General features: G+C 69.2%; 52 protein-coding genes (2 of these 52 cut by a window edge). 25 read left to right on the top strand and 27 right to left on the bottom strand.

Translation table 11 applies throughout. The features are described 5' to 3' along the window. From yidC to ACZ7KF_RS15485, 6 genes are all read left to right on the top strand, one after another. On the top strand, nucleotides 1–1101 hold the 3' portion of the coding sequence (gene yidC, locus ACZ7KF_RS15510) for a membrane protein insertase YidC (RefSeq protein WP_471073905.1). 174 nt of this gene lie to the left of the window's left edge; 1101 of the gene's 1275 nt are visible here — the last part of the coding sequence; its start codon lies beyond the left edge, outside the window; the stop codon is at nucleotides 1099–1101. Between the two features lie 15 nt (nucleotides 1102–1116). Continuing rightward, nucleotides 1117–1629, top strand: coding sequence for a Jag family protein (locus ACZ7KF_RS15505; RefSeq protein ID WP_471073902.1), 513 nt, complete (start codon nucleotides 1117–1119; stop codon nucleotides 1627–1629). Nucleotides 1630–1745: 116 nt separating this feature from the next. After that, nucleotides 1746–2462, top strand: a complete 717-nt coding sequence (gene rsmG, locus ACZ7KF_RS15500; protein ID WP_471073899.1) for a 16S rRNA (guanine(527)-N(7))-methyltransferase RsmG — start codon at nucleotides 1746–1748, stop codon at nucleotides 2460–2462. Nucleotides 2463–2785: 323 nt separating this feature from the next. Then, on the top strand, nucleotides 2786–3859 hold the full coding sequence (locus ACZ7KF_RS15495; protein WP_471074499.1) for a ParA family protein: 1074 nt from the start codon (nucleotides 2786–2788) through the stop codon (nucleotides 3857–3859). Further along, the gene (locus ACZ7KF_RS15490) at nucleotides 3856–4956 is read left to right on the top strand and encodes a ParB/RepB/Spo0J family partition protein (RefSeq protein ID WP_471073896.1); all 1101 of its coding nucleotides are present in this window, start codon (nucleotides 3856–3858) and stop codon (nucleotides 4954–4956) included. The genes ACZ7KF_RS15495 and ACZ7KF_RS15490 overlap by 4 nt, the downstream gene beginning before the upstream one ends. Nucleotides 4957–5281: 325 nt before the next feature. Then, nucleotides 5282–5899 (top strand): GNAT family N-acetyltransferase, encoded by a 618-nt coding sequence (locus tag ACZ7KF_RS15485; protein WP_471073893.1) that lies wholly within the window; start codon nucleotides 5282–5284, stop codon nucleotides 5897–5899. A gap of 73 nt (nucleotides 5900–5972) precedes the next feature. Here the strand turns inward: ACZ7KF_RS15485 and trxA are convergent, their stop codons facing one another. The 7 genes from trxA to ACZ7KF_RS15450 all read right to left on the bottom strand — a co-directional run bounded on the left by trxA (nucleotide 5973) and on the right by ACZ7KF_RS15450 (nucleotide 15834). Beyond that, on the bottom strand, nucleotides 5973–6305 hold the full coding sequence (gene trxA / locus ACZ7KF_RS15480; RefSeq protein WP_471073890.1) for a thioredoxin: 333 nt from the start codon (nucleotides 6303–6305) through the stop codon (nucleotides 5973–5975). A gap of 53 nt (nucleotides 6306–6358) precedes the next feature. Then, complete coding sequence (gene trxB / locus ACZ7KF_RS15475) at nucleotides 6359–7327, bottom strand: thioredoxin-disulfide reductase (RefSeq protein ID WP_471073887.1); 969 nt, start codon at nucleotides 7325–7327, stop codon at nucleotides 6359–6361. 153 nt (nucleotides 7328–7480) lie between these two features. Further along, nucleotides 7481–8425, bottom strand: coding sequence for an anti-sigma factor family protein (locus ACZ7KF_RS15470; protein WP_471073884.1), 945 nt, complete (start codon nucleotides 8423–8425; stop codon nucleotides 7481–7483). After that, a complete protein-coding gene (gene sigM, locus ACZ7KF_RS15465) occupies nucleotides 8422–9171 on the bottom strand; it encodes an RNA polymerase sigma factor SigM (RefSeq protein WP_471073881.1) in 750 nt (249 codons plus the stop codon). The genes ACZ7KF_RS15470 and sigM overlap by 4 nt, the downstream gene beginning before the upstream one ends. Before the next feature lie 26 nt (nucleotides 9172–9197). Beyond that, the gene (locus ACZ7KF_RS15460) at nucleotides 9198–10916 is read right to left on the bottom strand and encodes a protein kinase family protein (protein WP_471073878.1); all 1719 of its coding nucleotides are present in this window, start codon (nucleotides 10914–10916) and stop codon (nucleotides 9198–9200) included. 118 nt (nucleotides 10917–11034) lie between these two features. Next, entirely contained in the window at nucleotides 11035–13413 is a 2379-nt protein-coding gene (gene murJ, locus ACZ7KF_RS15455) for a murein biosynthesis integral membrane protein MurJ (RefSeq protein ID WP_471073875.1), read from the bottom strand. Between the two features lie 45 nt (nucleotides 13414–13458). Continuing rightward, on the bottom strand, nucleotides 13459–15834 hold the full coding sequence (locus ACZ7KF_RS15450) for a DUF6049 family protein (RefSeq protein ID WP_471073872.1): 2376 nt from the start codon (nucleotides 15832–15834) through the stop codon (nucleotides 13459–13461). Nucleotides 15835–16090: 256 nt separating this feature from the next. Between ACZ7KF_RS15450 and ACZ7KF_RS15445 the strand changes: the two genes are divergently transcribed. Further along, nucleotides 16091–17533, top strand: a complete 1443-nt coding sequence (locus ACZ7KF_RS15445) for a CCA tRNA nucleotidyltransferase (protein ID WP_471073869.1) — start codon at nucleotides 16091–16093, stop codon at nucleotides 17531–17533. Nucleotides 17534–17636: 103 nt separating this feature from the next. Here ACZ7KF_RS15445 and ACZ7KF_RS15440 read toward each other — a convergent pair whose 3' ends face one another. The 3 genes from ACZ7KF_RS15440 to ACZ7KF_RS15430 all read right to left on the bottom strand — a co-directional run bounded on the left by ACZ7KF_RS15440 (nucleotide 17637) and on the right by ACZ7KF_RS15430 (nucleotide 20812). Beyond that, nucleotides 17637–18899 carry an MFS transporter gene (locus ACZ7KF_RS15440; RefSeq protein ID WP_471073866.1) on the bottom strand — a complete coding sequence of 421 codons (1263 nt, stop codon included), beginning with the start codon at nucleotides 18897–18899 and terminating at the stop codon, nucleotides 17637–17639. 103 nt (nucleotides 18900–19002) lie between these two features. Next, entirely contained in the window at nucleotides 19003–20085 is a 1083-nt protein-coding gene (locus ACZ7KF_RS15435) for an inositol-3-phosphate synthase (RefSeq protein WP_471073863.1), read from the bottom strand. Nucleotides 20086–20128: 43 nt separating this feature from the next. Next, the gene (locus tag ACZ7KF_RS15430) at nucleotides 20129–20812 is read right to left on the bottom strand and encodes a PadR family transcriptional regulator (RefSeq protein ID WP_471073860.1); all 684 of its coding nucleotides are present in this window, start codon (nucleotides 20810–20812) and stop codon (nucleotides 20129–20131) included. Between the two features lie 396 nt (nucleotides 20813–21208). On the opposite strand from ACZ7KF_RS15430, the gene ACZ7KF_RS15425 reads away from it, so the two are divergent. Together ACZ7KF_RS15425 and ACZ7KF_RS15420 are read left to right on the top strand one after the other, a co-directional pair. Then, nucleotides 21209–23899, top strand: a complete 2691-nt coding sequence (locus tag ACZ7KF_RS15425; RefSeq protein WP_471073858.1) for a transglycosylase domain-containing protein — start codon at nucleotides 21209–21211, stop codon at nucleotides 23897–23899. Nucleotides 23900–24028: 129 nt separating this feature from the next. Further along, a complete protein-coding gene (locus ACZ7KF_RS15420) occupies nucleotides 24029–25582 on the top strand; it encodes a glycosyltransferase family 87 protein (RefSeq protein WP_471073855.1) in 1554 nt (517 codons plus the stop codon). A gap of 100 nt (nucleotides 25583–25682) precedes the next feature. On the opposite strand, the gene ACZ7KF_RS15415 is transcribed toward ACZ7KF_RS15420, so the two are convergent. The 3 genes from ACZ7KF_RS15415 to ACZ7KF_RS15405 form a co-directional block, all read right to left on the bottom strand. After that, entirely contained in the window at nucleotides 25683–26714 is a 1032-nt protein-coding gene (locus ACZ7KF_RS15415) for an alanine racemase (protein WP_225824221.1), read from the bottom strand. 85 nt (nucleotides 26715–26799) lie between these two features. Then, a complete protein-coding gene (locus ACZ7KF_RS15410; RefSeq protein WP_471073851.1) occupies nucleotides 26800–27918 on the bottom strand; it encodes a lipid II:glycine glycyltransferase FemX in 1119 nt (372 codons plus the stop codon). Between the two features lie 119 nt (nucleotides 27919–28037). After that, nucleotides 28038–28352 carry a hypothetical protein gene (locus ACZ7KF_RS15405; protein ID WP_471073848.1) on the bottom strand — a complete coding sequence of 105 codons (315 nt, stop codon included), beginning with the start codon at nucleotides 28350–28352 and terminating at the stop codon, nucleotides 28038–28040. A 273-nt stretch (nucleotides 28353–28625) separates the two neighbouring features. Here ACZ7KF_RS15405 and rpsF point away from each other — a divergent pair, with 273 nt between their 5' ends. The 4 genes from rpsF (at nucleotide 28626) to rplI (ending at nucleotide 30325) form a co-directional block, all read left to right on the top strand. Continuing rightward, a complete protein-coding gene (rpsF, locus tag ACZ7KF_RS15400; protein ID WP_014673750.1) occupies nucleotides 28626–28916 on the top strand; it encodes a 30S ribosomal protein S6 in 291 nt (96 codons plus the stop codon). A gap of 68 nt (nucleotides 28917–28984) precedes the next feature. Continuing rightward, nucleotides 28985–29566: a single-stranded DNA-binding protein gene (locus tag ACZ7KF_RS15395; protein ID WP_471073845.1), complete on the top strand. Its 582-nt coding sequence runs from the start codon at nucleotides 28985–28987 to the stop codon at nucleotides 29564–29566. A gap of 57 nt (nucleotides 29567–29623) precedes the next feature. Beyond that, nucleotides 29624–29860, top strand: coding sequence for a 30S ribosomal protein S18 (gene rpsR, locus ACZ7KF_RS15390; protein ID WP_003949403.1), 237 nt, complete (start codon nucleotides 29624–29626; stop codon nucleotides 29858–29860). A gap of 18 nt (nucleotides 29861–29878) precedes the next feature. Beyond that, nucleotides 29879–30325 (top strand): 50S ribosomal protein L9, encoded by a 447-nt coding sequence (gene rplI / locus ACZ7KF_RS15385; RefSeq protein ID WP_225824217.1) that lies wholly within the window; start codon nucleotides 29879–29881, stop codon nucleotides 30323–30325. A gap of 115 nt (nucleotides 30326–30440) precedes the next feature. On the opposite strand, the gene ACZ7KF_RS15380 is transcribed toward rplI, so the two are convergent. Then, a complete protein-coding gene (locus ACZ7KF_RS15380) occupies nucleotides 30441–31778 on the bottom strand; it encodes an MATE family efflux transporter (RefSeq protein ID WP_471073842.1) in 1338 nt (445 codons plus the stop codon). Between the two features lie 481 nt (nucleotides 31779–32259). Here ACZ7KF_RS15380 and dnaB point away from each other — a divergent pair, with 481 nt between their 5' ends. Then, the gene (gene dnaB, locus ACZ7KF_RS15375; RefSeq protein ID WP_471073839.1) at nucleotides 32260–33735 is read left to right on the top strand and encodes a replicative DNA helicase; all 1476 of its coding nucleotides are present in this window, start codon (nucleotides 32260–32262) and stop codon (nucleotides 33733–33735) included. A 71-nt stretch (nucleotides 33736–33806) separates the two neighbouring features. Beyond that, complete coding sequence (locus tag ACZ7KF_RS15370) at nucleotides 33807–35192, top strand: serine hydrolase domain-containing protein (RefSeq protein ID WP_471073836.1); 1386 nt, start codon at nucleotides 33807–33809, stop codon at nucleotides 35190–35192. 123 nt (nucleotides 35193–35315) lie between these two features. Here the strand turns inward: ACZ7KF_RS15370 and ACZ7KF_RS15365 are convergent, their stop codons facing one another. Together ACZ7KF_RS15365 and ACZ7KF_RS15360 are read right to left on the bottom strand one after the other, a co-directional pair. Next, on the bottom strand, nucleotides 35316–35768 hold the full coding sequence (locus ACZ7KF_RS15365; RefSeq protein WP_471073833.1) for a GNAT family N-acetyltransferase: 453 nt from the start codon (nucleotides 35766–35768) through the stop codon (nucleotides 35316–35318). A 9-nt stretch (nucleotides 35769–35777) separates the two neighbouring features. After that, nucleotides 35778–36236 (bottom strand): MarR family winged helix-turn-helix transcriptional regulator, encoded by a 459-nt coding sequence (locus ACZ7KF_RS15360; protein WP_471073830.1) that lies wholly within the window; start codon nucleotides 36234–36236, stop codon nucleotides 35778–35780. Between the two features lie 143 nt (nucleotides 36237–36379). Between ACZ7KF_RS15360 and ACZ7KF_RS15355 the strand changes: the two genes are divergently transcribed. Together ACZ7KF_RS15355 and ACZ7KF_RS15350 are read left to right on the top strand one after the other, a co-directional pair. Beyond that, entirely contained in the window at nucleotides 36380–37588 is a 1209-nt protein-coding gene (locus ACZ7KF_RS15355) for an MFS transporter (RefSeq protein ID WP_471073827.1), read from the top strand. Nucleotides 37589–37725: 137 nt separating this feature from the next. Next, nucleotides 37726–38145 carry a GlcG/HbpS family heme-binding protein gene (locus ACZ7KF_RS15350; protein ID WP_189296679.1) on the top strand — a complete coding sequence of 140 codons (420 nt, stop codon included), beginning with the start codon at nucleotides 37726–37728 and terminating at the stop codon, nucleotides 38143–38145. Nucleotides 38146–38240: 95 nt separating this feature from the next. Here the strand turns inward: ACZ7KF_RS15350 and ACZ7KF_RS15345 are convergent, their stop codons facing one another. Next, nucleotides 38241–39107 (bottom strand): GNAT family N-acetyltransferase, encoded by an 867-nt coding sequence (locus tag ACZ7KF_RS15345; RefSeq protein ID WP_471073824.1) that lies wholly within the window; start codon nucleotides 39105–39107, stop codon nucleotides 38241–38243. A 149-nt stretch (nucleotides 39108–39256) separates the two neighbouring features. Between ACZ7KF_RS15345 and ACZ7KF_RS15340 the strand changes: the two genes are divergently transcribed. Continuing rightward, the gene (locus ACZ7KF_RS15340) at nucleotides 39257–39889 is read left to right on the top strand and encodes an HAD family hydrolase (protein ID WP_471073820.1); all 633 of its coding nucleotides are present in this window, start codon (nucleotides 39257–39259) and stop codon (nucleotides 39887–39889) included. A 326-nt stretch (nucleotides 39890–40215) separates the two neighbouring features. Continuing rightward, nucleotides 40216–41547 carry a globin domain-containing protein gene (locus ACZ7KF_RS15335; protein WP_471073817.1) on the top strand — a complete coding sequence of 444 codons (1332 nt, stop codon included), beginning with the start codon at nucleotides 40216–40218 and terminating at the stop codon, nucleotides 41545–41547. Nucleotides 41548–41553: 6 nt separating this feature from the next. Here ACZ7KF_RS15335 and ACZ7KF_RS15330 read toward each other — a convergent pair whose 3' ends face one another. The 5 genes from ACZ7KF_RS15330 to ACZ7KF_RS15310 all read right to left on the bottom strand — a co-directional run bounded on the left by ACZ7KF_RS15330 (nucleotide 41554) and on the right by ACZ7KF_RS15310 (nucleotide 45305). Then, complete coding sequence (locus tag ACZ7KF_RS15330) at nucleotides 41554–42036, bottom strand: NUDIX hydrolase (RefSeq protein ID WP_471073814.1); 483 nt, start codon at nucleotides 42034–42036, stop codon at nucleotides 41554–41556. Nucleotides 42037–42124: 88 nt separating this feature from the next. Continuing rightward, nucleotides 42125–43030: a LysR family transcriptional regulator gene (locus tag ACZ7KF_RS15325; protein WP_471073811.1), complete on the bottom strand. Its 906-nt coding sequence runs from the start codon at nucleotides 43028–43030 to the stop codon at nucleotides 42125–42127. Between the two features lie 217 nt (nucleotides 43031–43247). Continuing rightward, nucleotides 43248–44396 carry a cystathionine gamma-lyase gene (locus ACZ7KF_RS15320; protein WP_471073808.1) on the bottom strand — a complete coding sequence of 383 codons (1149 nt, stop codon included), beginning with the start codon at nucleotides 44394–44396 and terminating at the stop codon, nucleotides 43248–43250. Continuing rightward, nucleotides 44393–44920, bottom strand: a complete 528-nt coding sequence (locus tag ACZ7KF_RS15315; protein ID WP_471073805.1) for a low molecular weight protein-tyrosine-phosphatase — start codon at nucleotides 44918–44920, stop codon at nucleotides 44393–44395. Before ACZ7KF_RS15315 ends, ACZ7KF_RS15320 begins: the two co-directional genes overlap by 4 nt. A gap of 7 nt (nucleotides 44921–44927) precedes the next feature. Beyond that, the gene (locus ACZ7KF_RS15310) at nucleotides 44928–45305 is read right to left on the bottom strand and encodes a phage holin family protein (protein ID WP_471073802.1); all 378 of its coding nucleotides are present in this window, start codon (nucleotides 45303–45305) and stop codon (nucleotides 44928–44930) included. A gap of 138 nt (nucleotides 45306–45443) precedes the next feature. Between ACZ7KF_RS15310 and ACZ7KF_RS15305 the strand changes: the two genes are divergently transcribed. The 4 genes from ACZ7KF_RS15305 (at nucleotide 45444) to ACZ7KF_RS15290 (ending at nucleotide 47790) form a co-directional block, all read left to right on the top strand. Then, entirely contained in the window at nucleotides 45444–45761 is a 318-nt protein-coding gene (locus tag ACZ7KF_RS15305; RefSeq protein ID WP_225824202.1) for a cupin domain-containing protein, read from the top strand. 130 nt (nucleotides 45762–45891) lie between these two features. Beyond that, nucleotides 45892–46104, top strand: a complete 213-nt coding sequence (locus ACZ7KF_RS15300; RefSeq protein WP_471073799.1) for a DUF5326 family protein — start codon at nucleotides 45892–45894, stop codon at nucleotides 46102–46104. A 414-nt stretch (nucleotides 46105–46518) separates the two neighbouring features. Next, nucleotides 46519–47253, top strand: a complete 735-nt coding sequence (locus ACZ7KF_RS15295) for an IclR family transcriptional regulator (protein ID WP_471074495.1) — start codon at nucleotides 46519–46521, stop codon at nucleotides 47251–47253. 99 nt (nucleotides 47254–47352) lie between these two features. Next, nucleotides 47353–47790 (top strand): SsgA family sporulation/cell division regulator, encoded by a 438-nt coding sequence (locus tag ACZ7KF_RS15290; protein WP_225824200.1) that lies wholly within the window; start codon nucleotides 47353–47355, stop codon nucleotides 47788–47790. Nucleotides 47791–47929: 139 nt separating this feature from the next. On the opposite strand, the gene ACZ7KF_RS15285 is transcribed toward ACZ7KF_RS15290, so the two are convergent. Next, complete coding sequence (locus ACZ7KF_RS15285) at nucleotides 47930–49408, bottom strand: YibE/F family protein (protein WP_471074492.1); 1479 nt, start codon at nucleotides 49406–49408, stop codon at nucleotides 47930–47932. Nucleotides 49409–49658: 250 nt separating this feature from the next. Here ACZ7KF_RS15285 and thiC point away from each other — a divergent pair, with 250 nt between their 5' ends. Then, the gene (gene thiC / locus ACZ7KF_RS15280) at nucleotides 49659–51443 is read left to right on the top strand and encodes a phosphomethylpyrimidine synthase ThiC (RefSeq protein ID WP_471073796.1); all 1785 of its coding nucleotides are present in this window, start codon (nucleotides 49659–49661) and stop codon (nucleotides 51441–51443) included. 51 nt (nucleotides 51444–51494) lie between these two features. On the opposite strand, the gene ACZ7KF_RS15275 is transcribed toward thiC, so the two are convergent. The 4 genes from ACZ7KF_RS15275 to ACZ7KF_RS15260 form a co-directional block, all read right to left on the bottom strand. Further along, nucleotides 51495–52181, bottom strand: coding sequence for a hypothetical protein (locus tag ACZ7KF_RS15275; protein ID WP_471073793.1), 687 nt, complete (start codon nucleotides 52179–52181; stop codon nucleotides 51495–51497). Nucleotides 52182–52341: 160 nt separating this feature from the next. Next, nucleotides 52342–53205, bottom strand: a complete 864-nt coding sequence (locus ACZ7KF_RS15270; RefSeq protein ID WP_471073790.1) for a hypothetical protein — start codon at nucleotides 53203–53205, stop codon at nucleotides 52342–52344. 180 nt (nucleotides 53206–53385) lie between these two features. After that, nucleotides 53386–54471: a metallophosphoesterase gene (locus ACZ7KF_RS15265; RefSeq protein WP_471073787.1), complete on the bottom strand. Its 1086-nt coding sequence runs from the start codon at nucleotides 54469–54471 to the stop codon at nucleotides 53386–53388. A gap of 264 nt (nucleotides 54472–54735) precedes the next feature. After that, nucleotides 54736–55848 (bottom strand): LacI family DNA-binding transcriptional regulator, encoded by a 1113-nt coding sequence (locus ACZ7KF_RS15260; protein ID WP_471073784.1) that lies wholly within the window; start codon nucleotides 55846–55848, stop codon nucleotides 54736–54738. Between the two features lie 454 nt (nucleotides 55849–56302). Between ACZ7KF_RS15260 and hisC the strand changes: the two genes are divergently transcribed. Next, on the top strand, nucleotides 56303–56412 hold the 5' portion of the coding sequence (hisC, locus tag ACZ7KF_RS15255) for a histidinol-phosphate transaminase (protein ID WP_471073781.1). Its footprint extends 970 nt past the window's final position; only the first 110 of its 1080 coding nucleotides appear in the window; the start codon lies at nucleotides 56303–56305; its stop codon lies off the right edge, out of view.

Raw genomic sequence — 56412 nt, 5'->3', positions numbered from 1 at the left:
AAGCAGATCAAGGCCACTCGGGCGATGCAGACGCTCCAGCCCGAGATGAAGAAGATCCAGGAGCGCTACAAGAACGACAAGCAGCGTCAGTCCGAAGAGATGATGAAGCTGTACAAGGAGTCGGGTACCAACCCGCTCTCCTCGTGCCTTCCCATCCTGGCGCAGTCCCCGTTCTTCTTCGCCCTGTACCACGTGCTCAACGGCATCGCGTCGAACAAGACGATCGGCGTGATCGACCAGGGTCTGCTGGAGAGCGCGCAGAAGGCGCACATCTTCGGTGCCCCGCTGGCCGCCAAGTTCTTCAGCAGCGAAGCGCAGGTCACCGCGCTCAACGCCTCGCTGACCGACGTCCGCGTCGTCACGGCCATCATGATCGTGCTGATGTCGGCGTCGCAGTTCTACACGCAGCGCCAGCTGATGACGAAGAACGTCGACACCACGGTGAAGACGCCGTTCATGCAGCAGCAGAAGATGCTGATGTACGTCTTCCCGGTCATGTTCGCCGTCTTCGGTGTGAACTTCCCGGTCGGTGTCCTCGTCTACTGGCTGACCACCAACGTGTGGACCATGGGCCAGCAGATGTACGTCATCCGCAACAACCCGACCCCGGGTTCCAAGGCTCAGGCCGCCTACCTGGAGCGCCTGACCAAGCACGTCACGCAGCACGGCAAGGTCAGCCGCCGCAGCGAGAAGGCCATCGTCAAGGCGATCGTCTCCAAGGGCCGCGACCGCAACGAGTTCGAGCGCAAGTTCGTCAACTCGCTGAACAAGGCCGGCCTCGCTGCTCAGGCCGACGGCACCGTGACGAGGAGCGCGGCCCAGGCCGCGGCGCAGACCGAGGACGGTACGGCCACCGACACCATCACGGCCACCGCCACCGCCGCCCGGCGTCAGCAGCCCAAGCGCCAGACCAAGGCTCAGCGTCAGTCCGGCAAGCAGACGGGCGATTCCCCGTCGCTCGAGAAGTCCGACGAGCCCCAGGACGCCAAGCCCGCCGCTGCCCAGCAGCCCCAGAAGCCCGGCTCCGGCACCCGCAGCAAGGCCCAGTCCGGCCAGCGCAAGGGTGGCCCGCAGCGGCCCAAGTCCCCGTCCAAGAAGTAAGAAGGAGCTCATCCCGTGACGGAAGGCACCACCTCCGCCGCTGCCGAGGGTGCAGACACCCTCTCCCGCCTGGAGCAGGAGGGTGAGATCGCGGCGGACTACCTGGAGGGTCTGCTGGACATCGCCGACCTCGACGGCGACATCGACATGGACGTCGAGGCCGACCGTGCCTCTGTGTCGATCATCAGCGACACCGGCGGCCGTGACCTGCAGAAGCTGGTCGGCCGGGACGGCGAGGTGCTGGAGGCGCTGCAGGAGCTGACGCGCCTGGCGGTGCACCGGGAGACCGGCGACCGCAGCCGTCTCATGCTGGACATCGCGGGGTACCGGGCCAACAAGCGGTCCGAGCTGTCCGAGCTGGGCGCCAAGGCCGCCGCCGAGGTGAAGAGCACCGGCGAGCCCGTGAAGCTCAAGCCGATGACCCCGTTCGAGCGCAAGGTCGTGCACGACGCGGTCAAGGCCGCCGGGCTGCGCAGCGAGTCCGAAGGCGAGGAGCCGCAGCGCTTCGTCGTCGTGCTGCCCGCCTGATCGGCCCCCTCATTTCACCGGCCCCGTCTGTTGAGCAGGCGGGGCCGAACTTTGTCAGCCTGTAGTTCTGGTGGCCGGTGTGTGAAGCGCCGGCGCTGTACGGAAGGACGGTCCCCGTGACGGAGGCAGCGGAGCTTCCCCCCGCGCCCGAGCAGGCGCGGGAAGTATTTGGTGAGCGCTTCGCCGATGCGGTTCGCTATGCGGAGCTGCTCGCCGAGGCGGGCGTGCAGCGTGGGCTGATCGGCCCGCGGGAAGTGCCTCGCCTGTGGGAGCGGCACCTGTTGAACTGCGCGGTGCTCTCCGAGGCCGTCCCGCACGGCGTGACGGTCTGCGATGTCGGCTCCGGTGCCGGGCTGCCGGGCATCCCGCTGGCCCTGGTTCGCGAGGACCTGAACATCACCCTGTTGGAGCCCTTGCTGCGGCGCACCAACTTCCTCACCGAGGTCGTCGAACTGCTCGGCCTGAACCATGTCACCGTGGTGCGCGGGCGCGCCGAGGAGGTCCTGGGCAAGCTGCCCCCGGTTCATGTGGTGACGGCACGCGCCGTGGCCCCGCTGGACCGCCTGGCCGCCTGGGGCATCCCGCTGCTGCGCCCGTACGGCGAGATGCTCGCGCTCAAGGGCGACACCGCCGAGGAAGAGCTGAAGGCCGCGTCCACCGCTCTCAGCAAGCTCGGCGCGGTCGAGACGTCCATCCTGCATGTGGGCGAGGGCGTGGTGGATCCGCTGTCCACCGTGGTGCGGGTCGAGGTCGGGGAAAGCCCGGGCGGTGTGCGCTTCGCCGCCAAGCGTGCGAAGGCGGCCCGTGCCGGTCGTGCTCGCCGCCGTCGGTGAGTGGATGGGCGGGCCCTGCTGATCCGTCCTGAGGACGGGACGTACTCCACACAAGCTGCCAAAGCTATGCAAGCCGGAGTGTCGCAGAGGCCCGGTCGTCGGCGCTGTGCATCGTGTTTCACGTGAAACGTCGCTCACTGTTGCACGGCATCATCAGTCGTGGCCGCGCTGCGGCCGAACCTCGCGACCGAAAGCCGCTCGGTTCACTCGCAGAGGGTCCCGCTTTGTCGGACACTCCGTCCCCCGGCCGGGGCACGGAGTTGTCCACAGAGGTGGATTTCTCCACAGAAGACCAGGCCTCACTGGTTCACGACCCCGAAGGCATGGGAGGCTCTGTTCATTGCGAGCCTGAAGTCGAGGAGAGTGAATCCTTGCGGTCCGACGCCAACATCGCGGGACCGATGACCGATCCGGTCCCCGGTCCCCGTACCGAGTCGACGGGGGCGGATGTTTCACGTGAAACACCGCCTCCGATGGACGACACTCCCATCGGTCGTGCGGCCCAACTGGCGGTGGAGGCTCTCGGCCGCGCCGGCGAAGGTCTGCCGCGACCAGAGCAGACCCGAATCATTGTGGTCGCCAACCAGAAGGGCGGCGTGGGTAAGACGACGACGACCGTCAACCTTGCCGCATCGCTGGCTCTGCACGGTAGCCGCGTCCTGGTGATCGACCTCGACCCGCAGGGCAACGCGTCCACCGCCCTCGGAATCGACCACCACGCCGAGGTGCCCTCGATCTATGACGTGTTGGTGGAGAGCAAGCCTCTCGCCGAGGTCGTCCAGCCCGTCGTCGATGTCGAGGGCCTCTTCTGCGCCCCCGCCACCATCGATCTCGCCGGTGCGGAGATCGAGCTGGTGTCCCTGGTGGCCCGGGAGAGCCGGCTGCAGCGGGCCATCCAGGCGTACGAGCAGCCGCTGGACTACATCCTCATCGACTGCCCGCCCTCGCTCGGCCTGTTGACGGTCAATGCGCTCGTCGCAGGCGCCGAGGTACTCATCCCGATTCAGTGCGAGTACTACGCACTGGAGGGCCTCGGGCAACTCCTGCGCAATGTCGACCTGGTACGGGGGCACCTCAACCCCACGCTGCATGTGTCGACCATCCTGCTCACCATGTACGACGGCCGGACGCGTCTCGCTTCCCAGGTCGCCGAAGAGGTGCGCACCCATTTCGGCGACGAGGTGCTGCGGACGAGCATTCCCCGCTCGGTCCGTATCTCCGAGGCGCCGAGCTACGGGCAGACGGTGCTGACTTACGATCCTGGATCGAGCGGCGCCCTCTCGTATCTTGAGGCGGCACGAGAAATCGCGCTGAAGGGCATCGGCATCAGCTACGACGCGAGCCAGGCCCACATCGGCGCTCAGAACGACCCGAGCATGGTGGAGGGGATCCAGTGAGCGAGCGACGGAGGGGGCTGGGACGTGGTCTCGGCGCACTGATCCCCGCTGCCCCGACCGAGAAGACTCCGGCCCCGGCGGCGATGGGTGGCGGAGCGTCCACCTCCCCCGCGGCCGTCCCGGTGCTGACGACCGACCGCGGAGTGGCCGCGGCGAAGGTGGCCACGCTGCCGCCCGTCACACAGGAAACCGAGGCGGAGCCGGCAAGCCCGGCCGTCGAGGTACCGGCGCCCCCGATGGGTGCCCACTTCGCCGAGATCCCGCTCGACGCCATCACACCGAACCCCCGTCAGCCGCGTGAGATCTTCGATGAAGACGCGCTTCAGGAGCTGGTCACCTCCATCACGGAGGTCGGTCTTCTCCAGCCGGTCGTGGTGCGGCAGGTGGGCCCCGCCCGCTACGAGCTGATCATGGGCGAGCGCCGCTGGCGCGCCTGCCGCGAGGCCGGTCTGGAGGCCATCCCGGCCATCGTCCGGGCCACGGACGACGAGAAGCTCCTCCTGGACGCGCTGCTGGAGAACCTGCACCGCGCGCAGCTGAACCCGATCGAAGAGGCGGCTGCCTACGACCAGCTGCTGAGGGACTTCAACTGCACGCACGACCAGCTGGCCGACCGTATCGGGCGCTCCCGCCCTCAGGTCTCCAACACCCTGCGTCTGCTGAAGCTGTCCCCGACCGTCCAGAAGCGGGTGGCCGCCGGGGTGCTCTCGGCCGGCCATGCGCGGGCGCTGCTGGCGGTCGAGGACTCGGAGGAGCAGGACCGGCTGGCGCACCGGATCGTGGCCGAGGGCCTGTCGGTGCGGTCCGTGGAAGAGATCGTGACGCTGATGGGCTCGCGCCCGCAGAAGGCTTCGCGCTCCCGGGGCCCCCGAGCCGGTTCGGTGCCCTCTCCGGCGCTGAGCGAGCTGGCCACCCGCCTCTCGGACCGCTTCGAGACGCGGGTGAAGGTCGAGCTGGGGCAGAAGAAGGGCAAGATCACCGTCGAGTTCGCCTCCGCGGACGATCTTGAGCGGATCCTCAGCACGTTCGCCCCCGGCGAGAAGCTGGCCCTCCAGAAGAGCCTTCAGGAGAGCGACGGCGAGGAGACGCAGGACTGATCCTCGGGCGGTGCCGCCCGGGAGAGGCAGCGGAGCGGGCCGTGTCCGGTGTGTACCGGAACACGGTCCGCTCTTTGCTTTGAGGCGGTATCGAGTGAATGCCATCGTGGATACGATGCGATCAGGTATGGCACATCCACCGGACAGCATCAGCATCTGTGAGTGGGAAGACGGGGGCCATGCGATCGATGAGCCGCACCGGACTGGTGAGTGCCGTCCTGAGCCTGGGAGCGGTCGGCGGATTCGTCGGCAGCCTGCTCAGGGAACGCAGCGCTCTGACAGCCGCCCGGGACGCGGCGGGCGAAGGAAGCGAGGATCAGCCTTCATGGGGCGTCGGCTTGTGCCGCTCACGCTGGACAACCTTCAGGACCTTCCCCACCGATGCCGCTCCTGTGTCTTCTGGGAGCTGGACCCCGTCAGTGGCGAAGCGGCGGTGAAGGGGGGCACCTCCGCGCTGGAGAAGGAGGGCTGGATCTCCGCCGTGCTGCTGGACTGGGGGTCGTGCGGCCGGGTGGTCTACGTCGATGACGTACCAGTGGGCTTCGTTCTTTATGCTCCGCCCGCCTATGTCCCTCGTTCGACGGCCTTCCCCACGAGTCCGGTCTCACCGGACGCCGTCCAGTTGATGACGGCGTTCGTCATGCCCGGCTATCAGGGGCAGGGGCTGGGCCGGGTGCTGGTGCAGGCGGTCGCCAAGGATCTGCTGCGCCGGGGCTTCAAGGCGATCGAGGCGTTCGGTGACTCCCGCTGGGAGGAGCCCGCCTGTCTGCTGCCGGCCGACCATCTGCTGGCCGTGGGCTTCAAGACGGTCCGGCAGCACCCCACGCACCCCCGGCTGCGGCTGGAGCTGAGGTCCACGCTCTCCTGGAAGGAGGACGTGGAGATGGCACTCGACCGGCTTCTCGGAGCGGTTCAGAAGGAGCCTGCGCTGAGACCGCTGTAGCGGAGCGAAGCGGCCGTCTTATGCGAATGGGCCAACCCGAGAGGGTTGGCCCATTCGTGTTTCACGTGAAACGTCACTGAGCGATGAACTCTTCGAGGTCCCGGAGGAGCGCGGCCTTGGGCTTGGCACCGACGATGGTCTTGGCGACCTCGCCACCCTGGTAGACGTTCAGGGTCGGGATGGACATGACGCCGTACTTGGCGGCCGTGCCCGGGTTCTCATCGATGTTGATCTTGACGATCTCGATCTTGTCGCCGTACTCCGCGGCGATCTGCTCCAGGGACGGAGCGATTTGGCGGCAGGGGCCGCACCAGGCCGCCCAGAAGTCCACCAGGACGGGCTTCTCGTTGTTGAGGACTTCCTGGTCGAAGGAGTCGTCAGTAACAATCTTCAGGTTGCCGGCCACGGTGGGCTCCTTACCTTGGTCGTGCGGTGGGGCGAGGAAGGGGGAAGGGAAGGTCAGACTGCGGTCTTCTCGGGCTCCGCCTGGTCCTCGTCCGCGAGGGCAGCGAGGAAGCGCTCGGCGTCCAGAGCGGCGGAGCAGCCGGTGCCGGCCGCGGTGATCGCCTGGCGGTAGGTGTGGTCGACCACGTCACCGGCGGCGAAGACACCGGTCAGGTTGGTCCGGGTGGACGGAGCGGCGACCTTCAGGTAACCCTCCTCGTCCAGGTCCAGCTGGCCCTTGAACAGCTCGGTGCGCGGGTCGTGGCCGATCGCGATGAACAGGCCCGTCGCGGGCAGCTCGGACAGCTCGCCGGTCTTGACGTTGCGCAGCTTCAGGCCGGAGAGCTTCTGGTCGCCCTGAACCTCGGCCACCTCGCTGTCCCAGACGAACTTGATCTTCGGGTCGTTGAAGGCGCGCTCCTGCATCGCCTTGGAGGCACGCAGAGTGTCCCGGCGGTGGACGATCGTCACGGACTTGGCGAACCGCGAGAGGAAGGTGGCTTCCTCCATCGCGGTGTCGCCACCACCGATCACGGCGATGTCCTGGTCCTTGAAGAAGAACCCGTCACAGGTGGCGCACCAGGAGACACCGCGGCCGGAGAGCGCGTCCTCGTTCGGCAGGCCCAGCTTGCGGTGCTGGGAGCCGGTGGTGACGATGACGGCCTTCGCCTTGTGGACCGTGCCCGAGGTGTCGGTGACGGTCTTGATCTCACCGGTCAGGTCGACGGAGACGATGTCGTCCGGAATCAGCTCGGCGCCGAAGCGTTCGGCCTGGGCGCGCATGTTGTCCATGAGGTCGGGGCCCATGATGCCGTCGCGGAAGCCCGGGAAGTTCTCCACTTCGGTGGTGTTCATCAACGCACCACCTGCGGTGACGGCACCTTCGAACACCAAGGGCTTCAGCGACGCACGGGCGGTGTACAGCGCCGCCGTGTAGCCTGCGGGCCCGGAGCCGATGATGATCACGTTACGGACGTCGCTCACGGCTTGATTCCTCGTCTCTGGTCTGCGTCAGTCGACCGGTGGGAGCCCCTTTCAGGACTCTCACCCCACCCAACGGATCCTACGGGGCCCGCATTCCCAGTGTGTCCGGGCACACGCGTGCTCGGGGACGACCGAAGAAGTGTGCCAGCAGACTCAGTGACGGGAGACCGACTGCTTCAGCAGAACCTTGCCGGCAGAGGCGGTCTGCTGGTGTACACAGGCCGCGTCGACGACGTAGGCCGTGACTCGCTTGCTGTCCTGAGCGTCGGCTACGACGACGAGGTAGGCAGCCTTCCCCGCGTACGTTCCCGTCTTGGCGCCGAGAACGTCAGCGTTCTGGCCGAGCGCTTGCCGGACGCAGTCGGGGACCGGAACGGTGGTCTGGAGCAGAGTGTTCGGGCCCTCCGTGGACCCGGGCGAGTTCGATCCCCCGTCGGTGCCCATCCGGGGCTTCTCGCTGCCCCGCGGCAGCACCTTCTTGTCGGTGAGGAGAACGTGCACCTGGTTCTGCACGCTGTCGCCGGAGAAGGAACCGGCGGCCGAGGTGGTCGGTGTCCCATGGGCCGTCGTGTGGTCGGTGCTGTCCCCGAGCGACTTCACGATCAGACCTCCGGCGCCCAGCATCGCGGCCGTGAGCACGGCACCCAGGACGAGCCGGCCCCGCCGCCGACGGCGCTCGGGTCCCTTGCGTCCCGGCCCGGTCGCCGCACGAGGACGCCCGGCAGGACGGTCCTGGGGGCGTTCGGCGAGAGGATCGGAAAGTGGGTCAACGGGGTGGTCGATGAGGTGATCCGTGGGAGCCGATGTTTCACGTGAAACGTGGGCCGCCTGCTCCTCGCCGCCGACGCTCAGCGGTGCCTCGGCGGCAAGGGCCGCGTCGATACGTGCCGCCACGTCGTCCGGCATGTGTACCGGCTGCGGTACGGAGCCCAGGAGGCCGCGGATCTCCTCCAGCGAGGCGTACACGTCCGCACACGGCTCGCACGTGTGCAGATGGCGCCGCACGTCCGTGCTGCGTTCCGGCGGAAGAAGGCCCTCGGTGAGGTCGGAGATCTCCGCGACGTCCGGGTGCCCGGCCGTGTCCGTCGTGGAAGTCACGCTCGCCCACCTCCGCCCTTCGCTACGGCTGAATCGCTCGGTCCCACGTCCCCGGGGCGTCCGGTCGGTGACCCCGTTGCCGGTGGGACGGATGCCCCCGGTCCCTGGTTCCGTCCTGGGCCGGTTTCTTTCCTGTCCCCGGTACCGCCCGGTCGTGGGGCGCCGGTGCCTTCCGGCCGTAGATGCGTGAGGAGGGGCAGCAGTCTGGCTCTGCCCCGGGCGCAGCGGCTCTTCACCGTCCCCGTCGGCACATCCAGGATCCGTGCGGCCTCCGCCACGGGGTAGCCCTGCATGTCCACCAGAACGAGCGCGGCCCGCTGCTCCGGGGGGAGGGTGCCGAGCGCTTCGAGGAGCTGCCGGTGCACGTCCTTCCGCTCGGCGGGAGCCGAGGCGGACTCATGCGGCTCCAGCAGCTGCTCCAGCCGCTCGGTGTCGTCGACCGGAGCCGTCTTGCGCGAGGCCGCCTTGCGCGCCCGGTCCAGGCAGGCGTTCACCGTGATCCGGTGCAGCCAGGTCGTGACGGCCGACTGCCCCCGGAAGGTGTGGGCGGCCCGGTAGGCCGACACCAGGGCGTCCTGCACCGCGTCGGCGGCTTCCTCGCGGTCCCCCAGGGTCCGCAGAGCGACCGCCCAGAGCCGGTCGCGATGCCGCCGCACGATCTCGCCGAAGGCCTCGGGGTCGCCTTCTACGTGGCGGGCGAGCAGGTCGCGGTCGCCCACTCCGTCGTATCCGGCGTCCTCGGCCATCTGCCCCCTCCGGTCCGGGTGAGATGTCAGCCCGTGAACTTCACTTCGCCGATGGCCTGCTTCCAGCCGGCGCTGGCGTACAGGGTGGAGTCGTACCCCGAGTTCGGCACGGCCGTCAGCCAGACGAGAACGTACTGCGTCTTGACCGACTTGGTGACCTTCACCGTGGCTGTGGTGCCCGTCGTCGTGACCTGGCCGATCCTGTCCATGGAGTCCAGCGACGCCGGTGTCAGCGAGTCCGCAGCGTACAGCTCGACCGTCGTGTGGTCACCGGCGTAGCGGAGGTCGAGGGTGGCCGTGCTGAGTTTCTGGGCCGAGCCGAGGTCGTAGACGATTCCGACGCCCGGCTTGAGGGGTGCGATCGCCGGACCCGCGGTGAAGCTCTTGGTCTTCCAGTACGTCGACGCGTTGCCGTCGTAGGTCTTGGGTTCGGACCCACGGTTCTGGGCACCGCCCTCGGCGACGAACTCCTGACTGTTTCGGATGCTTATCGGCTTCGGCTTCGGCTTCGCGTGGTTCTTGTCGCCGTTGTCCGTGTTCTGGCTCTTGTGGGTGTCGTCGGACTTCTCCTTGGGGCCCATCAGGGCGTCCGCCAGCTGCCAGCTGCCCAGACCCAGGGCGGCGATGAGAAGGGCCGAGACCGCCCACTTCAGCGCCTTGCCGGTGCGGCTCTGGAGCGGGGGAGGCGGGGACGCGATCGGCTGCGTGGCGCCGTGCGGCGCCTGGCGGCCGTAGGTGCCCTGCTGGTAGGTCGTGCGCTGGTACTCCGGCGGGGCCGTGAACGCGGGCTCGGGCGGGCGGATGCGGGGCATCTCGCCGATCGCCTTCACCAGCTCCTCCGGCGTGGTGCACGGAGCCTCGTGGCGGGAGGCCGTGGCCCCGTCGTTGACGAGGGCACGCATCGTCAGCTCGGACAGGCCGCGATGCACACCGGCCCGCACCTGGTCGGGGGCGATGAGGCCGATGTCCTTGGGGAGGCCGGCCAGCCCGTAGGCGTCGCTCTCGTACGGCCAGCGCTGGGTCAGCGCCGCGTACAGCAGGGCGCCGATGGCCTCGGTGTCGGTGCGCTGGGGGGTGTCGGAGCTGATCCCGCGCAGCGCCGCGTTCACGGCGAGGCCGCGGATGCGCCACTGGCCGGTGGAGGCCCGCAGCACGGCGTTCGGGTTCAGCCGCAGATGGGCCAGGCCCTCCCGGTGCGCGGCCGCCATGGCCGAGGCGACCTGACTGACCATCTGGTAGGCGTCGTGCGGCTCCAGCGGGCCGCCGGCGAGAAGCGTGGACAGTTCGGTGGCATCGGGCAGCCACTCGTGGACGACGTAGACCAGGTCGTTCTCCTCGACAGCGTCGAGGACCTGGACGAAGCGCGGGTCGCCGAGCAGCGCGGAGGAACGGGCGGCAGCGAGCACGGAACGGGCCCGAGGGTGGTCCGCGGGCAGTACATGGACGCCGACGGCACGCCGCAGTTTCTCGTCGACCGCACGCCAACTGCTGAATCCGTCCAGTCGGGTGACGCACTCCTCCAGCCGGTAGCGTCTGGCGAGCTTGTGACCGCTGTGCAGCTCCGGAGGCGATGCCTTCCGTCCGGGACCTTCGGCTCCGCCGCTCCCCTGTGCCTTGTCGCTGTCCGTGTCCCGCTCCGGGTTCTTGGCCACCCCGTCGGCCGTGGACTGGTCCGCCTTGGCGGTCAGCGGTTGTTCACCGCTGTTGTCTGCCACGTCGACGGCAGCCGTGCTCCGTTCCGCCACCGTCGTCCCTGCCTCCCCATCCGTTGCACGCTGTCCGACGCCGAAACCAATTGTGCCCACAGTCCGCCGCTATGCACGACACACAGCGGCGGACGATGGTTGTGCGCCTACCCCCGCCTCAACGCCCCAGACGCCCGCGCACCATACCCACGAGCGAGTTCAGCTCCTCGATCCGCATCCGGCGGGCGGCCACGAAGAAGACGCCGAACAGGACGGCACCGCCGGCCACCAGCGCGGCGAAGGAGCCCGCGAAGCCCTGGCCGAGCGTGTGCCCGATGCCGTAGCAGGCGGCGCCGCTGAGCAGGGCCGCCGGCACCGAGGCGATGCCCAGCCGCGCGTACGTGCGCAGCACGCGGGAGCCGTCCAGGTCGCCGCCCAGCCGCATGCGCAGCCGGCGCCAGGCGACGCCCACACCGATGGCGTAGGCGAGGCCGTAGGCGGCGGCCATGCCGACGACCGCCCAGCGGGCCGGCAGCACGAAGTAGCACAGCGCTGCCGCGCCGGCGTTGACCGCGGCCACGATGACCGTGTTGTAGAACGGGGTGCGGGTGTCTTCGTACGCGTAGAAGGCACGCAGGACGACGTACTGCACGGAGTACGGGATCAGGCCGAGGGCGAAGGCCATCAGCATGTAGCCCATGTTGACGGCCGAGCCGGTGCCGGCGGAGCCGAAGACCAGCGTGCACATCGGGATGCCGAGCGAGATGAACCCGAACGCGATGGGCACGATGGCGACCGCGGTGGTGCGCAGGCCCTGGGAGATGTCGTCACGGACGGCACCCGAGTCCCCCTCGGCGGCCGAGCGGGAGATCCGCGGCAGCAGGGCGGCCATCAGGGACACGGTGATGATGGCCTGGGGCAGGCCCCAGATCAGCTGGGCGTTGGCGTAGGCGGCGAAGCTGGTGCCCGACACGCCGGAGTCCTTGCCCGCGGCGATGGACAGCTGGGTCACGACCAGGGCGCCCGCCTGGTTGGCGAGGACGAACAGGACCGTCCACTTGGCGAGCATCGCGGCCTTGCCCAGACCGTGGCCCCGCCAGTCGAAGCGCAGCCTGATCCGGAAGCCGGTCTCCCGCAGGTACGGGATCATCGCCAGAGCCTGGACGACCAGGCCCAGCAGCACGCCGACGCCGAGCAGCCGCTGGCCCTCCGGCGGGATGGTGTCGACCTTCATGTGGGAATCCGCGGCGGTGCCGTAGACCCAGATGAACATGCCGAGCGTCACGATGATGACGATGTTGTTCAGGACCGGGGTCCACATCATCGCGCCGAACTTCCCGCGGGCGTTCAGGATCTGACCCATCACCACGTGGATGCCCATGAAGAAGATCGAGGGCAGGAAGTAGCGGGTGAAGGTGACCGCGACCTCGTTCGCGGCCGGGTTGTTGGCCACGGGGTTGGCCAGCGCCCGCACCAGCAGCGGCGCGCCGAGCATCGCGAGCCCGGTCAGCACGGCGAGGGCCACCATCACCACGGTCAGCAGCCGGTTGGCGAAGGCCTCGCCGCCGTCCTCGTCCTCCTTCATGGAGCGCACCAGCTGGGGCACGAACACGGAGTTCAGGCCGCCGCCGACGGTGAGGATGTAGATCATCGTCGGCAGCTGGTAGGCCACCTGGAAGGAGTCGGCGAGGAAGCCGAGGCCCAGCGCTGCGGCGATCAGCGCGGAGCGGACGAAACCGGTGAGGCGGGAGACCATCGTGCCCGCCGCCATGACCGCGCTGGACTTCAGCAGCCCGGCGGCGCGGCCGCCCTTCTTGGCGGGCGCTGCAGGAGCCTCAGCGGCCGGGGTGGCCTCCGGCTCGAAGGCCCCCGCGGAGCCGACGGGGTCGGGAACGGAGGCCGGCGCGGGCACCGGGGCCTGCGCGGGGTATCCGGCGGCGGACGGACCGGCCGGGTGACCGGCACCGGCGTACGGGTAGCTCTGCTGCGGACCCTGACCGTGCGGCTGCGGGTACGCGGCCGTCGTGCCGTATCCCATGCCTGGCCCGGCGGCCGGACCCGGGACGCCCGGGGGATCCATGGGCCCGGGCCCGCCGCTCTGCTGCTGGTCCTTGAAGAGATGAGCGAAGGCGTCCGGCTCGTGGTACTCCTCGCCGGAGTGCGAGACCAGATCGTCCACGCCCACGAACTGGGTCGTGCGCGGGTCGTCGCCGTACGGCAGGTACTGGGTGGCGCCGCCCGGCTCCGGCGCGGGGGGCTGTGCCCACACCTGGGGGTCGGGGGCGTAGGGCGACGGGGCCGGCGGCGCGTACGGCGGCTGCTGCGGGTCGTACGTGCCCGGGGGCGGAGGCGGGTGCGCGGCACGGTCGTAGAGCGCCTCGGCGACCGGGTCCTGGGCAGTCAGGTCGTGCGCCCGGTACGGGTCCTGCTCGTAGGCGTCCTGGAGATACATGTCCGCCGCGGGCTGCGGCGGCACCTGGCCGGGCTCGGGCGGCGGCTCGGGGTAGCCCGAGCCGGCCGCGCCCTGGCCGCGGTCACCGTCGTACGGCGCGTTCATGCCTACCCCACCTCATCGTCCCGGGCCCACCGGCCACGACATCGCTCAACGGTCCACTCTCTCACCCGTCCCGGACGGGTCGGTGCTTTCCGGTGCGGTGTCCGGCGCAGGGTCACTCGGCTGCTCCGGGTCGCCTGCCCCGGCGGCGGAGTCGGACTCCTCCGGGAGACGGTCTCCGGGTGCCTCGGGGTTCCCGGGCTGGTCGGAGCCTTCTTCCGCCGGGTCGGGGCCGTCCTCGTCGGCCTGCCTGGCGGCGGCGCGCTTGCGCTGCGTGTACATCCGGAAACCGGCGAGGACGAGGAGGAGGACGCCGCCGCCGATGACCAGCATCACGGTGGGCGTGACCTCGGTGACCTTCACGTCGAAGGTGACGGCGTCCCCGTACTTCTGGCCGTCCTCGGTGTACAGCTGGGCGACGACCGTGGCCCGGCCGTTGGCGTTGGCCGAGGTGGTGAACTTCACCGACTGGCTGTGCCCGCCCGAGATCTCCACGGGCTGCTCGTAGTAGGAGTCGCCGCCGATCTTCAGTCGGGTCGGCTGGGTCGACTCCAGGCGCAGCACCAGATGGGCGACGGGCTGGACGAGGTTGTTCTGGACCGTCACCGGGATGGTCGCGCTGCGGCCCGAGAGCTTGGTCTCGGACTTGTCGATCAGCTTGACCTGGTCGGCCAGCTCGTCGAGCCAGGTCTCCACGCCGTCGCGGTAGCTGCCCGCCTCGCCGCTGTGGCCGCGCCAGGACGTGGACATCTCCCGGTTTATGGCCCGTCCGAACGGGGTGACCACACGGGACTGGTCCGTGAGGACGACCCGGAAGTTGTCGAGCTTGTCCTGGGTGCGGGCGATCTGCTCGAAGGCCGTCCTGGGCAGCTCCTGGCGGCGCAGTGCGGAGGGGTAGGCCGACGTCGACGGGATGCGGGTGGTGGCGCCCGGGTCGGGCTTGTCCTTGGCCGCCGCGGTGAGGTCCTGTGCCTGGGACCAGGTGCCGCCCTGGAGCGCCGTCAGCGCTGCCGCCATCGCCTGCGCCTGACTCGCCGTGGGCGTGCGCTGCGGGGCGACGACGATGCTGCGCTGCTTGTCCGTCTGGGTGTTCAGCTCCAGGCTCTGGGCCAGGAACTCCTGCACGGCGAGTGTGGCCGAGCCGGCCTTCGTCAGATCACCCTCGAACGCCGTGGACAGCCGGGTGTCGGCCACCACCGCCGTGGTGCCGCCGCCGACCGGGCGGGCTGCGGACGGCGTGTACGACAGCCCGGAGGTCTCCCGGAGGCTGTCGCTGCGCGTGATCACCTGGTCGGCTCCGGCGGAGGTGGCGACCTTCATGATCGACGGGTCCACGGCGCCGTCCACGGGCCAGGCGAAGGCGGTGCTCGGTGTGACGTGGAGCACGGTCTTCACCGTGGTCGCGGCGACCTCGGTGGCGTCCTTGAGATGACTGAGCGACCCGGTGACGCTGGTGCCCCTGTGGGCCAGGGAGGCCAGGTCCGGGTCGCCGAAGGGCAGTGCCACGACCTCCTTGCCGGTCACCGCCTTCTGCAGGGCGGCCAGCCACTGCTTGGCGAGCGCCTGGTGCTCCCGCGGGCCGGGCGTGCTGGAGCCGTCGGCTTCCTGTATCCGGTAGTTGCCCACGGCCATCGCGTCGACCGAGGCCAGCAGATCGGGGTCGATCACCCAGGTGACGTCGAGATCCTTGCCCAGCTCCACCATCTGGGCCAGCCGGCCGCCGGGCGCCAGTTCCTTGGAGAGGTCGTCGTTCAGGAACTCCGGCGTCTGCAGGTCGCCCGCGCCCGTCTTGGCCGTCATGTGGACCGTGGAGAGCAGCGGCCACAGGAACGTCGTCCTGGTCTTGGTGTCGGGCTCCGACGGCTGCCACGGCAGGAACGTCCGCTGGACGCCGAGCACCTGGTCCCAGCCCTGGGAGGAGGTCTGGCCCGACAGGACGACACCGAACTCGTAGACCCCGTCATCGCCGAGGTCGAGCTTGTCCACGGGGACGGAGATGCTGAAGTGCTCGGCGACGCCCGGAGCCAGCTTGTCGAACTTCTCCTCGTACTTGTCGCCGACATCGGAGCCGACGGCGGCCTGCGGGTCGTCGGCGTGCTGGGCCACGGAGTCGATGGCCGAGCGGGTGGTCAGCGGGGAGCCCACCCGCAGGCCCACGTGGGCGTCGGTGACGGACTGCTTGCCGTTGTTGGTCACCGTGCCGGACACGGTCAGTGTGTCGCCGTCCGTGGGGGCGCTGGGGCTGAGCGAGTCCAGCGAGACGGACACCACTCGGTCGGAGGGGGCCGCCTGGGCGGGCGCGGCGGCGGGCAGCTGGAGCACGCCGGTCAGCAGTGGCGCCCCGGCGAGAAGTGCTCCGGCGCGCCGCAGCCAGCGGCGGGCAGGTGAGGCACTGGTCCCCTGGAAGTCAGCCGCCTCGGCCACGCGCTCGCCCGTCCCTCGTCGTCGTCAGTGGTCGTCGGATTGTGCGTCCACGCATGGTAACGATGCACGCTGAACGGAAGTGCCGCGGTCTCCTCGCCAAGATCGATGAAGAGCCGTGACCCGTCCTCTATATCCAGTATCGAGGGGAGAGCGGCCGTACGCCGCAAGAGCAGTGCTTGCCCGGGTATGCCGGGAGGTGTCCGCACCGCCTTAAGGGGGCGCCCCCGGTCGTGCCGGGCACGTACCCTCTTCTGTTGTGCCGAACCCCAACGAAGACACTCCCTCTGCCCTGAGCCAGGCGCAGCAGCGCGCGGTCGCCGAGCTGCTGCGGGTGGCCCCCGTCGCCGACGACCTCGCCCGCCGATTCCAGGAAGCCGGGTTCTCGCTCGCCCTGGTCGGCGGATCGGTCCGCGACGCGCTGCTCGGCCGGCTCGGCAACGACCTGGACTTCACCACCGACGCCCGCCCCGAGGACGTACTGAAGATCGTCCGGCCCTGGGCGGACGCCGTCTGGGAGGTGGGAATCGCCTTCGGCACGGTCGGCGCGCACAAGGGCGGCTACCAGATCGAGATCACCACCTACCGGTCGGAGGCGTACGACCGCACCTCGCGCAAGCCGGAGGTGTCGTACGGCGACTCCATCGAGGAGGACCTGGTCCGGCGTGACTTCACGGTCAACGCGATGGCCGTGGCGCTGCCGGAGAAGGAGTTCATCGACCCGCACGGTGGCCTGGAGGACCTCGCGGCGCGCGTGCTGCGGACGCCGGGCACGCCCGAGGAGTCGTTCTCGGACGATCCCCTGCGCATGATGCGGGCCGCCCGGTTCGCCGCCCAGCTCGACTTCGAGGTCGCCCCCGAGGTCGTCACCGCGATGACGGAGATGGCCGGGCGTATCGAGATCGTCTCGGCGGAGCGGGTCCGGGACGAGCTGAACAAGCTGGTCCTCTCCACGCAGCCGCGCAAGGGCCTGACGCTCCTCGTCGACACCGGTCTCGCCGGTCATGTGCTGCCCGAGCTGCCGGCGCTGCGCCTGGAGAGTGACGAGCACCATCGGCACAAGGATGTCTACGAGCACACGCTGATCGTTCTGGAACAGGCGATCGCGCTGGAGCAGGACGGCCCCGATCTCACGCTTCGTCTGGCGGCACTGCTGCACGACATCGGCAAGCCGCGCACCCGCCGCTTCGAGACGGACGGCAGGGTCTCCTTCCACCACCACGAGGTGGTCGGCGCCAAGATGACCAAGAAGCGCATGACCGCCTTGAAGTACTCGAACGAGCTGGTGAAGGACGTCTCACGGCTGGTCGAGCTTCATCTGCGCTTCCACGGCTACGGCACCGGGGAGTGGACGGATTCGGCTGTCCGCCGGTACGTCCGTGACGCCGGCCCGCTGCTGGACCGCCTGCACAAGCTGACCCGCTCCGACTGCACCACGCGCAACAAGCGCAAGGCGGTGGCGCTGTCCCGGGCCTACGACGGCCTGGAGGAGCGCATCTCCCAGCTGAAGGAGCAGGAGGAGCTGGACGCCATCCGTCCCGACCTCGACGGCAACCAGATCATGGAGATCCTGGGAGTCGGTCCGGGACCGGCCGTGGGCAAGGCGTACAAGCACATGCTGGAGCTGCGTCTGGAGAACGGCCCGATGGGACACGACGCCGCGGTGACGGCGCTCAAGGAGTGGTGGGCCGCACAGAGCTGAACCGGACCCGGGGGATGTTTCACGTGAAACACCCGCCCGGGACGACGACACCGAGGGGCGATGTTTCACGTGAAACATCGCCCCTCGGTGTCGATGGGCCCGCTTACCGGCGCTCGAAGCGGGCCAAGGCCGCAGCGATCACGCCGTAGAGGACGGCGACGAGAAGCACCAGCACCGCCGAGCGGCCGTCCGGGGGAAGCATCAGGGCCGCCACGCCTGCCGCGCCGACGAAAGCGACGTTGAAGAGGACGTCGTACACGGAAAAGACCCGGCCGCGGAAGTCGTCCTCGACACATGCCTGGACGATCGTGTCCGTGGCGATCTTGGCGCCCTGGGTGATCAGCCCCAGGACGAAGGCCGCGACCATGAGCGGTCCGGTGGCGAAAGGAAGACCCAGGGCCGGTTCCAGTACCGCGGCCGTGGCGGAGCACGTGACGATCCAGCGGCCGGGGCCGAGCCGGCCCACCGCCCCGGGCGTCACCACGGCCGCTGCGAAGAATCCCGCGCCGGACAGTGCCAGCGCCGTCCCGAGCAGCCGCAGCCCCTCGGCGGGAGTGTCGGCGAGGGCGTAGCGGCAGAGCATGAGCAGCAGGACGAGCAGCGCGCCGTAGCAGAAGCGCATCAGTGTCATCGCCGCCAGAGCCCAGGCCGCTTCCCTGCGCCGGGGCGCGGCCAGGTGCCGGCCGGCGGCGAGCAGCTCACGTGCCGTCTCGGCCAGCGCCGTACCCAGGCGGGGGCGAGCCGGGTGCCGGTCGGGGCCGAGGAGGTCGGGGGGCAGGCGCAGGGACGCGAGGCTCGCGCACAGGTACAGGAAGGAGCCGAGCGTCACCACTGCCGCGTCGGAGTCCGACGCCACGATCCGTACAGCGAAGGCCAGACCTCCGCCCGCGGTCGCGGCGAGGGTGCCGGCCGTCGGGGAGATCGAGTTGGCGAGCACCAGGCGTTCGGCGTCGACGACACGGGGCAGAGCGGCGGACAGCCCGGCGAGGACGAAACGGTTGACGGCCGTGACGCACAGCGCGGAGACGTAGAAGAGCCAGTCGGGGGCGTGGCCGAGCATCAGCGCGGCGGTGGCCGCGGCCAGCAGGGCGCGCAGCAGATTGCCGTAGACGAAGACCTGCCGTCGCCGCCAGCGGTCCAGCAGGACACCGGCGAAGGGACCCACCAGCGAGTAGGGGAGCAGCAGGACCGCCATCGCCGAGGCGATCGCGGTGGCCGAGGTCTGTTTCTCCGGGGAGAAGACGACGTACGCGGCGAGCGCGACCTGGTAGACGCCGTCGGCGCCCTGGGACAGGAGGCGCACGCTCAGCAGGCGCCGGAAGTGCCGCAGGCGCAACAGCAGGCGCAGGTCACGTACGACGGGCATGAGCGACAGCCTCACACATGCGGAAGGTCCCCGGGTCGGGAAACCCGGGGACCTTCACAGCCCTGGCAGGAGCGTTCTCGTGCGAGCCGCGGCGTCGGCCGCTTTAGCGCTCGACCTCACCGCTGATGAACTTCTCGACGTTCTCGCGGGCCACGTCGTCGAAGTACTGGACCGGCGGGGACTTCATGAAGTACGAGGAAGCCGACAGGATCGGGCCGCCGATGCCGCGGTCCTTGGCGATCTTCGCGGCGCGCAGGGCGTCGATGATGACACCAGCGGAGTTCGGGGAGTCCCAGACCTCGAGCTTGTACTCCAGGTTCAGCGGGACGTCACCGAAGGCGCGACCCTCCAGGCGGACGTAGGCCCACTTGCGGTCGTCCAGCCAGGCGACGTAGTCGGACGGGCCGATGTGGACGTTCTTCTCGCCGAGGTCCCGGTCGGGGATCTGCGAGGTGACGGCCTGCGTCTTGGAGATCTTCTTGGACTCCAGGCGCTCGCGCTCGAGCATGTTCTTGAAGTCCATGTTGCCGCCGACGTTCAGCTGCATCGTGCGGTCCAGGATGACACCGCGGTCCTCGAACAGCTTCGCCATGACGCGGTGCGTGATGGTGGCGCCGACCTGGGACTTGATGTCGTCACCGACGATCGGCACACCGGCCTCGGTGAACTTGTCCGCCCACTCCTTGGTGCCGGCGATGAAGACCGGGAGGGCGTTGACGAAGGCGACCTTGGCGTCGATGGCGCACTGGGCGTAGAACTTCGCCGCGTCCTCGGAACCGACGGGCAGGTAGCAGACCAGGACGTCGACCTGCTTGTCCTTGAGGACCTGGACGACGTCGACCGGCGCCTCGGCCGACTCCTCGATGGTCTCGCGGTAGTACTTGCCGAGACCGTCGAGGGTGTGGCCGCGCTGGACGGTGACACCGGTGCTGGGCACGTCGCAGATCTTGATGGTGTTGTTCTCGGAGGCGCCGATCGCGTCCGCGAGGTCGAGGCCGACCTTCTTGGCGTCCACGTCGAAGGCGGCGACGAACTCGACGTCCTTGACGTGGTAGTCACCGAACTGCACGTGCATCAGGCCGGGGACCTTGGACGCCGGGTCGGCGTCCTTGTAGTACTCGACTCCCTGCACCAGCGACGCCGCGCAGTTGCCCACGCCGACGATGGCTACGCGAACCGAACCCATTCCGGTTGCTCCCTGTGTGTACGAGTGAGGCCCTGACTGGGTCTCACGTGGCGGTGTCGCCGGGCGTATCCGTCCGGGGGGTGTCCCCGGGACGGGGCAGGCCGCCCGTCGATCCAGTGGTGGTGTCCTGTTGAGCGGGCCCCCCGGAGGCGGAACCCCTCAGGTCCCGTCCGGCCCGCTCGCTCTCGATGAGCTCGTTCAGCCAGCGCACTTCGCGCTCCACGGACTCCATCCCGTGGCGCTGGAGCTCAAGCGTGTAGTCGTCGAGGCGCTCCCGGGTGCGTGCCAGAGAGGCGCGCATCTTCTCCAGGCGCTCCTCCAGGCGGCTGCGCCGGCCTTCCAGGACGCGCATGCGCACATCGCGCGAGGTCTGCCCGAAGAAGGCGAACCGTGCGGCGAAGTGCTCGTCCTCGTACGCGTCGGGGCCGGTCTGCGAGAGCAGCTCCTCGAAGTGCTCCTTGCCTTCTGCCGTCAGTCGGTAAACGATCTTGGCGCGGCGTCCGGCGAGGGGGGTGGCGAGCGCGTCGTCCGGGGTGTTCCCGGGTTCCTCGATCAGCCAGCCGTTGGTGACCAGCGTCTTGAGGCAGGGGTAGAGCGTCCCGTAGCTGAACGCACGGAACACCCCCAGCGACGTGTTCAGTCGTTTGCGCAGCTCATAGCCGTGCATCGGGGACTCCCGCAGCAGGCCGAGCACGGCGAACTCAAGGATGCCGGAGCGCCGGCTCATCGTCGCCTCCCCTCGGTCCCGCAGGTCCGTCCCGCAGGTCTCGCAATGCCTCTCAGCGCCTTTATCTCGCGCTGATGTATCGACTCGATACATCAAGACGATAGAACGGCCTTCCGCAGGCGACAAGGGGGACAGCGGTGAACGGGATCACATCACCGATTCGTAGGAGGCAAGTTGCCTGTTTTGGGGTGAACTTCGGGGCTCGGCGGGTTTTGGTGGTGCGTAGTCTGTGCGGCATGCACACCACCGGGAACCACGTGGCGCCTGGGGAGCGTCATCGTCCCCGGTGCAGTACGGGTGAATGCAGGACCGACCACATCCGTACTTCGGGGGGACCGGAAACCAGCCGCCGTTCCAGGCGCGCACGGGTGCGCCTGCCCGAGGAGTAATCGTTCGATGAGCGAGCACCGTCGCAAACCGCCGCAGCCGCAGGGAGGCGGACGTGCCGCGGCCCGACGCGGCCAGTCCGGCTCGTCCTCCGGCCGCCGTGCGGCACCGCGAGGCGCCACCGGGTCCCCTGCCGACTCCTATGGGTCCCGTTCCCACGGGGCGGAGTCCGCCGACTCGGTAGGCGAGGAGCGTTCCTACGGCAGCCGTGCCGAGGCCCGCCGTGCGGCGCAGAAGACCGGCCGCCGCAGAGCGGCCGACGACACGGGGCCGGGCGGCCGGCGCGGCGGCCCGGGCGGTCCGACCGGCCCGGGCCGCGGCAAGGGCCGGGCGACGACGGCACCCGGCAAGAAGAGGTTCATCGACTATCCCAGGGTCGACAAGTACGGCTGGCGGCGCTGGGTGCCGTCCTGGAAGCTGGTCAGCGGGCTGTTCATCGGCTTCGTCGGCGGCCTCGTGGTGATGGTCGGGGTCGGCTACGCGATGGTCTCGATCCCGAACGAGAACGACGCGGCCAAGTCCCAGAACAACGTCTACTACTGGGGCAACGGCAAGCAGATGGTGGCCACCGGTACCGGCGTCAACCGGCAGAACGTCAGTATCGACCAGATTCCCGAGGCGATGCGGTTCGCGGTGATCTCCGCGGAGAACAAGTCCTTCTACGACGACTCGGGCGTCGACCCCATGGGCATCGCGCGCGCCATGGTGAACATGGCGCGGGGCGGTCAGACGCAGGGTGGCTCGACGATCACCCAGCAGTACGTGAAGAACACGTACCTGAGCCAGGAGCAGTCGGTCACCCGGAAGTTCAAGGAGATGTTCATCTCCATAAAGGTGGGCGCGAAGCTCAACAAGGACCAGATCCTGCAGGGCTACCTGAACACCTCGTACTTCGGCCGGGGCGCGTACGGCATCCAGGCCGCGGCGCAGACCTACTACGGCAAGAACGCGGTCGATCTCAAGCCGAGCGAGTGCGCCGTCCTCGCGGCGCTGCTGAAGGGCCCGACGTACTACGACCCCGCGGGCAACCAGGACCTCGACAAGTCGGCCACCCCGGCAGCCAACCTGAAGCGCTCCGAGGACCGCTGGGCCTGGATCCTCGGCGAGATGCACAAGGACAAGCACCTCACCGACGCCCAGTACCAGAAGGCCATCGCCGAGTACCCCAAGCCCGACGGCCGCAAGGCGACCAAGGGCATGACCGGCCAGATCAGCTACCTGGCCGACACGGCCAAGAAGTACGTCCTCGCGCACTCCGACATCACCGAGGCGCAGTTCGACCGGGGCGGGTACCAGATCTACACGACGTTCGACAAGAACAAGGTCGACGCGCTCGCCAAGGCCGTGAAGAACGTCCAGAAAGAGAACCTTGACCCGAAACACCGTGAACTGGACAAGTATGTTCAGTTCGGTGCGGCCTCGGTGAAGCCCAAGGATGGCGCGATCGTCGCTCTCTACGGTGGCGACGGCTATGAGAACGGGCACTTCACCAACAACGCGGACACCTCGGGTGTGCCCGTGGGTTCGACCTGGAAGCCGTTCGTGCTGGCCGCCGCCATGAAGTACGGCACCTACAAGTCCGACGGTGAGGGCGTCTCTCCGCTGAGCAAGTACAACGGCAACGACCATCTCAAGGTCAGCAAGCCGGATGGCGGGTACTACCTTAACAAGGACAACTCGTACTTCTTCCAGAACAACGAGAGCCCCCACCCTTGGGGATACATCACCCTGCGCAAGGCGATGGAGCAGTCCGTCAACACGCCGTTCGTGCAGCTCGGTGTCGATGTGGGAATGACGCACGTCCGGGATGTGGCGCGGAGCACCGGCATTCTCAGCCAGAGCATGTCGCAGGACCTCAACCCGTCCTTCGCCATCGGTACGTCCACCCCCAGCGCGATCCGCATGGCCGACGCCTACGCCACCTTCGCCGCGTCCGGCCAGCAGGTGGAGCCGTACTCCGTGACCGCGGTCAAGGTCAACGGCGCGGACGCGCCCAGCTTCACCAAGCCGAAGCCGGCGCCCCAGGAGGCGCTGGACCCGAACATCGCCAACAACGTCACGGACGTCCTGGAGAACGTCGTCCAGAACGGCACCGGCAAGAAGGCCCTCGCCCTCGGCCGCAAGGCGGCGGGCAAGACCGGTACCACCGACGAGAACAAGTCGGCCTGGTTCGTCGGCTACACCCAGCAGCTGTCCACCTCGGTGGCGATGTTCCGCGAGAACCCCAAGGACCACAAGCTGCTGTCCATGAACGGTACGGCGGGCGTCGACTCCATCCACGGTGGTGACATCCCGACGCAGGTGTGGACCGAGTACATGAAGGCCGCGCTCAAGGGCCAGAACGACCCCGGTTTCCCGGACGCCACCGAGATCGGCACGGTCCAGAACGAGGCGGGCGCCCCCACCCCGACCCCGAGCGTCACCTTCACGCCGAGCCCCACGCCCAGCGACACGCCGAGCCCGACGCCGAGCCAGACGACCATCACGCCGTCTCCGTCGGCGAGCGAGTCCTGCGACGTCGGGTGGGGCAACAACTGCAACGTCAACGGCGGCGGCAACGGTGGCATCGGAGGCACGGACACCGGTGGCACCGACGGAGGCACCACGCCGACGCCCACGGGCACGGAGACAACCGGAACCGATACCACCCGAGGAAACGGCAACGGCAACGGAGGCTTCTTCGGAGGCCAGGACGGCTAGCCCGGTGATCCGTCCGGTTGGCGACCATATCGCCCGCCAGGGGTGTTTCACGTGAAACATGGGCCGCCGCACCCACCAGGTGCGGCGGCCCTCGGCGTATTCCTAGGCAGGTACGGCAGGATGTGCCCCATGCCCAGTGCAGAGATGACGCCCGCGAGCATGCACGAGCCCGAGCCCGTGCGGCCTGCCGCGGCAGAGCCGGTGCAGCCGACCAGGGAGGACGAGGTCGCAGCCGCCGGCAGTGAGCTGATCGGCGGTCCCCTGGGGCGGCATGCCCTGCTCGGGACCTCCTGGTGGACGCCCGTGCGCGTCGTGGTGCTCGTGGCGATCGGCATGTTCGCCCTCGGCCTGGTCCAGAAGGCACCCTGCTACGACAACGCCTGGTTCTTCGGCGCGAGCAGCCAGTACACGCACGCCTGCTACTCGGACATCCCGCACCTCTACCAGGGCCGCGGGTTCGCCGATCACCTCGTGCCGTACTTCGACAAGCTGCCCGGCGATATGGACTACCTCGAATACCCGGTGCTCACCGGCGTGTTCATGGAGGTCGCCTCCTGGCTGACCCCGCACAGCGGCTCCATCCAGCACCAGGAGCAGTGGTACTGGTTCGTCAACGCCGGGATGCTGATGGTGTGCACCGCCGTCATCGCCGTCTGTGTGGCCCGCACCCACCGTCGTCGCCCCTGGGACGGCCTGCTGGTCGCCCTGGCACCTGCCTTCGCGCTGACCGCGACCATCAACTGGGACCTGCTGGCGGTGGCGCTGACCGCCGCCGCGATGCTGATGTGGTCGCGGGGCCGGGCTCTCGCCTTCGGCGTCCTGCTGGGGCTCGCCACGGCCGCCAAGCTCTATCCCGTCCTGCTGCTCGGCCCGCTGCTGGTGCTGTGCTGGCGGGCCGGCAAGTGGCGCGAGTTCTTCCAGGCCGTGGGCGGCGCACTGGGCGCCTGGCTCGTGGTGAACCTGCCCGTGATGCTCACGCACGACTCCACGGGCTTCCACATCCGTGAGGGCTGGGCGAAGTTCTACACCTTCAGCAAGGAGCGCGGCGTCGACTTCGGCTCCTTCTGGCTGATCTGGGCGCAGAACTCCAGCAACCCGCCCACCACCGACTTCGTCAACAACGCGGCCACGGTGCTGGTGGTGCTGTGCTTCCTGGGCATCGCCGCGCTGACTTTCACCGCTCCCCGCCGGCCCCGCTTCGCCCAGCTGGCCTTCCTGATCGTGGCGGCCTTCGTCCTGACCAACAAGGTCTACTCGCCGCAGTACGTCCTGTGGCTGGTGCCGCTGGCGGTCCTGGCCCGGCCCAAGTGGCGCGACTTCCTGATCTGGCAGGCGTGCGAGGCGGCGTACTTCCTGGGCATCTGGTTGTACCTCGCCTACACGACCAGCGGAGACGCCCACAAGGGCCTGCCGACGCAGGGCTACCACTGGGTGATCGCGGTGCACCTGCTGGGGACGCTGTACCTGTGCGCCGTCGTCGTACGGGACATCCTCATGCCGGAGCGGGACGTGGTGCGCCGGTCCGGCGACGACGATCCCTCGGGCGGGGTCCTGGACGGCGCGGAGGACGCGTTCGTGCTCGGTGCGGCGGCCCACCCGCCGCAGCACGCCGTCCAGTTCGAGGAGCACCAGGTGGACTGGGGCCGGCCCGAAACGCTGTCCCACCACGACCGTTCGCTCTGAGCGAACACACGAACTCCTCGTCGGCGCGGCAGGCCGGCAGGCACGCAGAAGGCCGTACCCGGGCGTCCCGGATACGGCCTTCTCGCTGTCCTGGACGGGCTCAGCGGTCCACGATGCGGTCGAACTGGGTCGTGGTGTGCCGCAGATGGGCCACCAGCTCGTCGCCGACCTGCGGTTCCGGGGCGTCCGAGGGCACGAACAGGATCGACACCTGCATGTGCGGCGGCTCGGCGAACCAGCGCTGCTTGCCGCCCCAGACGAACGGCGAAAGGTTCCGGTTGACCGTGGCGAGGCCGGCCCGGGCGACGCCCTTGGCGCGCGGCATGACGCCGTGCAGGGCTTTGGGAGCCTCCAGACCCACCCCGTGCGACGTACCGCCCGCCACGACCACCAGGAAGCCGTCAGAGGCCGCCTTCTGCTGCCGGTAGCCGAACCGGTCGCCCTTCGACACGCGCGTGACGTCCAGGACGGCGCCGCGGTACTCGGTGGCGTCGTGGTCCCCCAGCCACAGCCGCGTGCCGATGCGGGCCCGGAAGCGGGTCTGCGGGAACTGCTGCTGGAGCCGGGCCAGCTCGTCCGCCTTGAGGTGGCTGACGAACATCGTGTGCAGCGGCAGCCGTGCCGCGCGCAGCCGGTCCATCCAGCCGATGACCTCCTCGACGGCGTCCGAGCCGTCGGTGCGGTCCAGCGGCAGGTGGATGGCGAAGCCCTCCAGCCGGATGTTCTCTATGGCCTGGTGCAGCTGCGGCAGCTCGTGCTCGCTGATGCCGTGCCGCTTCATCGAGGACATCACCTCGATGACGACCCGGGCGCCCACCAGCCCGTACACGCCGTCGATCGACGACACCGAGCGCACCACCCGGTCGGGCAGCGGGACGGGCTCCTCGCCGCGCCGGTACGGGGTCAGCACCAGCAGGTCACCGCCGAACCAGTCCTTGATGCGCGCGGCCTCGTACGTGGTGCCGACGGCGAGCAGATCGGAACCGAGCCGTGTGGCCTCCTCCGAGAGCCGTTCGTGCCCGAAGCCGTAGCCGTTGCCCTTGCAGACCGGGACGAGTCCCGGGAACTGCTCCTGCACGTGCTTGTGGTGCGCCCGCCAGCGCGCGGTGTCGACGTAGAGCGTGAGCGCCATGGCCGGACCCGGAACCTTTCTCGTGGCTGGGGTGGATCAGAGGTGTGAGAGCTGTGAAGGCTATGGAATCAAACGCCCGCGCGGCTCAGCGGCGCGACATGTAGATGTCGAGCGCCTTGTGGAGCAGCTTGTTCAGCGGGAAGTCCCATTCACCGAGGTACTCGGCGGCCTGACCGCCGGTGCCGACCTTGAACTGGATCAGGCCGAAGAGGTGGTCGGTCTCGTCCAGGGAGTCGGAGATGCCGCGCAGGTCGTAGACGGTGGCGCCGAGCGCGTAGGCGTCGCACAGCATCCGCCACTGCATCGCGTTCGACGGCCGGACCTCACGGCCGATGTTGTCGGAGGCACCGTAGGAGTACCAGACGTGCCCGCCGACGATCAGCATCGTCGCCGCGGACAGGTTCACGCCGTTGTGGCGGGCGAAGTACAGCCGCATGCGGTTGGGGTCCTCGGTGTTGAGGGCCGTCCACATGCGCTGGAAGTACGACATCGGGCGGGGCCGGAAGTGGTCACGGACGGCCGTGATCTCGTACAGCCGCTGCCACTCGGCCAGGTCCTGGTAGCCGCCCTGGACGACCTCGACGCCGGCCTTCTCGGCCTTCTTGATGTTGCGGCGCCACAGCTGGTTGAAGTTCTTGTGGACCTCTTCCAGGGAACGGTTCGCCAGCGGCACCTGGTAGACGTAGCGGGGCTGCACGTCGCCGAAGCCGGCGCCGCCGTCCTCGCCCTGCTGCCAGCCCATGCGACGCAGCTTGTCGGCCACCTCGAAGGCGCGCGGCTCGATGAAGTCGGCCTCCAGGTCGCGCAGCCGCTTGACGTCCGGGTCCTGGATGCCCCGCTTGATGGTGTCCGCGTTCCAGCGACGGATGATCACCGGCGGGCCCATCTTCACGGAGAAGGCACCCTGCTGCTTCAGGTGCGCCAGCATCGGCTGGATCCAGTCGTCCAGGTTCGGCGCGTACCAGTTGATGACCGGGCCCTCGGGCAGGTAGGCGAGGTAGCGCTTGATCTTGGGCAGCTGGCGGTAGAGGACCAGGCCCGCGCCGACCAGCTGACCGCTCTTGTCGAACCAGCCGAGGTTCTCCGAGCGCCACTCCGCCTTCACATCGGCCCATGCCGGGACCTGCATGTGGCTCGCCGCCGGCAGGCTCTGGATGTAGGCCAGATGCTGCTCGCGGCTGATGGTCCTCAGGGTCAGGCTCATTCGGGGCGCTCCTCGGGCTGGTGTGTCCCCATGGGTACAGGGGCTCCGGCTCTCGCGCCGAAGCCTACTGCGCCTTGCGAGCGCCCCGACTGGGCGTACGGCCGTTCAGCCCGGCGACGTCAGTTGACGAGCCCGCCGAACAGGCCGCCGTTGGCCATGCCGATCAGGAAACCGACCCCCGAGGCGCCGAGGCCCAGGATCAGACCGAAGCGCTCCCGCGTGGTCACCGAGATCCACTGTCCGTAGAGGCCGACGGCGAGTCCCACCAGTCCCGTCCAGGAGGACAGCAGGTGGAGGCCGTGGAAGAAAGACGTGATGAAGGACAGCAGGCCGAGGACGAGGGTGGCCCCCATCAGCGCGTCCTGCAGCGGACGGCGCTTGCCGTCCGTGGCGAAGAGGGAACCGGCGACGTTGGGATGCGAAACCTGTGCCATGGGCACCTCCAGCGGAAGGCGGCGCATAGTAGCGCCGTACACACCCGACGTATACAGAGTGACGGTCTTCCCGGCCGGATTTCAACCGGAAGCGGGTGTGCAGGTAGTCTGTACCGTCTGCACCGGTGTCTGCCCAGGCCTGCCCAGGTCACACTGCGGGATCCCTTCGAGGCCCCCTGATTGTCAGTGGCGGCCGATACCGTTGCATACGCATCACAACCCTCCTGCCACGGAACGACCGTGGCCGCTGAGTCCAAAGGAGGTGGGTTCCACATGCGTCACTACGAGGTGATGGTCATCCTCGACCCCGATCTCGAGGAGCGTGCGGTCTCCCCGCTGATCGAGAACTTCCTCTCTGTCGTCCGCGATGGCGGCGGCAAGGTGGAGAAGGTCGACACCTGGGGCCGTCGTCGTCTCGCCTACGAGATCAAGAAGAAGCCCGAGGGCATCTACTCGGTCATCGACCTGCAGGCCGAGCCTGCGGTCGTCAAGGAGCTCGACCGCCAGATGAACCTGAACGAGTCGGTCCTCCGGACCAAGGTCCTCCGCCCCGAGACCCACTGAGCTCCTCCGCTCAGTTGATCTCGGGATTCGAGTAGCAAGCAGCCCGCAAACCCGCCGAGAGGTTCCCCATGGCAGGCGAGACCGTCATCACGGTCATCGGCAATCTTGTCGACGACCCCGAGCTGCGCTTCACCCCGTCCGGTGCGGCGGTCGCGAAGTTCCGCGTCGCGTCCACTCCCCGCACCTTCGACCGCCAGACGAACGAGTGGAAGGACGGCGAGAGCCTCTTCCTGACCTGCTCGGTCTGGCGTCAGGCGGCGGAGAACGTCGCCGAGTCGCTCCAGCGAGGCATGCGCGTCATCGTGCAGGGCCGGCTGAAGCAGCGGTCCTACGAGGACCGTGAGGGCGTCAAGCGCACGGTCTACGAGCTGGACGTCGAGGAAGTCGGCCCCAGCCTGCGCAACGCCACTGCCAAGGTCACCAAGACCGCCGGTGGCGGCCGCGGTGGCCAGGGCGGTTACGGCGGCGGTGGCGGCGGCCAGCAGGGCGGCGGCTGGGGCGGTGGCCCCGGTGGCGGTCAGCAGGGCGGCGGCGCTCCGGCCGACGACCCCTGGGCGACCGGCGCTCCCGCCGGTGGCAACCAGGGCGGCGGCGGCTGGGGCGGAAACTCCGGCGGCGCTGGCGGCTACTCGGACGAGCCCCCCTTCTAAGCCCTCGGGCCGAAGGTGGGTCGTACCCCAACTTCTTGATCACACAGGAGAAACACCATGGCGAAGCCGCCTGTGCGCAAGCCGAAGAAGAAGGTCTGCGCTTTCTGCAAGGACAAGGTCACGTACGTGGACTACAAGGACACGAACATGCTGCGGAAGTTCATTTCCGACCGCGGCAAGATCCGTGCCCGCCGCGTGACCGGCAACTGCACGCAGCACCAGCGTGACGTCGCCACGGCCGTCAAGAACAGCCGTGAGATGGCGCTGCTGCCCTACACGTCCACCGCGCGCTAAGGGAAGGGTGACCGAAACATGAAGATCATCCTCACCCACGAGGTCTCCGGCCTCGGTGCCGCGGGCGACGTCGTCGACGTCAAGGACGGTTACGCTCGCAACTACCTGATCCCGCGGAAGTTCGCTATCCGCTGGACCAAGGGTGGCGAGAAGGACGTCGAGCAGATCCGTCGTGCTCGCAAGATCCACGAGATCCAGACCATCGAGCAGGCCAACCAGGTCAAGGCCCAGCTCGAGGGCGTGAAGGTCCGTCTGGCCGTCCGCTCCGGCGACGCCGGCCGTCTCTTCGGCTCCGTCACCCCGGCCGACATCGCGTCCGCGATCAAGGCTTCCGGTGGCCCCGAGGTCGACAAGCGCCGCATCGAGCTGACCGCTCCGATCAAGACCCTGGGCGCCCACGAGACGTCCGTGCGTCTGCACCCCGAGGTTGCCGCCAAGGTCAACATCGAGGTCGTCGCGGCCTGATCGCCGCGTGATCACCGCGCTTGCTTGAGCCGGTGAAAGGGGGCCGCACCCTTCGGGGTGTGGCCCCTTTCCCATGACCGGACACGGTCGGCACGGCATGTTTCACGTGAAACGGTCAGCGGGTCGCGCCTGTCACGATCCAGCGGCCCGAGCGGGTCCGCAGCCACAGGGTCAGCATGCGGATCGCCATCATCAGCGTCATCGCTGCCCAGAGAGCCGTGAGGCCGCCGCCGAGCGCGGGGACCAGCAGGGCCACCGGAGCGAACACCGCCAGGGTGACGACCATGGCCCAGGCGAGATAGGGGCCGTCACCGGCGCCCATCAGGACCCCGTCCAGGACGAAGACGACCCCGCAGACGGGCTGCGACAGCGCCACCAGCAGCAGGGCCGGAAGCGCGGTGTCCTTCACCATGTCGTCGCCGGTGAACAACGGCAGGAAGAGCGGTCGCGCGGCCACCACGAGCAGGCCGAGGACGACACCGGCCGCGATGCCCCACTGGATCATGCGACGGCATGCCTCGCGTGCCCCCTGGGAGTCGTCCGCGCCGAGGTAGCGGCCGATGATCGCCTGCCCCGCGATGGCTATGGCGTCGAGCGCGAAGGACAGCAGGTTCCACAGGGACAGGGTGATCTGGTGTGCGGCGATGTCGGCGTCGCCGAGGCGGGCCGCGACCGCTGTGGCGATCATGAGGATCGCCCGCAGGGACAGTGTGCGGACCAGGAGCGGAACGCCGGCCTGGGCCGAGGCGCGGATGCCGGCGGCGTCCGGTCGGAGGGAGGCGCCGTACCGGCGGGCCCCGCGGACGACCACGGTCAGGTAGACGGCCGCCATTCCGCACTGGGCGATGACCGTGCCCCAGGCCGAACCGGCGATGCCGAGTCCGGCGCCGTAAACGAGTGCTCCGTTGAGGCCGGCGTTGGCGACGAAACCCGCAACGGCGACGTAGAGCGGGGTCCTGGTGTCCTGCAGGCCGCGGAGCACTCCGGTCGCGGCCAGGACGATGAGCATGGCCGGGATGCCCAGCGCGGAGATGCGCAGATAGGTGGTGGCGTAGGGAGCCGCGGTGGGGGAGGCGCCGAGCAGGTCCACGATGCCGGGGGCGAGCGGCAGGAAGACGGCGATGACGGCGATACCGAGCAGCAGAGCGAGCCAGATGCCGTCCATGCCCTGCCGAATGGCCGCCGGGAGATCACCGGCGCCGACGCGGCGGGCCACAGCGGCTGTGGTGGCGTAGGCGAGGAAGACGAAGACGCTCACCGCGGTGGTGAGGAGCGCAGAGGCGACGCCGAGACCGGCGAGCTGAGCGGTCCCGAGATGGCCGACGATCGCACTGTCCGCCATGACGAAGAGAGGCTCGGCGACAAGGGCACCGAAGGCCGGAACGGCCAGCGCGACGATTTCTCGGTCGTGGCGCCGCCGGGTGACCCTGGGGATCTCTGGAGCCTGTGTCATGAGCATCAATGTAATCGTCCACAGGTAAGAGATGCAACCGAGCAGTGGTCCTTACTTTTGATCGTGGGTCGTGTCCTTTCGGGCACCGTTCGAAGCGATCTTGGCCCGACTGGGGAAGTTTTTCTTCTGCACAGCCGGTGGATCACAAAAGCGCTGGTCAGGAGCTTGCTCATGGCGAGATCGAGGGCTTGTTCACAGGGCTGTCCACCGGGTCGTGCACAGGTTTCGCCGAGTTCTCCACAGCATCGGGGCCGTCGTCCACATGGCCTGTGGATAACCAGATTGGCTGACGGTGCCGACGGGCCTACCGTTGTCCGGCGCCCGCTCCTTCCCGTGACCCGGAAAGTGTCCTTCTTCCGGCTCGGGAATCGTCACAAACCCGACGCGCAGGAACCGGAGTTGGGCCTCTCATTTGTCAGTGTCGTGCCGTACAAAAGAGGACACGGCGAGGTCCGCCCTGCGGACGGGAGGAGGTGGCTCGGTGAGCATTTCCGAGCCCTTGGACGATCCGTGGGCCGAAGCCGGACCCAGTGATCGTCTGCCTGCCTCCCGTCGACGCGGTGACGGTGGCCGAGGCCGCGACGAACAGCACGACCGGGGCCGGGAGAGCGGCGGCTGGGACGGAGGCTCGTCCTTCGAGCGGGTGCCGCCGCAGGACCTGGACGCCGAGCAGTCGGTGCTGGGCGGCATGCTGCTGTCCAAGGACGCCATCGCCGACGTCGTCGAGATCCTCAAGGGCCACGACTTCTACAAGCCGGCTCACGAGACGATCTACCAGGCCATCCTGGACGTCTACGCCAAGGGCGAGCCGGCCGACCCGATCACCATCGCCGCCGAACTCACCAAGCGTGGTGAGATCAACAAGGTCGGCGGCGCCGCCTATCTGCACACTCTCGTCCAGACCGTGCCGACGGCGGCCAACGCCGAGTACTACGCGGAGATCGTCCACGAGCGGGCCGTCCTGCGCCGTCTCGTCGAAGCCGGTACGCGCATCACGCAGATGGGATACGCGGCCGACGGAGACGTGGACGAGATCGTCAACAGCGCCCAGGCCGAGATCTACGCCGTCACCGAGCAGCGCACCAGCGAGGACTACCTCCCGCTCGGCGACATCATGGAAGGCGCGCTCGACGAGATCGAGGCGATCGGCTCCCGCAGCGGCGAGATGACGGGTGTGCCCACCGGTTTCACCGACTTCGACTCGCTGACGAACGGCCTGCACCCGGGGCAGATGATCGTCATCGCGGCCCGTCCTGCCATGGGTAAGTCGACCCTCGCACTGGACTTCGCGCGGGCCGCCTCCATCAAGAACAACCTTCCGAGCGTCATCTTCTCGCTCGAAATGGGGCGCAACGAGATCGCGATGCGTCTGCTGTCCGCCGAGGCCCGGGTCGCCCTGCACCACATGCGGTCCGGCACGATGACCGACGAGGACTGGACACGGCTCGCCCGCCGCATGCCGGACGTGTCGGCGGCGCCGCTCTACATCGACGACTCCCCGAACCTGTCGATGATGGAGATCCGGGCCAAGTGCCGGCGCCTGAAGCAGCGCAACGACCTGAAGCTGGTCGTCATCGACTACCTCCAGCTGATGCAGTCCGGTGGCTCCAAGCGTGCCGAGAGCCGTCAGCAGGAGGTCTCGGACATGTCCCGTAACCTCAAGCTGCTCGCGAAGGAGCTGGAGATCCCGGTCATCGCCCTCTCCCAGCTGAACCGTGGTCCCGAACAGCGCACCGACAAGAAGCCGATGGTCTCCGACCTGCGTGAGTCCGGCTCCATCGAGCAGGACGCGGACATGGTCATCCTGCTGCACCGAGAGGACGCGTACGAGAAGGAGTCCCCGCGAGCGGGCGAGGCCGACCTGATCGTCGCCAAGCACCGAAACGGTCCGACGGCCACCATCACGGTCGCTTTCCAGGGCCACTACTCGCGCTTCGTGGACATGGCCCAGACCTGATCCGCCGGTCGTGGGCACCTGCGCACGGCAATGCATTCGACGCAGGCCGCCGCAGCCTGTGGACTGACCCCATGACGACAACTCAGGAAGCGCTGCTCCCCGGCACCCGCCGAGCCCTGCTGCACCGCATCGCCGTCGCGCAGACCGAAGGACGGGCTCCGTCGCTGGTCGCTGCCGTCGTACGGGACGGGCAGGCCGTGTGGCACGGAGCGCGCACCTCGGTGGACGGGCACGGGCCGGACGAGTCCGTGCAGTACCGGATCGGATCCATCACCAAGACCTTCACCGCGGTCCTGGTGATGCGGCTGCGGGACGAGGGCGTGCTCGATCTCGGTGATCCGCTGGAGAAGTACCTGCCGGGCACCAGCGCGGGGGAAGCGACGATCGCGGAACTGCTCGCCCACACCGCCGGGTTGGCGGCCGAATCGCCCGCGCCCTGGTGGGAACGGACGCCGGGCTCCCTGCGGCCGGAGCTCAGCGATGTGCTCGGCGAACAGCCCCTGCTGCATCCGGTCGGCCGGCGACACCACTACTCCAATCCCGGCTACACCGTGCTCGGCTCCTTGGTGGAGAGGCTGCGTGGCGCTTCCTGGGAGGAGGTGCTGCGCGCCGAGATCCTGGAGCCGCTCGGCCTGCACCGGACGAGCGCACAGCCCCAACCGCCGCACGCGGGGGGCTGGGCCGTGCATCCGTGGGCCGACGCCTTGCTCCCCGAGCCGATGGAGGATCTGGGCCGGATGGCGCCGGCCGGTCAGCTCTGGTCGACCACCGGGGACCTGGCGCGGTTCGCCGCGTTTCTGGCCCGGGGGGACGACAGGGTCCTGAGCGCGGACTCGGTACGCGAGATGCGTACCCCGGCGGCGCCCGCAGAGGCCGCCGACGTGATGGACGGGGTGACGTACGGACTGGGCCTGCAGATCCAGCGCCGTGACGGCCGGCTGCTCGTCGGGCACTCCGGCTCGCTGCCTGGCTTTCTGGCGAACCTCACCCTCAGCGTCGAGGACGACGTGGCCGCGGTGGTGCTCGCCAACTGCACCAGCGGACCGCTGCTGGGTGCCGTGGGAGCGGATCTCGTGCGGCTCGTCGCCGAGGCGGAACCCCGTATCCCCCAGCCCTGGCGTCCGCTGCGCGAGGTCGATCCGGCGGTACTGGAGCTGGTGGGGCAGTGGTACTGGGGCACCCATGCCTTCGGGCTGCGCGCGACCGCCGACGGTCTTGTCTCGCTGGCACCGCTGACCGGTGGCGGTCGTAGGGCCCGGTTCCAGGCGAACGGCGACGGCACCTGGACGGGGCTGGAGGGCTACTACGCCGGTGAGGTGCTGCGGCCCGTACGGCGTCCGGACGGGTCCGTGCGCCATCTCGACCTCGGATCGTTCGTGTTCACACGGCAGCCGTACGACCCCGAGGCCGCAGTGCCCGGTGGGGTCGACCCGGAGGGATGGCGGGGCATCGGCTAGCTCAGAGCTGCTCAGGGGGTGCGTTTCACGTGAAACACACCCCTGACGCGCTTTCGGGGCGCCGTCAGCGCGCCGGCCGGGTCGGTCCGGATGCGCGTCCGGCCCGGCGCCTCGGGTGTGGATTCAGAGCCGCAGCTTGAACCCTTCGTGCGAGGCGCTGAACCCCAGCCGCTCGTAGAAGCGGTGGGCGTCGGTGCGGGTCTTGTCGGACGTCAGCTGCACCATCTGGCAGCCGAGTTGCCGTGAGGTGTCGATCGCCCACTCGATCAGCCGGCTGCCCAGCCCGCTGCCCCGCTCGTCGCCGTGGATGCGTACGGCCTCGATGAGCGCCCGGGTGGCTCCCTTGTGCGAGAGCCCCGGGATGATCGTCAGCTGGAGGGTGCCGATCACGCGGCCGTTCCGCACCGCGACGACGACATGCTGGTTCGGATCGGCGGCCAGGTGCTCCAGGGCGGCGCGGTACGGCGTCAGGTCGTCGGGCGACTCGCGCTGGGCACCGAGCGGATCGTCGGCGAGCATGGCCACGATCGCCGGGAGGTCCTCGGCGGTCGCGGCGCGTATTTCAAGATCTCCCATGCGGGCACCCTATGCGGGCACGTTCAGCGACTCCACCGCTCGGACCAGCGGAGCCAGCTCGGGGCTCTTGGCGGCGTCGTCCAGGGCCTCGCGCAGAGCGGCGTCATTGGTGGGGCGCGCCTCCTCCAACAGCCTGAGGCCCGCCGCGGTGACGTTGGTGTAGATGCCGCGTCGGTCGGTGGGGCACAGATAGCGCTCCAGCAGGCCGCGGTCCTCCAGCCGGGTCACCAGTCGGGTGGTGGCGCTCTGGCTGAGCACGACCGCGTCGGCGACCTGCTTCATCTGCAGATGCCCGCCTTCGCCGTCGTGCTGCCTGCTGAGCACATCGAGCAGTGAGTACTCGCGCACGCTCAGATCGTGCTTGGCCTGGAGGGCGCGCTCGATGTGCGCCTCGATCCTTCCGTGCAGCGCAGAAAGAGCGCACCAGCCCTGGGCGAGGGCGGTGAGCGCGGGGTCCGTCGCTGTCATTGGCGTTTTCCTCCGTCCCGGAGCGGCTGCAACAAGGGTAGAGCACCCGCGCAATAGTCGGCGCTTGCACTTAGCCCGCGTCTGCAACTATTGTGAACGCACGCAAAGCGCTCCTGCAATCGTCTGGGAAGGTGTACCCCCACATGCCTCTCGCGCTTCTGGCCCTCGCGATCGGGGCCTTCGGAATCGGAACGACCGAGTTCGTGATCATGGGCTTGCTGCCCGAGGTCGCGGGCGACTTCGGGGTCTCCATCCCCACTGCGGGCCTGCTCGTGACCGGCTACGCGCTCGGCGTGGTCATCGGTGCCCCGCTGATGACCGTGCTCGGCACCAAGGTCCCGCGCAAGCGGATGCTGATGCTGCTGATGGGTCTCTTCATCGTCGGAAACCTGCTCTCCGCGGTGGCTCCGGTCTTCGCGGTCATGCTGATCGGACGGGTGGTCGCCTCACTCGCCCACGGTGCCTTCTTCGGCATCGGCTCGGTCGTCGCGGCCGAGCTGGTCGCCGCGGACAAGAAGGCCGGCGCCATCGCCATGATGTTCACCGGTCTGACCGTGGCCAATGTCGTCGGCGTCCCGCTGGGCACGCTCATCGGACAGCACGTCGGCTGGCGTGTCACCTTTGCCGTCGTCGCCGCTCTCGGCGTCGTCGGGCTGGCCGGCATCGCCAAGCTCGTGCCCGAGCTGCCGCGACCGGAGGGTGTGCACCTGCGGCACGAGCTGGCCGCCTTCAAGAACGCCCAGGTCCTGCTCGCCATGGCGATGACCGTCCTCGGCTTCGGCGGTGTCTTCGCCGCCATCACCTACATCGCGCCGATGATGACCCACATCGCCGGGTTCGCCGACGGATCGGTCACCTGGCTCCTGGTCCTGTTCGGCCTCGGCATGGTCGGCGGCAACCTCGTCGGCGGCAAGTTCGCCGACCGCGCCCTGATGCCCATGCTGTACGTCTCCCTGGGCGCCCTGGCCCTCGTCCTGGCGCTCTTCACGCTCACCGCGCACAACAAGATCGCGGCTGCCGTGACCATCGCCCTGATCGGCGCACTCGGCTTCGCCACCGTGCCGCCGCTGCAGAAGCGCGTGCTCGACCAGGCGCACGGAGCGCCGACCCTCGCGTCGGCCGTGAACATCGGCGCCTTCAACCTGGGCAACGCCCTGTCCGCCTGGCTCGGCGGTCTCGTGATCGCGGCCGGCTTCGGCTACACCGCTCCCAACTGGGTCGGCGCCGCTCTCGCCGCTGCCGCACTGCTCCTCGCCTTCCTCTCCGCGGCCCTCGAACGCCGTGAGGGAGCGCGCGGCAGCGTGACCGTCTCCGGGACGCCGACGGGACAGCGCACTCCCGTCCACCACTGAGCTGCCCGGCCCCCGGTCACGACCGAGCCGTCCGCACGCAGGCCCCCACCCGCGCCACCCCCCACAGACACCCGTACCGGGGCCCCGGCCCCGGTACGGCAAGCACCCACCACAGCACCATCCAAGGAGACACCTCCATGAGCACCACCGCCGTCACCCCGCTCACCACCGAGGACGCCGAGCTGCTCGTCGCCACGGCCCGCCGGGCGGCCGAGGATGCCGGAGTCACCGTCAGCGTCACCGTCCTGGACGCCGGCGGCCACCTGCTCGCCTTCCGCCGGGACGACCGGGCCGTGCTGATCTCCGGCGAGACCAGCACCCGCAAGGCCTACACGGCCCTCCAGCTGAACGCGCCCACCGCCGACCTCGTCGACGCCGTGCAGCCCGGCGGTCTCTTCCACACGCTGCCCACGGCCCTCGACCGGCCCCTGCTGTTCATCGCGGGCGGTATCCCCGTTCACCGGGACGGCCGGCTGATCGGTGCGATCGGTGTGGGGGGCGGCGCGCCGGAGCAGGACCACGGCTTCGCCACGGCGGCCGTGCAGGCGCTCGCCTGAGCCCAGGACCGGACCTCATGACGCCGGCCCCGCCGCTTCGAGCGGCGGGGCCGGCGTGCGTCGTGCGTCGTGCGCGTCGTGCGTCGTGCGGGGAATCAGCCCGCGGCGACCGTCAGTGGTGCGAACCGCCGGGTCCAGTCCCCCGGCAGGTCCGTGATGCCGTAGGTCATCACGGCGTTGAATGCCACGGAGGCCAGCCCCCGCTCCTTCGCCCAGACCAGCAGCTCCTCGTGGCGCACGTCGATATCGGTCCGCAGCGGACGCTCCGTACGGGCCGCCAGGGAGGTGATGAGCGCCTTGGCGGTCTCCGTGTCCCGGGCGATCAGGGGACCGACGACATGGGTGTCCATGTTGGGCCACGCGGCCGTGTAGCCGATGAGCCCACCGTTCTCCTCGGCCACCCGCAGCTGATCGGCGAAGGCGGGCAGCCGGGTGATGAGGGGGGTGCGGTCGGTGCCGAACACCTCCTCGTCCAGGCGCAGGATCGCCGGAAGGTCGTCGGCGGTGGCAGCACGCGTGGCGATGCCGGAATCCGGACCGCCGGGAACGAAGCGTCCCCTCAGCATCTCCGCTCGGCCGGTCACCTTGAAGCCCAGCTCCTCGTAGAGGGGAAGGCCGTACGGAGTGGCGTGCAGGGTCAGCGGAGTGGTGCCCATGGTCGACACGACATGCTGCATCAAGCGACGCCCGACGCCCCGGCGGGAGTGGCGTTCGGCCACCAGGACCATACCCACGGCGCCGAGATCCGGCCGCCCCCACGCGCCGTACTCCGTGACCACGCATGCGGCGACGAGACCGCCCGCGGGGTCATCGATGCCGAAGCCCTTCCCGGCTGTGAGGAGGAAGCTCCACTTGTGTTCCTCGCGTGGCCACCCCCGGTCTTCGGACAGGTCGGCGCAGGCGGTGAGATCGCGAAGCGTCAGGCGGCGGATGGGCAGAGCGGCGAGGGAAGGAGTCGGCACGCAGGTCAGGCTGTCCGACCCGCACCCCCGTCGTCCACCCGTTTCGATGCAGACACACGTGCTTTTGGCCATCTCGTGGCCGGGTGTACAGCCGAGGGACAGCAGCGGGTGTTTCACGTGAAACATCGACAGCTGGTTAGCCTCGGACCATGGCGAGACTTCATCTCTTCGACCTCGACGGTACGTTGCTGCACGGAACCACCGCTCCGGTGCTCATTTCCCGCCAGTTGGGCCTGGAGGCCGAAACGGTGGCGCTGGATCGTGCGATCGCGGAGGGACGGATCGGTCCGCCGGAGTACGCGGCGCTGGTGTACGAGCTGTGGGCGGACCTGACCGAGGCGCACGTGCGGGCGGCATTCGAGGCGGCTCCCTGGCTGGCCCGGATCCGCGAGGTCTGGACGGAGATCAGAAGTGCGGGCGAATACTGCGCGGTGGTGTCACTCTCGCCCTCGTTCTTCGTGGAACTCCTTCTCGACTGGGGTGCCCACGCGGCGCATGGATCCCGCTTTCCGGCCGTGCCGTTCACCGAGCCCGTGGACCCCTCCGGGGCGCTCAGTGCCGCGGCCAAGGTGACCATCGCGGATCGGCTTTGCGAGCAGTTCGGTGTGACGCGCGCGGGCTGTGTGGCGTACGGCGATTCGTCGTCGGACAAGGATCTGTTTGCCGCCGTCCCGGTTTCGGTGGCGGTCAACGCCGATGCCCACCTGGCCGGCCTCGCGACCCACTCCTATACGGGACGGGACCTGTGGGAGGCGTATGAATTGGTCGGACCGGCACGGTAGTTGACAAATCCCGCACCGCGCGCGACGCATTCGTCGTGAAGGGGGAAGGGGGGACTTGTGTGCGTGGCGACGGCCGGTAGGGTCGACTCCGGTTCACGTGCGGGATGGAGCACTGGCATTCCGCGCGGGCCGAGAGCAGGACTGGCGGCCTGAGGGAACGGAGAGAATCGAAGAACCGCGTTTCCGGGTTCGCGACCGAGGCAGCCGATGGGAATGAGAGGCTGCGGAGAAACGCTACGGCTGGCCGCCCGCCGGGGGAAAGCATGCGCCTTCCGAGGACGAAGGTGCGCAGACCGACCGAAAGATGTTCGAGGCGAGGGCACACCATGGACGCTCCGGCCACCACGTCGGGGGAGAACGACATGTCGGGCGGCGGCTGGTTCAGGCCGCGCACGGTGCCATCGGATCCGCCGCCGGCCGGTGATCCGGAGACGCACGGGGAGCACCGGCCCACGACGGGGCATCCGCTGTACGAGGGCGGCCCGCGGGGTGACTCGGACCCGCTGCCTGCGCCCGCCCCGCGGGCGCACCCGGCCGCCGAAGAGGGCTCTCCGGACACCCTCCTCATCCGCGGCACGATGACCGAGATCGGGCCCGTCGCCGACAAGGTCACTTCCTACTTCTATGCGCTGCTCTTCGTCCGCCACCCCGAACTGCGGTCGATGTTCCCCGCCGCGATGGACGTCCAACGAGACCGCCTGCTGAAGGCCCTTCTCACGGCGGCCGAGCATCTGGACGACACCTCCGTCCTTATGGACTACCTGCGGAATCTGGGCCGTGGACACCGCAAGTACGGCACGCGCGCCGAGCACTACCCGGCCGTGGGTGAATGCCTCATCGGTGCGCTGAGCAGGTACGCCACCGTCTGGACCCCGGAGACCGAGGCCGCCTGGGTACGGGCCTACACGACGATGTCCCAGATCATGATCGACGCGGCCGCGGCGGACGAACTGCGGGCCCCGGCCTGGTGGCAGGCCGAGATCGTCGCGCACGATCTCCGAACGCCCGACGTGGCGGTCCTCACCGTCCGCCCCGGCCAGCCCTATCCCTTCCTGGCGGGCCAGTACACGAGCGTGGAGACCCCCTGGTGGCCACGGGTGTGGCGGCACTATTCGTTCGCCTCCGCGCCCCGCTCGGACGGACTGCTGACGTTCCACGTGAAGGCGGTCCCGGCCGGCTGGGTGTCCAATGCGCTGGTGCACCGGGCGCGGCCCGGGGACGTCATCCGCCTCGGCCCGCCGACCGGCTCGATGACCGTCGACCACACCGCCGACAGCGGACTGCTCTGTCTGGGCGGCGGCACCGGGATAGCGCCGATCAAGGCGCTGGTGGAGGACGTCGCCGAGCATGGCGCACGCCGCCCGGTCGAGGTGTTCTACGGAGCCCGCACCGACCATGACCTGTACGACATCGACACCCTGCTCAGGCTCCGGCAGAGCTACCCCTGGCTGTCGGTGCGGACGGTCATAGACCAGCAGGCCCATCTCCAGCTCCCCGACGCCATACGCGCCTACGGCCCCTGGCACGAGTACGACGCCTACCTCTCGGGGCCGCCCGGAATGATCCGCAGTGGCATCGACACGCTCCGGGACATCGGCATTCCGTCGAGCCGTATCCGGCACGACTCGGTGGAGGAACTGCTCGTCGGCGCGAAGTGACCTCGGTCAGCCGAGGTCGGGGGCATGCATCGCACGCACCCCCTCGATGTTGCCGTCCAGGTAGTGCCGCAAGGACAGGGGGACAAGGTGGACGGAGGCGATGCCGACGCGGGTGAACGGGATGCGGACGATCTCGTACTCACCGGCCGGCTCGTCCACTTCGGGGCCGTGGCGCAAGGACGGGTCCATGGACTCCAGCCGGCAGACGAAGAAGTGCTGCACCTTCACGCCGGTGGCGCCGCCGTCCTCGCCGATGTGCTCCACCGTGTCCACGAAACACGGCACCACATCGGCGATCTTGGCGCCGAGTTCCTCGTACACCTCACGGTGCAGGGCGTCCACGACGGTCGAGTCCCCGGGCTCGACTCCACCACCGGGCGTGACCCAGTAGGGATCGACGCCGGGCTTGGTGCGTTTGATCAGGATCAGGTCGTCACCGTCGAGAAGAACGGCACGGGCGGTGCGCTTGACCACGGGTCGGACGGTCATGGGAGAAATGTGGCCCGGCTGGTTCCACGTGAAACATCGCAAAGCGCCACAGTGCGACCGCAGCGCGTGCACCCCGGGGCGGACCGTGTCAGCACCAGGCCGTCGCAGCGCGCTGGAGCCACTCGTAAGCCCGCGCGACAGGGGGCAGGGCGAGCGTGCCGGTGCGGACCACCAGGAAGTACGTACGCAGCGGGGGCACGGCGGGTTCGTGCAGGGTGACGATCGTGCCGCGGTCCAGCACGGAGGCACACAGATAGCGGGGCAGCACCGCCAGTCCGGCCCCGGCGACCGCGCACGAGAGCACGGCCCGTAGATCGGGAACGATGACCGTGCCCGTGGCGGCCGGGCGGGAGTCGAAGACGGAAGCCCAGTAGCGCGAGACGAACGGCAGCGACTCGTGGACCTCGATGACGGGGAGGATCTCCAGGGCCGCCGCCCCCTTCAGCCGCAGGGCGTCCGAGCCGATCCGTTCCGCCCAGTGCGGGGAAGCGACCAGCACATGCTCCTCGTCGCAGAGCGGAGTGGCGGTGAGCAGGGTCCCGCGCGGCCGGGCCGTGCTGATGGCCAGGTCGTGGTGGCCGCAGGCCAGCCCCTCCAGCGCCTCCTCGGCTGTTCCGAAGGAGGCGCGCAGTGCGAAGGCCTGGCCGTCGTCACCGGTCAGTTGCGTGAGGGCGGGCAGGGCACGTTCGGCGGTGAACTCCGGAGGCCCGGCCAGATGCAGCGTCCGCGGTGAGTACGCGTCGTCCAGGCCGCTCTCGGCTATCTCCACGAGGGCGTCGAGATGCGGCGCGGCCTTGTGCGCGAGTTCGTCGCCGATGGTCGTCGGGGTCACCCCGCGCGCCTGGCGGAGGAACAGGGGTCTGCCCAGCTGGCGCTCCAGCGTGCGGATCTGCGAGGTGACGGCGGGCTGGGAGAGCCCGAGCAGGGCGGCGGCGCGGGTGAAGGAGCCGGCCCGGTGCACGGTGACGAAGGTCCGCAGCAAGGCCAGATCCATGGCATGCCCTCTCCTGTGTCTGCCCTCCTCCGGCCCCCAGGCAGGCACCAACTATAAATATGTCGATAGGCTTCTGTCGCTACGGTGATTGGACACTGACACAGAGTCAACTAGCCTTGTTCGCAGGTCTTTCCCTTGTGAAAGCCGCAGACGGTCCGAGCCACGAGGGGGAAGGCTCGGACCGTCGTCCGTCCGATGCGGCGAAGGCGCCGCCCGGTCAGTCCGCGGACTCGTCCAGGGCGCGCAGGATGTCGGCCACCAGGTCCTCGGGGTCCTCCGCGCCGACGGACATCCGGATGAAGCCCTCCGGGACGGCATCCCCGCCCCAGCGCCGGCGGCGCTCGGCCGTGGACCGCACCCCGCCGAAGCTCGTCGCGTCCTCCACCAGACGCAGGGACGCGAGGAACCGCTCGGCCCGCGCCCGCGTGGGCAGCGTGAAGGAGACCACGCAGCCGTACCGGCGCATCTGCTGCGTGGCGATCTTGTGCGAGGGGTCGTCGGGCAGGCCGGGATAGCGCAGGTCGGAGACCTCGGGCCGCTGCCGCAGCGCCTCCGCGACGGTGAGCGCGGTGGCGTTCTGCCGGTCGACGCGCAGCTGGAGCGTGGCGATGGACCGGTGCGCGAGCCAGGACTCCATGGGTCCGGAGATCGCTCCGACGATCTTTCGCCAGCGGCGCACGGCGGTCATCGCCTCGGCGTCGCGGCCGGCGACGTAGCCCAGCAGGACGTCACCGTGCCCGGTGAGCTGCTTGGTGCCGCTGGCCACGGAGAAGTCGGCACCCAGCTCCAGCGGGCGCTGCCCGAGCGGGGTGGCGAGGGTGTTGTCGACGGCCACCAGTGCGCCCCGCGCGTGTGCCGCCTCCGTCAGCCGACGGATGTCACAGACATCGAGCCCGGGGTTCGACGGGGACTCGATCCACAGCAGCCGCGCCCCGTCGAGCAGCTCCAGCTGTGCGTCACCGCCGGTCGGCGCGGTGCGCACCTCGATGCCGTACGCCTCCAGCTGGGCGCCGACCAGCGGCAGCACCTGGTAGCCGTCGGACGGCAGGACGACCGCGTCCCCGGCGCGCAGCTGCGAGAACAGCACGGAGGAGATCGCCGCCATGCCGGAGGCGAACACCAGCGTCTCCACGTCCTCCCGCCCGGGTGCCTCCAGCTCGCCGATGGCCCGCTCCAGCAGCGTCCAGGTCGGGTTGTCGTCGCGGCCGTACGCGTACGGTCCCGCCACCTCGCCGGGCAGGTGGAAGTGTGCCGCGAACACCGGTCCGGGCAACGTCGGCTCGTGCTTGACCGGCTCGGGCAGCCCCGCCCGTACCGCGCGCGTGCCGTCACCGGTGTGGCCCTCGTTCCTCGTGGCGTCGCTCATGCGGCCCGTCCTTCCAGCTCTTCCCGTACGGCGGCGAGCAGACCCGTGCTCGCCCCCTCCACCATCTCAAGGCACTCCTCGAAGCCGTCCCGGCCCCCGTAGTACGGGTCCGGCACGTCGAGGTCGTCGCCCGCGTCGTCGGAAGAGGCGTGCGCGGCACTCGGTGAGGCGTGGCGGTCGTACGAGCGGAGCAGGCGGACCTTGCGGGCGTCCGCCTCGGTGGGCGCGAGGCGGCGCAGGGCTTTGAGATGGCCGGCGTCGAGGGCTATGACGAGGTCGAGACGGGCGAACCACGCCGGCTGGAACTGCCGGGCGACGTGCTCGCTGTCGTAGCCGTGCTCCTCCAGGACCGAGACGGCGCGTGGGTCGGCAGGCTCGCCCTCGTGCCAGCCGCCGGTGCCGGCGCTGTCGACCGCCACCCGCTCCTCCAGCCCGGCCTCCGCCACGCGCGCGCGGAAGACGGATTCGGCCATCGGGGAGCGGCAGATGTTGCCGGTGCACACGAAACAGACGCGGTAGGTCATGGCCGGCTCAGTCCTCGTCGGGCAGGACGACGTGCAGCGCCCAGGAGACGACGGAGATGATCAGACCGCCGAGGACGGCCGTCCAGAAGCCCTCCACATGGAAGCTCAGGTCGAGCTTGCCGCACACCCAGGAGGTCAGCAGCAGCATCAGTGCGTTCACCACCAGGGTGATCAAACCCAGGGTGAGGATGAAGAGCGGGAAGGTCAGCACCTTCACGACCGGCTTGACCAGCCAGTTCACCAAACCGAAGATCAGCGCGACGACGATCAGCGTGCCGGCCTTCTTGGCGGTGTTGTCACCGGTGAGAGTGATCTTGTCGAGCAGCCACACGGCGACCGCGAGGGCGCCCGCGTTGACGATCGTCTTGACTACGAAATTCTTCATGTGTCTGATCGTGGCAGACCTGTCTGATCGTGGCAGACCGGACGGGGACTGGCCTTACGGGGACTGGCCGGACGGGTGGCGAGCGGTATGACGGCGAGCAGCGGAGCAGCGAGCGGTGAGGCGAGGGCGGCAGCGGCGATGAAGGCATTCCGGCTGGACGAACTGGAGGCGGAACGCACCGCCAACGAGGGCGCCTATCTGCAGTTCCTGCGCGAGCGGAACATGTCGGTCGGCCTGTACGCGCTGAACGCCGGGGAGCACGACCCGCAGAAGCCGCACAACCAGGACGAGATGTACTTCGTGGTCAGCGGCCGGGCCTCCCTCACGGTCGGTCTGGAGACGACCCAGGTGGCGCGGGGCAGCATCGTGTACGTGCCCGCCGGGGTGGCCCACAAGTTCCACCACATCAGCGAGGACCTCAGGGTGCTGGTCGTGTTCTCTCCGCCCGAGGCGTGAGTCGGGACCCCGGGTTCCCTAGGGGACGGGTCAGGGGAGGACAAGGGGCACGAGGCCCCCGCGCGAGCCCCCCGCGGCCCTAGCATCGAGTGCGGAACACCGGGAACGGACGAGAACGAAGGACGAGGCGATGCGAGAGATTTTCGCGGGGCTGCCGTGGTGGGTGAAGTGGGTCGCGGTGCCGGTCATCGCCCTGGTCGTGTTCGGGGGGCTGATAGCGAGCGTGGTCGGCTTCGTGATCGGCCTGCTCTTCAAAATACTGGTCTTCGTCGCCCTGGTCGGTGGACTGATATACGTCGTGCGCAAGTTCATGGGCAGCTCCTCGTCGCGCAGCGACTGGTGAGGTGTCCGGGAGCCGGTGTCCCGTGACGGGAGCACCGGTTCCCTCGGGGGAGGGAAGTTTTCCCGGGAGCCGTCTGCGCGCGGTGGTGGGCGGTTAAAGTCCGGAACTCCCCACGGGGCCCGGCCCCGTGGGCGGCGCAGACCCCCCTCCCGTGCTCTTTCCCCGCACGGGGCTGCCCCCCTCGCGCTTCGGGAGTGACCCTTGGCCACGGTTGACACCGCACCTGCAGAATCCCCTGCACCCCCCGCCCCACCGCGCCCCTGCGCGCCCCCCGGCCGACGGCGGGTTCCCCTGGCCGTCCCCGGCCAAGTACCCGTACACGCGGCGGACCTCCCCGGCCCCGCGTCCGCGGCGGCCCTGCCCGGACCGTCGCCCTCCACCGGCCGGCCGGAGCCGGCGGCCACCGCCACGCTCATCGGATCCGTCCAGCGTGCGATGCGCCTGCTGGAAGCCGTCGCCGCTCACTCCTACGGCGCCCCCGCCAAGCAACTCGCCCGCGAGACGTGCCTCGCGCTGCCCACGGCGTACCACCTGCTCCGCACCCTGGTGCACGAGGGCTATCTGCGGCGGGAGAGGGGCCTGTTCTTCCTCGGTGACGCGGCCGAGCGGCTCGGCCGCAGCGGAGCGCGGCAGAAACGTCGCAGCACGGTGGCGGACACACTCGGGCACTGGCGCGATTCCATCGGCGTGCCGGTGTACTACGCCCTGTACCGCGACGGGGAGATCGAGGTCATGTGCGTCTCCGACTCCCTGGAGACGCCCGCGGTCGAGGAGTGGGCGGACTTCCGCGAGACCGGCCATGCGCACGCGATCGGGCAGTGTCTGCTCTCCCAGTTGGACGAGGACGCGCGGCGCGACCATCTCGCCCGGTATCCCGTGCAGCCCCTCACGCCGTACACCGTGCGGGACAACGACGCGCTGCTACGACGCCTAGCCCGGACGGGGCGCATGGAACCGGTGGTGGAGCGGCAGGAGTACGCGGTGGGCACGGTCTGCGCGGCCCTTCCGATCACGGTCGGCGCCACTGCGGCCACCATGGCCATCTCCCTTCCCGTCCACCAGGCCGACCGGCTGCTCCCCGCGGCCCATCGGCTGCAGGCGGAGATCGGACGACATCTGGGGTCACTCACTCTCTCTATCAGTATCTGAAAAATTACTCCTTGTGATCTGCTGTGTACTTTCAGCAAGATTTGACCACGGTCAGAGGGATCAAACCCGGCCAGTCGATGTCATGTGACGGGGTAGGCGATGCGCGAGTCCGTACAAGCAGAGGTCATGATGAGCTTTCTCGTGTCGGAGGAGCTCTCTTTTCGCATTCCGGTGGAGCTGCGCTACGAGACCAGTGATCCCTATGCCGTGCGGCTCACTTTTCATCTGCCCGGAGACGCGCCGGTGACCTGGGCCTTCGGGCGGGAACTGCTGATCGACGGCGTCGGCCGTCCGTGTGGTGAGGGGGATGTGCGCATCACCCCCGCCGATTCCGAGGTGCTCGGTGAGGTGCTGATCCGTCTTCAGGTCGGCGGTGACCACGCCTTGTTCCGTTCGTCGGCACCCCCGCTCGTGGCCTTCCTCGACCGCACGGACAAGCTCGTGCCGCTCGGGCAGGAGGGCGCGCTGGCCGACTTCGACGCTCATCTCGACGAGGCCCTGGACCGCATCCTGGCCGAGGAACAGAGCGCCGGCTGAAGCGTTACGGCGAGGGGTCCGGGCGCTCCGCCCTGCGGTCTGGAACGGTGCAGGAACGCTTCTGCAACAAACGCCCGGCCCCCGCCCTCCTCACCGCTTCCGGCCCCCGCCGCCCGCAACGCTCCGGCGGCCGCCGCTCTTACCGCTTCCGGCGCCGGCCCCGGCCGCCGCGCGCCGGCCCCGGCTGAGTCCCGGCGAGCGCCGTGGCATCCGGGCCGGGCCGGTCGGCCGACACGACCAACGCGGCCAGCGCCGTGGTGACCGGGACCGAGGCGACCAGACCGATCGAGCCCACCAGCGTGCGCACGATCTCCTCGGCCACCAGCTCGCTGTTGGCCACGGTTCCGACGCTGCTCTGCGCGATCGAGAACAGCAGCAGCAACGGCAGCGCGGCACCGGCGTAGGCGAGCACGAGGGTGTTGACCACGGACGCGATGTGGTCACGGCCGATGCGGATGCCCGCCCGGTACAGCCCGCGCCAGCCCATCGAGGGGTTGGCCTCGTGCAGCTCCCACACGGCCGATGTCTGTGTCACCGTCACATCGTCCAGGACACCGAGCGACCCGATGATGACGCCGGCCAGCAGCAGACCGCTCATGTCGATCGACGGGTACAGACCGTGGATCAGACCGGTGTTGTCGTCCGTGTTACCGGTCAACGCGGCCCATTCGATGAACAGCGAGCCCAGCACACCGATCAGCAGGAGCGAGATCAGCGTGCCGAGCACCGCCACCGACGTACGGGCCGACAGGCCGTGGCACATGTACAGGGCGATCAGCATGATGGCGCTCGCCCCGACCACGGCCACCACCAGCGGGTTCTCCCCCTGGAGGATCGCGGGCAGGATGAACAGCGTCAGCACCAGGAAGCTCACGGCGAGCGCGACCAGTGCCATGACACCACGCAGCCGGCCCACCACGACGACGGCCACCGCGAAGATCCCCGCGAGCAGCGTCATGGGGAACGCGCGGTTCACATCGGTCACCGCGTACTGCAGTTCCTTGGGGGCCGAGGGCTCGTAGGCGACCACGACCTTCTCACCCTGGTGCAGTTGCCGTGACTGATCAGGCTGCACGATCTCGGTGAAGGTACGGCCCTTGTCCTTGCCGGTGTCGACCCGCACGGTCGCCCTCTTGCAGGCCCCGTTGGCCTGCACCTGCGCCGAGGTGCCCTCGGCGGTGGAGGTGTCGCCGGTCGGTACGCCGCCGGAGGCGTTCACCGACTTGCAGCTGACCTCCACGACCTGGGTGACCGTGGCCTGCTGGGTCTGCCGGTCGAAGCCCACGCCGGTGCGCTTGTGGGACGGGGCGTCTCCGGGCCAGAGCACCACGAGACCGACCAGGACCGCCGCGGTGAAGGGGACCAGGATCGCCGCGATGACCTTGCGCAGGTGCTTGGAGACGGGAGCGGCGGGACCGTGGCTGTGGCTGTGGCCGTGCGAGTGCCCTTGCGGCTCATGCCCATGACCCTGACCCTGTCCGAGCCCCTGCCCCGGCTTCTGCCCCTGCCCAGAGCCTGCCTCGCGGCCGCTCTCAAGGTCCGCGTGGCCGTGCCCGATGCCGTGGCCCGAGCCCTCCGGGCGGAGCGGCTCGGGCGGCTGGTGGGGGTACTGCTCCATCCTGGTCACCGCCTGATCATCGCAAGAACGGCGGGGGCCCACTGTTCACCGCGCCACACATGACGCTAGCGTGGAGGCACCTTTGCACACGCGGGAGCTCGGAGCACCGGGCTGAGAGGGCGCTGACCTCCGTAGACGCGATGTTTCACGTGGAACGAGCGATGTTCCACAGGAAATGTCGGCAGACGGAAACCGCTGCGTCGACCGCTGAACCTGTTACCGGGTAATGCCGGCGTAGGGAGTAGGTCTCATGACCAACAAGGACGCACGCACGCCTGCCTCTGCTCAGGACGAGAAGTCCCAGGAGGCCGGAAAGTCCATCGGCTGGCACAAGGCGTACGTCGAGGGCTCGCGCCCCGACATGCGGGTGCCGGTCCGTCAGGTGCACCTCACGAACGGGCGGTCGGTCACGCTGTACGACACATCGGGCCCGTACACCGATCCGCTCATCGACACGGATGTCCGCAGGGGGCTGTCGCCGCTGCGGGAGAACTGGATCATCGCCCGCGGCGACACCGAGGAGTACGCGGGCCGTCCGGTCCGTCCCGAGGACGACGGGGTCAAGCACACCTCGCCGCGGGGCGGTCTGCGGAATCTGGACGCGGTCTTTCCCGGACGCCCGCGTCAGCCGAGGCGGGGCCGCAGCGGCGAGGCGGTGACGCAGCTCGCGTATGCCCGCCGGGGCGAGATCACACCGGAGATGGAGTTCGTGGCCATCCGGGAGAACGTCGCGCCCGAGGTGGTCCGCGAGGAGATCGCGGCGGGCCGGGCCGTGCTGCCGGCCAACGTCAACCATCCGGAGATCGAGCCGATGATCATCGGCAAGCGGTTCCTGGTGAAGGTGAACGCCAACATCGGCAACTCCGCGGTGACGTCCTCCATCGAGGAGGAGGTCGAGAAGATGACCTGGGCGACCCGCTGGGGCGCCGACACGGTCATGGACCTGTCCACCGGTCGCAACATCCACACCACGCGCGAGTGGGTCCTGCGCAACTCCCCCGTTCCCATCGGAACGGTGCCGCTCTACCAGGCGCTGGAGAAGGTCGACGGCAAGGCCGAGGAACTGACCTGGGAGATCTACAAGGACACGGTCATCGAGCAGGCCGAACAGGGCGTGGACTACATGACCGTCCACGCGGGCGTCCGGCTGCCGTACGTCCCGCTCACCGCCAACCGCAAGACCGGGATCGTCTCGCGCGGCGGCTCCATCATGGCCGCGTGGTGCCTGGCGCACCACAAGGAATCGTTCCTGTACGAGAACTTCGAGGAACTGTGCGAGATCCTCGCGGCCTACGACGTCACCTATTCGCTGGGCGACGGACTGCGGCCGGGGTCGATCGCGGACGCCAACGACGAGGCGCAGTTCGCCGAGTTGAAGACGCTCGGGGAACTCAACCGGATCGCCAAGCGTTTTCACGTACAGACGATGATCGAGGGCCCCGGGCACGTCCCGATGCACAAGATCAAGGAGAACATCGACCTTCAGCAGGAGATCTGCGATGAAGCTCCGTTCTATACGCTCGGCCCGCTGACCACGGACATCGCGCCAGCGTACGACCACATCACGTCCGGCATCGGTGCCGCGATGATCGCCTGGTGGGGCACGGCGATGCTCTGCTATGTCACGCCCAAGGAGCACCTGGGCCTGCCCAACCGGGACGACGTCAAGACCGGTGTCATCACCTACAAGATCTCCGCGCACGCGGCGGACCTCGCCAAGGGGCACCCGGGTGCGCAGGAGTGGGACGACGCACTGTCCGACGCCCGCTTCGAGTTCCGGTGGGAGGACCAGTTCAACCTCGCGCTGGACCCGGACACGGCACGGGAGTTCCACGACGAGACCCTGCCGGCCGAGCCCGCCAAGACGGCCCACTTCTGCTCCATGTGCGGCCCGAAGTTCTGCAGCATGAAGATCTCGCAGGACATCCGGCGCGAGCACGGCGGCAGCCGGGGCGAGATCGAGGAAGGCATGGCCCAGAAGTCGAAGGAGTTCGCGGCGAGCGGGAACCGGGTGTATCTGCCGATCGCCGACTGACGATGCAGGGCGGTGCTCCTTTGGGTGGCGCCTCGGAGTACCGCCCTCTCCTCATCCGCGCTGAGCGTTCCTCAGGCGGTCGACTTCTTTCTCGATCAGATCGGAAGGGAACGACGCACTACTGCCCACGTCCATCGCGTTGAAGGTCGCCATGGTGCTGCCCACCCGGACCACGGTGCACTGATCGTCGCGCACGCGGTTGTCACGCATGCGGGTCATGAGGTGATAACGCACGGCTTCGTCGCCCATATGTGGCGACCTGTCGAGTAGCAGCTTCGACCGGAACGTGCCGGCGTAGCTGGTTCCGCTGAAGGATCCGCAGGCCTTGAGTGCCTCACCGAGCCGGTGGAAGGAAGTCCGGGCCTTCGTGCCCTCGTACGCGGCCAGTGTCGATCCGCCGGAAAAGACGTTGTCCTTCCAGTTGAAGGTTTGTTCGACTGCGGCGGAGGCCCCCTCACCGCCAGAGATGTCCATGACTCTCTGACACATCGGATCCGAGACTGGGGGAAACGGCGAGTCGTCAGTCTCGGAACCACGGACCCTGACGGGTATGGCGCCCTCGTATGCCTGGGGCACCTCCCCGTCCTGGAAGGTGACGGCCTTGAGCTCCGCCACGCTCAGGGTGTGCGTTGCCGCTTTCCCGGAAGCCTTTTCGCGTGGGGCGGGGTGTGCGGCACTCGACTCGCGATCCGTATCGCATGCGCCGCACCACGCGATGGTGAGCAGCGCCGCCGTCATGGCGGCGCTTGGCGGTATTGCCGACATTCCCACCGCAGACATTCCCCCCGAGCCGTGAAATGAGGGAAAAGAGTATGAGCGGACCACGTCACCTCACAAGGCACGATCTTGCCAGTGGTGTGTCGTGGGACGCCTGAGGTGGGGACGGGTTCGGCGTGCGTTACTCGGGCGGGTGTTCCGGGCCGCCGAAGTCGGGGCTCGTGTAGTCGGGGCTGGAGTAGCTGGGGCGGCCGGACGCGGTGCCCTCGTCGGGGCTGCTGAAGCCCGGACGGTCGTAGCCCAGGCGCGGCATGCGGCCGGTGGGTGCGGGTGGGGTCGTGTGGGGTACGGCGGTCGGGCCGGGCGCGGCCAGTGCCTCTCGGAGGAAGGGCAGGATGCCGCGCTCCAGCAGGGCGTCTCGCCAGGCCTCTCTGGCCCTGGCCAGCTCCTCGTGTGCCGTGTCGCGTGCCCGGGCCTCCGCCGAGGTGCTGTTGCGCAGGGCGGTGAGCAGCAGCCCGACGGCGGCGACGAGGATCGCCGCCGCGGTCAGGGCGCCGAACACCCAACCGGTGGTGAGCATGGTGTGGGCGAGGGTCTGCCCGGGGTCCAGCATCCTCAGGATGTAGCCGACGAGCAGGAAGATCACCGCGGCCGTGCCGGAGAGGACCGGGGCCAGGACGGCGACGACCGCGATGGCACCCGCGCCGGTGCTCTCGGCGGCCTCGCCGAGCGTGGCGGCGAGGTCCGCGGCGGCCGAACCGGGGCCGACGGCATCGGAGTCGTCGACGGCCGGCGGGACGGACAGCGCCGGGCGGCGCAGTTCGTCGCGCGTCGTGACGTAGTGCTGGTACTCGGCCGCCGCGGCGGCCGTGATCAGGGCGGAGGCGTTGAGCGCCATGGTGCGCAGTTGCTCGGGGTTGAGCCGCTGTCCGACAGCGGCCAGTTCCGGTCGGTGTGGTGCGGAGCGCAGCGCCTCATCGAGGAGCCGCTCGAATTCCTGGCGGTCCTCGCTCTGCAGGTGCTGCGGAACGCTGTTCATGTGCATCCCCCGATGCTCCGTAGGGCTTGGGGCTCGCACGCCGGCGAGCCGTCGGGCAGAAACGGAGGGGAGCCTGCTACGGATAAGCCGATGGTAGAGCCGCGACGGCGCGCGGTGACAGGGGTTGCCGGAAATTGCGTGCCGGCCTGCGCGTACGCGGCGGGAGGACGCCTTCTCGCGGAACGGTCAGTTGTCCAGGGGAAGTTGCTGGACCAGAAGCTTCCCCGCCATGGTCACGCCGCCGTCCATGGCGATGGCGAGTCCGTCGGCATAGATGTGCGGTCCCTCGACGACCGGGCCGGTGCCCTCCTCGTCGTCCTCGGAGCCGACCTCGCCGAGAAGGTAGGGAATGGGGCTGTGCCCGTGAACGACCCGGGTGCCGCCGTACGTATCGAGGAGGGAGCGCACGGCGTCGGCGCCACCCTCGTCCCGGAAGGAGAAGCGCTTGGTGAACTTGCGGAACAGGTCCCAGACCTCGTCGGCGTCGTTGCGGGTCAGCGTCTCACGGACGGTGTCGTTGACCGCTTCGATGGAGTCGCCGTAGTCGAGGTAGGCGGTGGTGTCGGAGTGGACGAGCAGATAGCCGTCGACCTCCTCGACCGCGTCGAGGCGGGCCATCCACTGCAGGTGATGGTCCTGGAGGCGGTCCATGTCGGTCTTCTGGCCGCCGTTGAGCAGCCAGGCCGCCTGGAAGGTGGCGGTGCCCGCGCCGGAGTTGACGGGGGTGTCGCCGAACCGCTTGGCGCCGAGCAGCAGCAGCTCGTGGTTGCCCATGAGGGCCTTGCAGTAGCCGCCCGCCGCGGCGGCCTCGGCGGACAGCCGCATGACCAGGTCGATGACGCCGATGCCGTCCGGGCCGCGGTCGGTGAAGTCGCCGAGGAACCACAGCCGGGTGGTGCCGGCGCACCACTGGCCCGAGGCGTCGATCAGGCCCTGCTCCCGCAGGGCGGCCACCAGCTCGTCCACGTAGCCGTGCACGTCGCCGACGACGTAGAGCGGTCCGGGCCCGGCCGCGGGCTGCGGGGCCGGTGCCGCCGGGGCGGGCGCGGGCTCCACGGGGACCTGGACGGTGTCACCGCGGTTGATGACGGGCAGGTCGCGCTGGGTGGGGGTGTAGCCGTCGGGGTACGCCTCCTCGGCGTCCGGGACGGCGTTGCCGGGGTGGACGCTGCGGACGTACGGACCGGTCTCGTGGACGTACGCGGGTACCCGGAAGTCGCGCAGCGTCGCTGTCCGCTCCGCCTCGGGTCCCTGACCGGCCCCCTGAGTCATCAGACCCCTCCACCATCGCGCCGCATCTGAACCGCTTCGGACTGCCTGGTCGCAGCGGTCCGCGGTGTCGTGGGCCCATCATAGGAATGCGCGTCGCGCCGTGTGATGACCCAGGGGTGGTGAATCGGAACAAGACTCCGGTTCACCGCGGCTTTCGCCCCGTTTGGGCAGATGTTCGACCGGCTGACGGCCGGTCGAGTCCTTGGTCGGCCCCTCCGCGCGTCGCCTCGGCCGGCCTCGTACCCGCCGGCGCGGCACGCGGCGCTACTTCTCGTCCGGTGTCCGCGGCGGGCTGACCGTCGTGCGCGGGGGTCGCCGAAGCGAGGAGCTGCGCACGATCAACTCGGTCGGTATCACCTGCTCGACCGGCTGCTCGGACTCGACGCCCTCGATGGCGTCGATGAGGAGCTGGACGACGGCGGTGCCGATGCGGCGCGGTTTCAGCGAGAGCGTGGTGACGGCCGGCTCGGTGCTGGCGTACACGTTGGACTCGCTGCAGCACACCAGCAGCAGGTCGTCGGGGACGCGGAGGCCGTAGCGGCGGGCGGCGGCGAGCAGGTCGGTGCCGTTGGGGTCGAACAGCCCGTAGACCGCGTCGGGCCGGTCGGGGCGGGCGAGCAGCCGGTCGGCGGCGACGGCGCCCGCACACGGATCGTGCGCCGGGTAGGCCTCGTAGACCGGGTCCTGGCCGACCCGTTCGCACCAGCGCAGGTAGGCGGTGGTCGACAGGTGGGTGTACGTGTCGGTGGAGGTGCCCGTGAGCAGGCCGATGCGGCGGGCGCCGGCGTCGGCGAGGTGGTCGAGGATGCCGAGCACGGCGGCCTCGTGGTCGTTGTCGACCCAGGCGGTGACGGGCAGGGAGCCGGCCGGGCGGCCGTCGGAGACCACCGGCAGCCCCTGCCGGACGAGTTCACTGACCACGGGGTCCTGGTCGGAGGGGTCGATGACGACCGTGCCGTCCAGGGCGACGTTGGACCAGACGTCATGGCGGGAGGTCGCGGGCAGGATGACCAGGGCGTAGCCGCGGGCGAGCGCGGCGGAGGTGGCGGCCCGGGCCATCTCGGCGAAGTACGCGAACTCCGTGAAGGTGAAAGGTTCATCCCCGTACGTCGTCACGGTCAGGCCGATCAGTCCCGACTTGCCGGTACGGAGGGTGCGGGCGGCGGCCGAGGGGCGGTATCCCAGCCGGTCGGCGACCTCGCGGACATGGCGCCGGGTGGCGTCCGGGAGCCGGCCCTTGCCGTTGAGGGCGTCGGAGACGGTCGTGATGGAGACCCCGGCGGCGGCGGCGACGTCTCTGATACCCGCCCGGCCCGGTCGGCTGCCTCGACGTGAGGTTTCCGCGCGGCTCACCTGGTGCTTCCCTGCTGCTGTCATGGCGAGCCGATAGTAGGGCTCATGCGGTGGGGTAGTGCGGACGCATATGCACGCGTTGACAGGCACGTTTCTGCATGGTCATAGGAGGTCAACTGCCTCTAAATAAAAGGCAGTTGGCTGATCCAATAGTAAGACGTGACTTGTCGACGCGTGTGGGCCTGCCAAGTGCCCGATGTATCGAAGAGGTCTCAACTCACCTTCACGGGGGACGCGCGCCACGGCGCAAGCCACCGGCGCTTAGATATATGTACGGCGCGCCCCCCGAAACGTACGCCTTCGTACGGTGATGCCCCTGATGCCGGTGCGAGGGGTGATGTTCGCCTCTTTCCGGAGCGGGCGCCCGCGCGGCTGCCCGTCCCGCACCTGTACGCAGCGGCGCCGAATCCTCATAAGGTGAGGAGTATTGGAAGCCGGCGGTGTCGACGGTCCGCCGGTGGTCGCGAGGAGGACTGCGGTGAGCGAGACGAGCCCCAAGCTGCGCGCCGAGCTGGAGGGTATCCCCACCTACAAGCCGGGCAAGCCGGCCGCGGCCGGTGGTCCGGTCGCCTACAAGCTGTCCTCCAA

The organism is Streptomyces sp. NPDC038200 (assembly GCF_055600785.1).
Note: the sequence above shows the minus strand (reverse complement) of the source record. Positions and strands in the feature narration are given on the sequence as shown.

Coding starts and splice junctions, on each gene's coding strand:
- sigM (WP_471073881.1), bottom strand. CDS start 9,171: ATGGCCGAGGACGCCGGATACGACGGAGTGGGCGACCGCGACCTGCTC.
- ACZ7KF_RS15440 (WP_471073866.1), bottom strand. CDS start 18,899: ATGCCCGTCGTACGTGACCTGCGCCTGCTGTTGCGCCTGCGGCACTTC.
- rplI (WP_225824217.1), top strand. CDS start 29,879: ATGAAGATCATCCTCACCCACGAGGTCTCCGGCCTCGGTGCCGCGGGC.
- ACZ7KF_RS15340 (WP_471073820.1), top strand. CDS start 39,257: ATGGCGAGACTTCATCTCTTCGACCTCGACGGTACGTTGCTGCACGGA.
- ACZ7KF_RS15355 (WP_471073827.1), top strand. CDS start 36,380: ATGCCTCTCGCGCTTCTGGCCCTCGCGATCGGGGCCTTCGGAATCGGA.
- ACZ7KF_RS15485 (WP_471073893.1), top strand. CDS start 5,282: ATGGGGCGTCGGCTTGTGCCGCTCACGCTGGACAACCTTCAGGACCTT.
- ACZ7KF_RS15305 (WP_225824202.1), top strand. CDS start 45,444: ATGAAGGCATTCCGGCTGGACGAACTGGAGGCGGAACGCACCGCCAAC.
- murJ (WP_471073875.1), bottom strand. CDS start 13,413: ATGAACGCGCCGTACGACGGTGACCGCGGCCAGGGCGCGGCCGGCTCG.
- ACZ7KF_RS15270 (WP_471073790.1), bottom strand. CDS start 53,205: ATGCACATGAACAGCGTTCCGCAGCACCTGCAGAGCGAGGACCGCCAG.
- ACZ7KF_RS15275 (WP_471073793.1), bottom strand. CDS start 52,181: ATGACGGCGGCGCTGCTCACCATCGCGTGGTGCGGCGCATGCGATACG.
- ACZ7KF_RS15435 (WP_471073863.1), bottom strand. CDS start 20,085: ATGGGTTCGGTTCGCGTAGCCATCGTCGGCGTGGGCAACTGCGCGGCG.
- ACZ7KF_RS15420 (WP_471073855.1), top strand. CDS start 24,029: ATGCCCAGTGCAGAGATGACGCCCGCGAGCATGCACGAGCCCGAGCCC.
- ACZ7KF_RS15335 (WP_471073817.1), top strand. CDS start 40,216: ATGGACGCTCCGGCCACCACGTCGGGGGAGAACGACATGTCGGGCGGC.
- ACZ7KF_RS15415 (WP_225824221.1), bottom strand. CDS start 26,714: ATGGCGCTCACGCTCTACGTCGACACCGCGCGCTGGCGGGCGCACCAC.
- ACZ7KF_RS15430 (WP_471073860.1), bottom strand. CDS start 20,812: ATGAGCCGGCGCTCCGGCATCCTTGAGTTCGCCGTGCTCGGCCTGCTG.
- ACZ7KF_RS15320 (WP_471073808.1), bottom strand. CDS start 44,396: ATGAGCGACGCCACGAGGAACGAGGGCCACACCGGTGACGGCACGCGC.
- ACZ7KF_RS15315 (WP_471073805.1), bottom strand. CDS start 44,920: ATGACCTACCGCGTCTGTTTCGTGTGCACCGGCAACATCTGCCGCTCC.
- rpsR (WP_003949403.1), top strand. CDS start 29,624: ATGGCGAAGCCGCCTGTGCGCAAGCCGAAGAAGAAGGTCTGCGCTTTC.
- ACZ7KF_RS15425 (WP_471073858.1), top strand. CDS start 21,209: ATGAGCGAGCACCGTCGCAAACCGCCGCAGCCGCAGGGAGGCGGACGT.
- ACZ7KF_RS15495 (WP_471074499.1), top strand. CDS start 2,786: ATGGGAGGCTCTGTTCATTGCGAGCCTGAAGTCGAGGAGAGTGAATCC.
- ACZ7KF_RS15310 (WP_471073802.1), bottom strand. CDS start 45,305: ATGAAGAATTTCGTAGTCAAGACGATCGTCAACGCGGGCGCCCTCGCG.
- ACZ7KF_RS15300 (WP_471073799.1), top strand. CDS start 45,892: ATGCGAGAGATTTTCGCGGGGCTGCCGTGGTGGGTGAAGTGGGTCGCG.
- ACZ7KF_RS15395 (WP_471073845.1), top strand. CDS start 28,985: ATGGCAGGCGAGACCGTCATCACGGTCATCGGCAATCTTGTCGACGAC.
- ACZ7KF_RS15410 (WP_471073851.1), bottom strand. CDS start 27,918: ATGAGCCTGACCCTGAGGACCATCAGCCGCGAGCAGCATCTGGCCTAC.
- ACZ7KF_RS15405 (WP_471073848.1), bottom strand. CDS start 28,352: ATGGCACAGGTTTCGCATCCCAACGTCGCCGGTTCCCTCTTCGCCACG.
- ACZ7KF_RS15325 (WP_471073811.1), bottom strand. CDS start 43,030: ATGGATCTGGCCTTGCTGCGGACCTTCGTCACCGTGCACCGGGCCGGC.
- ACZ7KF_RS15365 (WP_471073833.1), bottom strand. CDS start 35,768: ATGGGAGATCTTGAAATACGCGCCGCGACCGCCGAGGACCTCCCGGCG.
- ACZ7KF_RS15265 (WP_471073787.1), bottom strand. CDS start 54,471: ATGACTCAGGGGGCCGGTCAGGGACCCGAGGCGGAGCGGACAGCGACG.
- ACZ7KF_RS15380 (WP_471073842.1), bottom strand. CDS start 31,778: ATGACACAGGCTCCAGAGATCCCCAGGGTCACCCGGCGGCGCCACGAC.
- ACZ7KF_RS15260 (WP_471073784.1), bottom strand. CDS start 55,848: ATGACAGCAGCAGGGAAGCACCAGGTGAGCCGCGCGGAAACCTCACGT.
- ACZ7KF_RS15330 (WP_471073814.1), bottom strand. CDS start 42,036: ATGACCGTCCGACCCGTGGTCAAGCGCACCGCCCGTGCCGTTCTTCTC.
- ACZ7KF_RS15360 (WP_471073830.1), bottom strand. CDS start 36,236: ATGACAGCGACGGACCCCGCGCTCACCGCCCTCGCCCAGGGCTGGTGC.
- thiC (WP_471073796.1), top strand. CDS start 49,659: ATGACCAACAAGGACGCACGCACGCCTGCCTCTGCTCAGGACGAGAAG.
- ACZ7KF_RS15285 (WP_471074492.1), bottom strand. CDS start 49,408: ATGGAGCAGTACCCCCACCAGCCGCCCGAGCCGCTCCGCCCGGAGGGC.
- ACZ7KF_RS15370 (WP_471073836.1), top strand. CDS start 33,807: ATGACGACAACTCAGGAAGCGCTGCTCCCCGGCACCCGCCGAGCCCTG.
- rpsF (WP_014673750.1), top strand. CDS start 28,626: ATGCGTCACTACGAGGTGATGGTCATCCTCGACCCCGATCTCGAGGAG.
- ACZ7KF_RS15290 (WP_225824200.1), top strand. CDS start 47,353: ATGCGCGAGTCCGTACAAGCAGAGGTCATGATGAGCTTTCTCGTGTCG.
- ACZ7KF_RS15350 (WP_189296679.1), top strand. CDS start 37,726: ATGAGCACCACCGCCGTCACCCCGCTCACCACCGAGGACGCCGAGCTG.